The sequence below is a fragment of the Photorhabdus sp. RM71S genome (assembly GCF_042879355.1).
In the GTDB taxonomy this organism is placed as follows: domain Bacteria; phylum Pseudomonadota; class Gammaproteobacteria; order Enterobacterales; family Enterobacteriaceae; genus Photorhabdus; species Photorhabdus kayaii.
Genome location: NZ_JBHFKV010000005.1, coordinates 115,343 through 172,779 on the forward strand (window position 1 = coordinate 115,343; position 57,437 = coordinate 172,779).

Here is a 57,437-nt window from a genome sequence, read left to right on the forward strand (position 1 = left end):
TGAAACACTTTGACAATAAAACTCCCCCCAGGGGCCAGCACATCACGACACATATCTAACGCCAATTCAACCAGATACATGGATCGAGGAATATCGACCGCAGGTGTTCCGCTCATATTGGGTGCCATATCCGACATGACGACCTGGACTTTGTTATCACCAACTCGTTCAAGCAATGTTTTCAATACAAGTTCATCACGAAAATCACCCTGAAGGAAATCGACGCCAACAATGGGATCCATCGGTAAAAGATCACAGGCAATCACTCGCCCATTATCACTAATTTGACTCACTGCGTACTGAGACCATCCACCAGGAGCTGCGCCTAAATCGACAACGGTCATGCCAGGCTTAAAAATTTTGTCACTTTGTTGAATTTCATCAAGTTTAAACCAAGCGCGAGAACGAAGCCCTTTTTTCTGTGCTTGCAGAACATATTTATCACTAAAGTGTTCTTGTAACCAGCGACTGGAGCTTGCCGAACGTTTTTTATTGGCCATTGTCCTTTCCAACTATACTACGAATAAAGAGCCAGATATCTATTGCTCCATACACCAAAACCACAACACACTATTTATGGTGATAGAGATGAGATGGCGGTAGAATGTCTCGTTTTCAATCCTAACTAAGCAAAAAAACAATGGCCCTTAACAAAAAACAAGTACAACACCTGAAAAGTCTCGCTCACCCGCTAAAACCTGTCGTCATGATTGGTAATAACGGCCTGACCGAGGGTGTGTTGGCCGAAATTGAACAAACGCTGTCACACCATGAGCTTATCAAAGTCAAAATCGCAGGCGAAGATCGCGAAACCAAAAATTTGATCGCCGATGCAATTGTCCGCGAGACCGGTGCATATAATGTGCAAATTATCGGTAAAACTCTAGTTCTTTACCGCCAATCGGAAGAACGCAAAATTATTTTACCTAAATAATCAAACCACATTTATATAAAATGCGGTGCGCATATTATGATAAAAAAGGCCATATTCGGCCTTTTTTACTTTTCCACGATCCTTATGTAACTTTACCTAACGTAAATCAATAGCAACAGGCCAATCCCGAAGTTAAATATATTCAACTTTCAGGATTTCATATTCAACTTCACCACCTGGTGTTTTGATAATAACAACGTCATCAACTTCTTTACCTATCAAACCACGGGCAATTGGTGAATTCACTGAGATTAAATTTTCTTTAATATCCGCCTCATCATCACCCACAATCCGGTAAGTCTGCTCTTCATCAGTATTAACATTCAAAACCGTAACTGTAGTCCCAAAAATAACACGTCCAGCCTTGGGCATCTTTGTGACATCAATCACTTGTGCATTAGAAAGTTTAGCTTCGATTTCCTGAATACGGCCTTCGCAGAAACCTTGTTGTTCACGAGCAGCATGATACTCAGCGTTTTCTTTCAGATCACCATGTTCACGCGCTTCAGCAATGTCTGAAATAATTTTTGGACGACGTACGTTCTTTAGATAATCTAGCTCTTCGCGCAACTTATCCGCGCCACGTACCGTCATTGGAATCTGTTTCATTTATTAATCCTCTAAATCTTTTCTGAGCAAAAAACCAGCATCATCCTGATGTTTTCAGATAACAGCACAATGAGCACACCTTATCGGGCGGGCTTACAGACAATAAACAATAGTGCAAACCATAGGACTACCCAGAGTTCACAATCATATTTTACATATTAATATATCATTCTAACGTAGACTTGGTGATGGGTCATCGTTTACTTTTCCCCACTTTGCGCCTTAGTATTGTGGTATGTCTACATCCATATGCGAAATTTATGTCCTTCTTTAAAATTGCCGGCAGATTAATTTGCGTTACCGCTCTGTATCTAACTACACCCAACGCAAACGCCACACCTGTTGAGGAATATACGCAATATCTGCCTGATGGTACTAATCTGGCGTTAATCGCTCAAAAAGCGGGTAGCAGTACCCCGTTAATTGATTATCACGGGCAACAAATGGCTCTACCAGCAAGTACGCTGAAAGTTGTCACAGCTCTTGCAGCATTGTTACAACTGGGTAAAGATTATCGCTTTATCACCACACTGGAAAGTCACGGAAAAATTTCAAACGGCGTCCTGAGAGGGAATTTGATTGCTCGTTTTGTCGGAGATCCGACACTGACCCGTCAACAACTTCGCAATATGGTCACAGTTCTGAAACAATCTGGCGTGGAAAAAATTGACGGCGATCTTCTGATAGATGTTTCCACCTTTGCCAGCCACGATAAAGCTCCCGGTTGGGTATGGAATGACATGACCCAATGTTTCAGCGCTCCCCCTGCTGCCGCAATTGTAGATCGAAATTGTTTTTCAGTTTCGCTATATAGTGCTGAACGCCCCGGTGATACTGCATTTATCCGCGTAGCATCCTTTTATCCCGTAAATATGTTCAGCGAAGTTAAAACGTTGGCAAAAGGCTCTCCTGAAAGCCAGTACTGCGAACTGGACGTCGTTCCCGGAGAACTGAACCGTTTTACTCTTACCGGATGCCTTACTCAACGTAGTGAACCGTTGCCACTGGCTTTCGCGATTCAAAATGGTACCAGCTATGCGGGGGCAATCCTCAAAAATGAATTGCAAATTGCAGGAATTGAAATCACAGGTAATCTTAAACGCCAAAGTTTACCAACTGAACCGGGAAAAGTTCTGGCTCAAAATCAATCAGCACCATTACATGATCTGCTGAAAGTCATGCTAAAAAAATCTGACAATATGATTGCTGATACCGTATTTCGGACAATAGGCCGACAACACTTTGATATACCAGGAACCTGGCGTTCAGGCTCTGATGCGGTAAGGCAAGTATTAAAACAAAAAGCGGGTATCGATCTAGGAAATACCGTGATGGTGGATGGCTCAGGATTATCCCGCCATAATCTGATTACTCCAGCAACCATGATGGAAGTATTACAGTTTATTGCTCAACATGATCAAGAATTAGATTTTATTTCCATGCTGCCATTAGCGGGTCATGATGGCACATTAAGATACCGAGGAGGGCTGGACGAAGCAGGAGTAAACGGAAAAGTTTCGGCTAAAACCGGTGCCCTGCAAGGAGTTTATAACTTAGCTGGCTTTATAACCACTGCTAGCGGTCAACAAGTTGCTTTCGTACAATTTATTTCTGCTTACGCCGTACCGCCAAAAGAGCATCGCAACCGTCGGGCCCCTTTGATTCGATTCGAAAGCAGGCTGTATAAAGATTTATACCAACACAACTGATAAAATTGGCGCCACAAAGATGGCGCCCTTAGCTATGATGAGAAAGTGAAAAAATCAGTGTTTGTAAATAACTTCAACGCCTTCATCGTCATCTTCGTCCCAATCGTCATCCCAGTCATCGTCTATTTCCGAAACCTGTTCCAATTGCTTCTTATGGTAGTCATCCCACATGAATTCAACTTTCTCAGGCTGAGCTTCACCTTCTGTTCTGCTCATATTACGAGGCTGAGTTTTCATAAACTCCATAATATCCCAGCAAAGCGCTTTAACTCCCAGGCGATTTATCGCTGAGATCACATAAAAGTCGCCTTCCCAACCCAATTCATCAGCAATAGCTTGGGCACGCTGTCTAGCTTCTTCTGGCTCCAACAGATCAACTTTATTGAACACCAACCAACGTGGTTTCTCTGCCAATTTTTCACTGTATTGCTGTAGCTCGTTGACAATAATCCGGGCATTTTCAACAGGATCTGATTCATCAACAGGACAAATATCGATTAAGTGCAGCAATACCCGGCAACGTTCCAGATGTTTCAAGAAGCGAATACCCAAGCCAGCGCCATCGGAAGCACCTTCAATGAGCCCTGGAATATCAGCCACAACGAAACTTTGTTCGTTATCCATCCTTACTACACCCAAGCTTGGTACCAGAGTGGTAAATGGATAATCTGCAACTTTTGGTTTAGCGGCAGAAACAGCACGGATAAAGGTGGATTTGCCTGCATTTGGCATCCCTAGCATACCAACATCTGCCAACAACATCAGTTCCAGCATCAATTCACGAGTTTCACCTGAAGTCCCCATCGTTCTTTGACGAGGGGCCCGGTTAACAGAAGATTTAAAGCGGGTATTGCCAAGCCCATGGAATCCACCTTTTGCTACCATTAGACGCTGTTCATGACGAATCATATCGCCTAAAACCTCACCGGTTGCTGCATCACGGACACGGGTCCCAACAGGGACTTTAATCGTGGTATCCTGACCACGCTTGCCTGTACAATCACGGCTTTGGCCATTTTGTCCACGTTCTGCCCGAAAGGATTTTTCAAAACGATAGTCAATCAGTGTATTGAGATTTTCATCTGCTAGCAGATAAACATCCCCACCATCCCCACCATCCCCACCGTCTGGCCCACCTTTCGGAATATATTTTTCACGACGGAAGCTGACACAACCATTGCCACCATCCCCTGCAACAACCAGTATTCTGGCTTCATCTACAAATTTCATATTTTTTCTCCGTATGATAGCCATTACAGTGCTGGACGGCCGTGTTACCCAGAGATGGCGTACTTTAGAATATAAAAAGCCCCGCAACACATGCAGGGCTTCTGATTCGGTTTATAACTCGAAAAACTTATTCAGCTTCGATGCTGATAAATTTGCGGTTTTTCGGGCCTTTAACTTCGAATTTAACTTTCCCGTCAGCTAATGCGAACAGGGTGTGATCACGACCACAACCAACGTTATCGCCAGCGTGGAATTTAGTACCACGTTGACGAACAATGATGCTGCCTGCTAATACAGACTCGCCACCAAAACGTTTTACACCCAGACGTTTGCTTTCAGAATCGCGGCCATTACGAGTTGAGCCGCCAGCCTTTTTGTGTGCCATTAATCTGCTCTCCTAAATCTTAAGCGATGCCAGTGATTTTAACATCGGTGAACCACTGACGGTGGCCTTGCTGCTTACGGCTGTGTTTACGACGACGAAACTTAACGATTTTAATTTTCTCGCCACGACCGTGGGCAACCACTTCAGCTTTGATTTTAACGCCTTCAACGACAGGAGCGCCGATTTTGATGTCATCACCATTAGCGACCATCAGAACCTGGTCAAACTCAACAGTTTCACCCGTTGCGATGTCCAGCTTTTCCAGGCGAATTGTTTGACCTTCGCTGACTCGGTGTTGTTTACCACCACTTTGGAAAACCGCGTACATATAAACTCCGCTTTCCGCACGCCCCCTTAAATATCATTCCAGAGCGCACTATAAATATTCATAATAGGGCGCGAATTCTACGCAAAAAAGCCTAAGAAGACAAGAGCAGAATTAGAGCAGATGATAAAAAAACACAGTTGCTGAATTGTCATTTATTTAGACTGTTTTTCGAGTACAATCAAGACACAGCAATAACTATTTTAATGTTAATATGAACATAACTCTGCATTAAAACCCATAGCCGAAAAAATATGAATTTAGAATCCATTATCAAGCTAACCGCTGATGATATGGCAGCGGTAAATGAAACCATTCTTAGTCAATTGAATTCTGACGTTACTCTTATCAATCAGTTGGGCTACTACATAATCAGTGGTGGTGGAAAACGCATTCGCCCAATCATTGCCATCCTGGCTAGCAGAGCATTGGGTTATCAGGGTGATAAGCATATTACTGTTGCTGCATTAATTGAATTTATCCACACAGCGACTCTGTTACATGATGATGTAGTGGATGAATCAGACATGCGACGTGGCAAAGCGACTGCCAATGCCATGTTTGGTAATGCAGCAAGCGTGCTGGTTGGTGATTTTATATACACGCGCTCTTTCCAGATGATGACAGCGCTTAACTCCATGCGAGTTCTTAAATTGATGTCAGAGGCAACCAATGTTATCGCTGAAGGCGAAGTTTTACAGTTGATGAACTGCAATGATCCAAATATTTCTGAAGATGATTATATGCGGGTGATTTACAGTAAAACAGCCCGATTGTTTGAAGTCGCCGCGCACTCTTCCGCAATTCTATCTAACGCCACCCCAGAGCAAGAAATGGCTTTACAAAATTACGGACGTTATTTAGGTACTGCATTCCAGTTGATTGATGATTTACTGGATTATAATGCTGATAGCGATACATTAGGCAAAAACACCGGTGATGATCTTAACGAAGGTAAACCGACATTGCCCTTGCTACACGCTATGAATCATGGCACTCCAGAACAATCAGCACTTATCCGTGAAGCAATTAAAAAAGGTAATGGCCGCCATTTACTCGAAACCGTACTAACAACCATGAAACAGTGCGGTTCACTGGAATATACCCGTAAACGAGCAGAGGAAGAAGCAGATAAAGCAATAGCTGCTTTGCAGGCACTGGAAAACTCCCCATACAAGCAAGCACTCGTGGGGTTAGCCCATATTGCCGTACAACGCCTTTCTTAATCGATAGAACGAAACCTGGGGTTAATCTGACTCCAGGTTTTTTTCTGCGTCTTCAACACCTACATCAATATAACCAATAAGTTTTGCGAGCCCCTCCCGAAGAATAAATTTCACAATTTTTTCCCGCTCAACTTTAGTTAATTGATAGTAAGCCTCAATCCAAATTAAGAATGGGTCTTGTCGTTTGTTTGTATAATCAATAGTACTTTCCCCTACGGATAGCACATTAAGTACATCTTCAGGCAAACTATTTATATGATATTCAAGAGCCTTGCCCTGAACACCCCGTTTACGTCTATATTCCCATCCTTCCCGCCTCGCCATCAGATTTATCCCCTGTGGCGAAGAAGGAAGTCCGGCAATACCAACCAGCTCTTTAGCTGAGTACCATTCTTTTTTCATACTTTTCTTCTCACTTTGCACCGGGATAATGAAGAAGAATCCAAGTTAGTTGGCATTTCTAATTTCCAAAAATGGGCTAAATAACAGAAAGTTTTTCTAAAAAACTTCTGATACCATCCCGTAAAATTATGGCTATCACAGCCTGTTTCTCAGATTCTGATAACTGATGAAAAGCACCAACCCAAATCGACAAAGGATCTTGCTTCTGCACCTGATATTCAGAAGATGATTCATGAAGCTCCAATGCTGCAATGGTCGTTTCCGGGAAACAGGAGTAGTGATACTCGACTGCTTTACCTTGTACACCTTGTCTTTTCTGACGTAACCACTCCTCTCGTTTTGCTCTGGCATTAACTCCTTGTGGTGATCCAGGTAACTCACCCACGCCGATTAACTCCTTGGCCGAATACCACTCTTTTTTCATCACGTTTCTCTATTTTTGTAACCAAGTTCAAAAAAGAAATTTTTAAGAAAAAATTTGGAAATACTTTTGGAAAAATAATGCTATTTTATTTCTCAATAACAGGTTTAAGTTCGTTATTGCTCTCATGCATACCTGTTATTTATACCACTAACATAGCATCAAATTTAATAAAAAAAGGATTAAAAATGATTTCAAGGAAATCTGATTGGCATCCTGCCGATATAATTGCAGCTTTACGCAAGCGGGGAACAACCTTAGCTGAGGTATCACGCAGAGCAGGACTCAGCTCATCGACCCTGGCGAATGCACTATCTCGTCCGTGGCCAAAGGGAGAATGGATAATTGCGAATTATCTGGAAATACACCCTTCAGAAATTTGGCCAAGTCGTTATTTTGATCCAAATACTGGAGAATTATTAGAAAGGAAAGTACGCGAACAAACAAATAATTAGCTAACGAATTATATTAGCTGAACAAAAACCGCCGGTAATTCGCTATACCAGCGGTTTTATTGTTTCATAGATATATATTTTTTATTTATAAAATATATTAATTAGTTATTAATAAATTTTTCGCCTAATTCTATATCTTTTCTCAATACATCTAGCATGCCTTCCAGTGCTTTCTGTTCAAAATCACTCAGCTCACCAACGTTCAAACGCTCTTCTACGCCATTTTTACCCAAACGAACTGGCTGGGCAAAGAAGCGAGCATATTTACCATCACCTTCAATATAAGCACATTCCACAACATCACTTTCACCTTGTAAGCCACGGACCAAAGAGAGGCCCAGACGAGCCGCAGCTTGCCCCATAGACAGAGTTGCAGATCCTCCACCCGCCTTAGCCTCAACGACTTCAGTACCGGCATTCTGAATACGCTTAGTTAAGGCAGCCAGCTCTTCATCAGTAAAGCTCACACCAGGGATCTGAGACAACAGAGGTAAGATTGTCACACCAGAATGACCACCGATAACGGGTACTTCGATTTCCTGTGGTTTTTTACCTTTCAATTCAGCAACAAAAGTATTAGAGCGAATAACATCCAGCGTTGTAACACCAAACAGGCGGTTTTTGTCATATACACCTGCTTTTTTCAGCGCTTCGGCTGCAATAGCCACAGTTGTGTTGACTGGATTAGTAATAATCCCAATCAGTGCTTTCGGGCAAGTTTTAGCCACTTGTTCTACCAGGTTACGAACGATCCCCGCATTAACATTAAACAGATCTGAACGATCCATACCTGGTTTACGGGCAACCCCAGCAGAAATCAATACAACATTTGCTCCTTCCAACGCTGGAGTTGCATCTTCACCAGCAAAGCCTCTAATTTTCACTTCCGTTGGAATGTGGCTCAGATCAACAGCCACCCCAGGTGTCACTGGAGCGATATCATATAAAGAAAGTTCTGAACCTGAAGGAAGCTGGGTTTTTAGTAGAAGAGCAAGCGCCTGACCAATACCACCGGCTGCACCGAGAACTGCAACTTTCATCCTGATACTCCTTAAATCGTTTATACTTTAAAATGCTGTGAATTCATCTAGTTAAGAACCATAGATTACTACGTTTTTGAAAACAATCGGTTAACAACCAAATTGTGGACTTACGCTCTAATAGTGGGACGCAAAAGTCGCCGTATTCTAGGCAAAATGCTTATCTGTTAATGAGATAACGGACACTATTTTGAGAATTTCCTTATGATTTTACGAAACAATTGGCTAAATACCTTACACCCAACAACAACGCCAAACAACATCATTTGATTAACAATATATTTACTTGATAACCGGCTAAAAAAGCAAATTTCCATATTCATATTTTATGAATTTCTATATAACATAAGACCAACTTTGCACGGTTCAAATTGGCTATAAAATCATTATTATTGCATAAAAATTCATTTATATGCATAATACAAGTTTCATAGCTGATTGAATATGGTGAAATATGCGCACTCCCTCTAAACAGGAAGACTTAGTAAAAGCTTTCAAGGCGTTATTGAAAGAAGAAAAATTTAGCTCTCAAGGTGAAATTGTCACTGCTTTACTGGAAGAAGGTTTTGAGAACATTAACCAATCCAAAGTCTCTAGAATGCTGACTAAATTTGGTGCTGTTCGCACCCGTAATGCTAAAATGGAGATGGTTTACTGCCTGCCTGCTGAGCTTGGTGTTCCTACTGCCACTAGCCCACTAAAAAATCTAGTATTAGACGTTGATTACAACCATCCTATAGTTGTGATTCGCACAAGCCCTGGTGCTGCTCAACTTATTGCTCGTCTGCTAGATTCTCTTGGTAAATCAGAAGGTATACTCGGCAGTATTGCAGGTGATGACACCATCTTCGTTACACTCACCAGAGATTCCACAACAGAACAGCTGCGTGGAGCCATCCTTGGGTTGTTCGAACAAGAGCTTTAAATGAACGCGCCAACATGGCGCGATTCATTTTCCCACTGCTATTCTCAGGATTGATAAGCTTTTTTATTCAGCTTAGAGAGTAATTTTTCATGAATATCACCAAACCCTCCATTACTCATAACCAGAATATGATCCCCCTGCTGCGCCTTATCAACAATCATATGCACCAGTGAATCTATATCAGCACTCCAATACGCTGGCTGAACACAGTGATCTGCAATTTCTGATACGTGCCATTTAATGTTAGCTGGCTGGAATAAAAATACTTTATCAGCACGCCCTAATGCTGGTGCGATCTCATTCTTACTCACACCCATTTTCATCGTATTTGAACGCGGTTCCAGTACGGTAATAATACGGGCTGTTCCTCCAACCTTACTACGCAGGGCTTCGAGTGTTGCCAGAATTGCTGTCGGGTGATGAGCAAAATCATCATAAACAGCAACACCGTTTTCCTCACCACGTAGTTCAAGGCGACGACGGGCATTAATAAATTCACTTAAAGCACAACAGGCATCTGCGGGCTGGACACCAACATGATGTGCAGCAGCAATTGCAATCAACCCATTGCGCATATTATGTTCACCCACCAGCGACCCGTTCACTTCTCCGACAACTTTGCCACCATAAAACACCTGATAATGACGGCTGTCTGTACTGATCTTTTTTGCCTGCCAGTTACCGGTTTCACCCACTAGTTCCAACTCACTCCAACAGCCCATAGACAAAACCTGTTTCAGGTTAATATCGTTATCCGGGACAAGAATCTTACCACTACCCGGAACGATCCTGACAAGATGGTGGAACTGCCTCTGAATAGCAGCCAGATCGCCAAAAATATCGCCATGATCGAATTCCAGATTGTTCATGATCAGCGTACGTGGGCTGTAATGCACAAACTTAGATCGTTTATCAAAAAAAGCGCTGTCATATTCATCAGCTTCTATTACGAAAAACGAGCTTTCCCCGATCTGAGCTGATGTTTCAAAATTCCCCGGAACACCACCGATTAAGAAACCTGGTTTATAACCACAAGCTTCCAAAATCCAGGCTAACATACCCGCAGTTGTTGTCTTGCCATGCGTCCCTGCAACCGCCAGCACCCAACGTTCTGACAAAACATAATCATGCAGCCATTGTGGGCCAGAAGTATAAGGGAGCCCACGCTCCAGCACAGCTTCTACACAAGGATTCCCACGGCTCATAATGTTACCGATGATGACCATATCTGGCACAGAATCCAACTGTGCCGGGTCATATCCCTGAATCAGATTAATCCCATGTTTTTCCAGTAAGGTACTCATTGGTGGATAAACATTGGCATCAGAACCAGTCACTTCATGACCAAGAGAACGAGCCAAAATTGCCAGTCCCCCCATAAAAGTGCCGCAGATACCAAGAATATGAATACGCATTGATTTCCTATTCCATAGCATGAAGTTAGCCACTATTCTAACCATCAAAAGCAAGATAAGAAATGGAATAGCCTATGAATCATCCCTTTCTTTGGCTAAACTGCTCGCGTAAGAGTGCAATGGACACTCTAAAACCACTATCAAATCACATTCAGGACTTTCGTCATGAAAACATTAGGCGAATTCATCGTCGAAAAGCAGCACGATTTTTCTCACGCTACAGGTGAACTCACTGCATTGCTTTCCGCTATTAAGCTCGGAGCAAAAATCATTCACCGTGATATCAACAAAGCCGGTTTAGTGGATATTTTAGGAACCAGCGGTGTGTCCAATATCCAAGGCGAGGTGCAGATGAAACTGGACCTGTATGCTAATGAAAAACTCAAAGCAGCACTGAAAGCACGCGGTGAAGTTGCGGGGATCGCTTCAGAGGAAGAAGATGATATTGTTATTTTCGAAGGAGACCGCGCTGAAAACGCAAAATATGTTGTTTTGATGGACCCATTAGATGGTTCTTCAAATATTGATGTAAACGTTTCCGTCGGTACTATCTTCTCTATCTACCGCCGTATTACCCCCATCGGCCAGCCAGTGACTGAAAAAGATTTCCTGCAACCAGGTCATCGTCAAGTCGCCGCCGGGTATGTTGTTTACGGTTCTTCAACTATGCTGGTCTACACCACCGGCTGTGGGGTACACGCCTTTACTTACGATCCTTCTTTGGGAGTATTTTGTCTTTCCCATGAGAAAGTTCAGTTCCCACCCAATGGCAATATGTATTCCATCAACGAAGGGAATTACATCAAATTCCCTATGGGGGTGAAGAAATACATCAAATATTGCCAGGAACAAGATGAAGCAACTCAGCGCCCTTATACCACCCGTTATATTGGTTCGCTGGTTGCTGATTTCCACCGCAATTTACTGAAAGGCGGCATCTACATTTACCCAAGTACCGCCAGCCATCCATCAGGAAAATTACGCCTGCTGTATGAGTGTAATCCAATGGCATTCCTGGCTGAACAAGCTGGCGGTAAAGCCAGTGATGGAGCTAATCGCATTCTGGATATCATCCCATCCAAACTGCATCAACGCGTCCCTTTCTTTGTGGGCAGTAAATCGATGGTAGAGAAAGCCGAGAGTTTTATGGCTGAGTTCCCAGATGAGTAATTTCATCGGTTAATGACGGATAAGCGGCGGGATTTTTCGTCGCTTTTTTAATTTTAACTAATGAGGTTAAAATACCCCTGCTTACTTGTCAGAAAAATGGAGAGTACTTTAAAAAATGTTTTGGCTATAATACTCCCCACTCTATTCTGGTTTGAAATAAAGGAAACTTTCATGAGCCTGAACTTAGTACCAGCAGGAAAAAAACTGCCTGAAGATATCTATGTCATTATTGAGATCCCTGCAAATGCAGATCCGATTAAATATGAAATTGATAAAGAATCTGGTGCGCTGTTTGTAGACCGTTTTATGTCTACCACGATGTTCTATCCATGCAACTATGGTTACATCAACAACACTTTATCTCTGGATGGTGACCCGGTTGATGTTCTGGTTCCCACACCATACCCACTACAACCAGGTTCTGTGATCCGTTGCCGTCCGGTTGGCGTTCTGAAAATGACTGATGAATCAGGTGAAGACGCGAAACTGGTTGCAGTTCCACATAGCAAACTAACCAAAGAGTATGATCACATTAAAGATGTGACTGATTTACCAGAACTACTGCGCGCTCAGATCACTCACTTCTTTGAGCGCTATAAAGATCTGGAAAAAGGTAAATGGGTTAAAGTTGATGGTTGGGATAATGTCGAAGCTGCTAAAGCAGAAATTATCTCCTCTTTCGAACGGGCCGCTAAGAAATAACTTTTCTCTGTTTAAATAATTAAAAAACCTCTGGGGAACATCACCGGCAGAGGTTTTTTAATACCATACTCCCTTTTTATGACAAAAAAGGATTTTTATTTACTCTTCCACATGGCGCTTCAACCAGTCACCACTTTTTATCCGCCGTAAACCGGTTATTGGAAACTGATAAAGATATATCCATGCATTGCCATACGGTGTCTGAATCAATTCCCTTACATACTCCCGCGAATTATCTTTCAAATCATCTAATTCTGTCAGTATAGTAGAATTGATTCGATATACCTCACATTCAATACTTCCGTCACCACGGATAACGGCAGGATAATGCCCAAGGTCATATAGCTCATAGCCTTCCAGCCGATGATCACCTAACCATTGAGCATCGGTCATCCAATGATGATTGCCCTGTTTGCGCCGTAAGCTGCCATAAACAATAATTCGCATTTTTAAAACTCAAACTGATAGAGCAAATCCAATGTCTGATCAATACCAGACACCGCTTCCAGATACAACCTAGGCATTAACCTATAGCGTAAGGTTAATGTTGCTAGTGAATCAAATATACCAACACCATACTTAACTTGCAGATCTTTTGTAATCTTTCCGCTAACAACTACCTGTGATTTATCACCAACCCCCTGAGTATCCAGTGCTAAGTCGGAAACACCAAATATTTCACCGATCTTACCCACCAACTGACCACTCTGTGCAACCCCCAAACCTATTAATATTGCCGTCATCTGTGAGTTGTCCGAGTTACTATTCTCTAACCCTTCACCACGCAACAGATAAGAAAGTGCTTCCAATTGTGATCTAACAGGCTCTGAAAAAATTTCTACTTTTGGCTGATCCGCTAAACCGCTCACCCTTACCCCTGCAATAACCCGCCCATCGGTAGAATCTGGGTTACGAATAGCCTCAATGTTAAGTAATGGCTGATCAGGTGGGCCTGAGAACATAATCAGCCCTTTACGAACGATCAGATCCTGTCCATAAGTATGGAAACGACCATCAAGAATATCAACTTGACCATTCAAACCCAGGCCTTGTTTATCTTGAACAACCATCAGATCGCCTTTAAGTTGTGCTTTAAGGCCGAAGGCACTAAGACGAACATCATCTCCTATATGAATCGTCAAGTTACTTTGAATCGGGATAGACGCTTTTTTCTGTTGTAATGGCTGAAGATTCTCATTCAATATAACTTCATCCGATGAAACCTCAACTGTCGATTCTGGCAGCTCCTTCACGGTAATACGCGCCCAAGGAATACCAACGCTACCATCCAATTTCAGCAACTGAGGAGAAGCCTCAAACACCAGAGCAGGGCTAACATCAATTTTCACCATTGGTGGAAAAACTACTCTTAACTTGTCGCCGTTAGCCGTTACTCGTGCATGCCATGCATCCACATTACGCCAGTCTGCATCACCATTTAGGTTAAGCTGACCCTTCGGCGTTTTAATAACACCATCAAGAACGGAACGTATTCCATCAAAATTCACACCAATTTGCCCTTGAGTAATATCAAATGGGATCCAATGGCCCGAAGCTTGCAGTGCACTCAAGTCTAACCGGCCAAACAATAATGGATTTCTGACATTGCCTCCCAGAAGCAGGTGAGCATTCAAATGACCTTCAGCTTTATCACCTTTTCCAAGAATCGGCTTGATTAACACCAGTGAAATATCCTGAATATCTACATTTCCCGACAGCTTACGGCTCCCAGCAAGATCAGCAACCTGTACGCCACCGTTGAATCGGCCATTTCCCATAATCTTAAATAACCAATTCAACTCTGCTGTGCCATTCTTCAAGCCTACATTGAGTGTCAGGGTCTGGAAATCTACCGGTAATGTAGTGCCATCAACCATCTGCCTAACATGCACCCCATCACCACGCAAATTAACGTTGGCCTGAGGCAATCCGCTTTCCGCGTTCCATTTAACGTCGGCATTGCCACTGAATACACCTTTCAAATATGTTTCAGGCCCCAGTAATGGCTGAATCATAGCAAGATCCAAACGTTCAAGAACAATGGATGCACTACCGCTGGCGCCAGCTTCAATGGATTCAGGTACGCAGAGCTGCGCATGTGGATTCAGCCAACAGTGAGGGCCCACAGTGACTTTTTGCTGCTGATTAAGATAATCAAGAGTTATCGCTTTAGTTAAACGCCATTCTCCAACCGGGGTGTCAAAACGGGTATTGTTAATGCTACCTTTCCATCGCTGTTGCTTACGATCAAAACTACCATTCAATGCAAGTTGACCAGCAATCGGTTTGCCGTCAATCTTCAATTGCAAGTTGTGCTGTTTCTCATTGCCCTTAACATCCAACGTAAAATTACGGACAATCAAATCAGCTTGTTTCAACTCACTGACTTTAACAGCAAGATTCCCTTGGATCTGTTCAGCAGAACGTACATCCCCTTTCACATTCACTCGATCAATGCGCAAATCCTGCCATTTCAACCCGTTAGCATTGAGATCAACCAAAAGCTGAGGTGCTTGTATATTACCACGTAATTTCAACGTTCCATTCACGACACCGCCAAGCCCCGGAAATATACCATCCAACTTCGGTGCACGGATATCGCCATCCAGTTTCCACTGTTTGAACAATTGTCCCTGGAGATTCATTTTATTGCGCCCTAAAGCCAGCTCGAATTGAGGAATATTCCACTGACCAGCCGCGTTACCAGAAATCTTACCTTTGGCTTTTATTACGTTCTGTTTTACGTTACCGTCCAGCGTAATTTCCGGGATATGAAGCTGCCAACTACCACCGTGTAAACTACCCCGGGTAACTATTTTCCCATCGATTTTGGCTGGCCATTCCGGCCACTGTTTAGCGGTATTGATCCCGGAGAGTGTCAGCACCGCATTCCAACTTACCGCCTTACTCCAATCTGCCATACCTACCAGTTCACTCTTTCCCTGCAAAGCAGACAGGCGTAAACGGGTCAACTTAAACTGTTCTTCATTACCTTTGGCATCTAATACAAGTAATGCTGGCGGGATTTCACTACCGTTAATACCGGAACGCAATGACAAATCATAACCACTGGCCTTACCATTGAGGCGCATTTTTACGCTATCAAGCTGATATTCTGGCTTCCCCGTTAAAGGCCAACTCAGTTGCTGGCTTTCAAGCGTCACCCTCACTGGCAAACCTACCTTAGCCAGTTCCGCTTGAGCATCAAGTTTAGCACTGACAGGACCAGACAAATTCAGCCCTAAGCTGAGTTGCTCCAGTAAAGCGCCATTAAGCTTTACATTAACCTTTTGCCCTTGGATCTCTTGTCGACTTAGCTCACCTTTTATTACCAGTTTTATCGGCCATTGCTGTGCCAGAGTCGCGGAACCATTAATGGCAAGAGAACCTTGCGGCATTTTAACATTCAATTTATTGAGCTGAATCTGCTGCCCCTGATTGCTAAGTTGCAGTAAAAACTCATTGATTGTGATATTGGTATCACCCGTCAGCCGTAACTGCTTACCACTTATCCCTGCAACAGTCATATCCAGTGGAATAGGCACTTCTGGTAATGTTGCCAATAGCGGTTGAGAGAATAATTTTTTCAAAATTTCTCCCAACGATTTTTCCAGTTCGGTCCCTCGTTTCGCTTTCTCCTCTGCTTCCGCTATTTTCAGCCGTTCAGGGGGAGTTTTTGGCAGTCCCACCAGCAACCCATTAATTTTCGTTGGCTTAAGCGTTAATGCCTTTTGCTGCCACTGAGCTGCGGTTCTAAATTCATCAAGGGCAAATACCACGCCATTTACAGTGACAGTGGCATTTTTAACGGACAACAAATCAAGTGAAATCGGATATGGTGTCCTCAGTTCAGTTAAAGGTGCTGACTTTGGCGACGATTCTCCCGCAGGTGGCAATCGTTTGGTATTAATTGCAACTATTACGCCTTCTGTCGTTAATGCATTAATACATAACTGACTGTTTTTAAAGCAGGAAAGACGAAGCGAAAGGTGGAGTTGATTCACATTGACATCAACACCAGGCATTTGATACTTAACGCCTTTCAGGGTCAAATCACGCCAACCGCCACTGACGCTGGCTATATCTAGTCCCGGTACCCAACGAGCAGCACTATTAATCATAAAATGCAGGCCAGATTGCGTTCCTACCAACCCGGCAACAACAATAACCAACAAAGTCACCATCAGCAGAAAAGTAATACTGACCTTTTTAATCCATCTCATAATTCAGATCCTAACCCGATGTAAAACTGGATATTACGGGATTCTGAATCCCCTATTGGTCTGGCAAGGTCAAATTTAATGGGTCCGACCGGAGAAGCCCAACGCACACCAACACCCACGCCGGTTTTAAAATTGCTCTTTCTAATGTCATTAATGGCTTCACCGGTATCAACAAAAACAGCACTCCACCAATTACCCGTTACGTTATATTGGTACTCAAGTGAACCCACAACTAGTGAGGACGCACCGGTCAATTTTCCTTTATCGTCTTTAGGGGAAATTTTCTGATATCTGTAACCACGAACACTGTGATCACCACCAGCGAAAAAGCGTAAGTCGGGTGGAACCTTCTCGAATGCATTGGTTTCTATCCAACCCAAATTACCCCGAGCAACAAAACGGTGATTATCCCAATAAGTTCTGATCCAAACGTTTTGCGCCTGTAACACCAAGAAATCAACATCAGAACCCCAAAAAGTATCAGAGATATCAATAGAATAGCGCTGGCTATCGCCCCAATAAGGCATCGTTCCTCCACGCTGGCGAATACGGCTAACATTCGCTCCTGGGTACAATAACATTGCCGTATTGGTGACATTAGCCTGAGTAAAGTGGCTGAGACTCCAACGCATATTGATCCCATACTGCCAACCCGTTGAAAGATCCCAATTACGGGAAAGATTTACTGTCGCGGTATCTGATACGGTATCGTTGATATCTTTACGCTTATACCCCGTCTGCAATGCGTAATATTGCTCTAACGGATTCATCTTCAGCGGCATTTTATAGGTAGCATCAATAACCTGTTCAGGTGCAGAAAGGTTGATGCTGGTGCTAAGGCTGTGTCCACGGGAATTAAGCCACGGTTTTGTCCATTTCGCCTTTACCCGTGGCCCTACATCAGATCCATAACCCCCACCCAGTTCAACATAGTTTTTGGAACGTGGAGTTAATACCGCTTCAAGAGGAAGCATTCCGTCACCATTTTTTCTAGCGGTATTAAAATCCGGTGAGACTACTGCTGAATTAAACCAGCCAGTTTCTGCTAACCGCCGATTCAATTCGGCCAATTGTTCAGAGGTATAAAAATCCCCTTCTTCGAATGGAACTAGATGATTCAAATAGTCTTCGCGGATCTGTGAACCACGATAACGCACCTGACCAAAGTGATAACGCTCACCGCTATTAAAAACAAAGTCCCAGAATGCCTCATGCCGTTCTTTGGCAACACCCAATTGGCTCTTTTTCATAACCGCGTCAAAATAACCTTTCCTAATAGCGAGCCCGGTCAGAGAACCTTTAAAGTTTTCATATTCATCATGATTTAGAATCGTTCCTTTCTTTGGGCTTTTGCTTTTAACAAGTTTGGCATAATCTCCATCTGTCTTAGCCCCACCTTCCAAAACAACATTAACATCGGCAATTCTCACAGGTTCACCCGCAGTAACTTTTGCCGTTAATACCGAGCGAGCTGGCGGTTTATTTTCCTGATAGGTAAATTCGATAATAGGTTCATAATAACCAAGCGGGCGCAAGCCTTCACGAATCGCTTTATCTACACGAGATCGAAAACGGCCATCTGGCGCAACTTCGTCAGTGCTGATAGTGGAGAGATGAATTCGGGCATTTTTTTCCAACTTACCTGTTAATCCTTCTATTTTCAGACGAAGATTAGCACTATGAGCAATGGGAGTTACGATAGACACACAAAGAAAGCATAAAACGGGGTATCTCGACACGCGAACTCCTAACCTGATCGGAATAATTTAACTATAATCAATTTATCTTGAGTAAAGTTTACAATATATACAATCTATCAATATCTGAAAACTTAATAATTACGGGAGTGAATTGTGCCAACTTCAGCTAATAAAAGCCTATCTATTGATCCTCATAGTGCATTACCAGGCAGAACTGAGCCACTTAAGGTTTCACCTAACCATGCTATTACCGATCATACGATAGAACCTGTTCCAGAAAATATGGAAGTTGCCTATTTTGGTATGGGATGCTTCTGGGGCGTAGAACGCCTATTCTGGCAACAACCTGATATTTACACCACCTCCGCAGGTTATAGCGGTGGTACAACACCGAATCCAACTTACGAAGAAGTTTGTAACGGCCTGACCGGACATGCTGAGGTTGTTAGAATTGTTTACGATCCAGCAAAAAACAACTACGAAAACTTATTAAAACTTTTCTGGGAAAACCACGATCCAGCTCAAGGGATGCGCCAGGGCGGGGATATTGGCTCTCAGTATCGCTCCGCGATTTATACCGTGTCACCTCAGCAACATGAATTGGCATTAGCCAGCCGTGAACGTTTCCAAAAAGCAATGCAACAACAAGGCGATAACCGTCCTATTACAACGGAGATCACAGAAGCGGGGCCATTCTATTTCGCTGAAGACTATCACCAACAGTATCTATTTAAGAATCCTGAGGGGTATTGCGGGATAGGCGGTATTGGTGTTTGCCTACCCAAAATGAACAAAAACTAGCCGCCACATTTAATTAATGTTATAATTACTAAGCTAATCAATAGCTTTCTAAGTTTTTGTTGTCACTTTTTATTTTATATGATTTTTATTGTTTCCTCCGGTGCTTTTCTAATGACAACCTATCCTACCACCGGAGGTAGAACATGGATTCCTTATGCTAAATAGTCTCTTAATAGTATTTCTATTGTGCGCGATAAGCGCCTTTTTTTCGTTATCTGAAATCTCTCTTGCTGCCTCCAGGCGAATCAAACTAAAACTGATGGCAGATGAAGGTAATGTCAACGCAGCCCATGTCCTCAAATTACAAGAAGCGCCGGGAATGTTTTTTACCGTGGTGCAAATCGGCCTAAATGCAGTGGCAATTTTGGCAGGTATTGTCGGTGAATCCGCATTCTCTCCTTCATTGAAAACGTTTTTCATGAAATTTATGCGCCCCGAATGGGCAGACCAGTTGGGCTTTATCTGCTCATTTACCATTGTGACCAGTATATTCATTTTGCTCGCTGACTTGACACCAAAACGTATCGGCATGATTAAGCCTGAAGCAGTCGCCGTGAAAATCGTTAACCCAATGCGTTTCTGTCTGACAGTTTGTCGTCCACTAGTTTGGCTATTTAATGGCCTGTCTGATCTTATCTTTAAGCTCTTTAAAATTCCGACAGCGCGTAATGAAGATATCACATCCGATGATATTTTTGCGATTGTGGAAGCAGGGGCTGTTGCTGGTGTGTTGCGTAAACAAGAGCATGAACTGATTGAAAACGTGTTCGAGCTCGAATCCCGCACAGTGCCTTCTGCCATGACCTCAAGGGAAAATATCATTTACTTCGATAAGAATGAAAGTGAGGAAAGTATCAAACAATGGGTTTCTAGCCAGCCACATTCCAAGTACCTAATATGTGATAGAGATATTGATCACGTTATCGGTTATGTGGATTCCAAAGATCTGCTTAACCGTGTCCTAAGTGGTCAAAGCCTAAGCTTCAATAAAGGTGTCCAGATCCGCAACGCGCTGATCATTCCAGATACCTTGACACTTTCAGATGCACTGGAAAGTTTTAAAGCAGCGGGTGAAGATTTCGCTATTATCCTGAATGAATATGCGTTGGTAATGGGTGTGATTACCCTTAATGATGTTATGACCACACTAATGGGTGATTTAGTCGACCAAGGACAAGAAGAGCAGATCATCATCCGTGACGAAAATTCATGGTTAGTAGAAGGAGGAACACCTATTGATGATGTACAGCGTGTACTGGATATTGATAATTTTCCTGATTCAAGTAACTATGAAACCATTGCAGGTTTCATGATGTTTCGGTTGCGTAAAATTCCAAAGCGTACTGATTCAGTTAAGTTTGCTGGTTACAAATTTGAAGTTGTCGATATTGATAACTACAAAATCGATCAGCTATTAGTCACAAAAATCACTGATACTCTCACCACGACACCAACGCAAAACCTGCCTATCAGTGATGATAAATAAAAACGGCCTATTCTTGAGCTAAGGCCGTTTAGTATTCTCATGTTAAGCGCCACTTATTGTTATTTTGTGGCGCAGATTACACCAGTATGCACCCGATTCTTTTTCGTTATCTATCCTATTTCGGCCTGCAAACGTAGCACTTGCTGATTGACTTCGCTCATTACACTAAAATGGCGCTTATCTCTCACCTTCGGCGGTAAAATTTTGCCGCAGTCGAATTCAAAAGCCCCCATATCTTTAATGTATAAACGTCCACGGAATAAAGTTTTAACGTAGAGAGCAATTTTCAGTGGGTTATATCGGTGAAAAATTTTCATCTCTGCTTTTTTCCTCCTAAATACTTTTTACGGTTACGTTTGGTGAACCAACTCCATACACCATACCGTTATGTAGAATAATAGACTGAATTTATCCGATTTTGTTCCCTCCATTTTTAGTTTTATGCACTGAATTTACATAAAATGACAGATATTTAGATATACATAACTATGTAACTTTATCTCTTACTTAATGTTAAAAATTTGATCTTCTTTAAAGAGATAAATCAGTTAATACCCGCTATGCTAGAGATCCATGCATTGTCACATTAACCTACAAAGGAAAAATTATGATAAAGAACTTTATGCTATATGCTGCGCTACTTTGTTCTCCTGCTTTAGCATTCGCCCACAACATCACTCTGGAACAACAGGTTCCTGCGATCAGTGTTTCTGATAAAGGTGAGTTGTTACTCAACAATAACAAGTTTAGCTACCAAAATTGGGATAGTGGAAAACTGATTGGTAAAGTGAGAGTCATACAACATATTGCAGGTCGTAGTGCAGCTAAAGAGATGAATGCTCCACTGATAGAAGAAATAAAACGCGCTGATTTTTCAAAAGAAAAATACCAAACAACCACCATCATCAATATCAATGATGCAATATTCGGCACTGGACCATTTGTCCGCAGCAGTATTGAAGATAGCAAAAGAGAGTTTCCGTGGTCTCAGTTTATCGCTGACAGCAACGGTGTGGTCAAAAAAGCTTGGCAGTTGGAAGCTAAAAGTTCTGCCATTATTGTCCTGGACAAAAATGGCGTAGCGAAGTTTACCAAAGAAGGTGCGTTAAACGGTAGTGAAATCAAACAGGTCATTGAATTAGTCCGTAAGGAACTACAGTAAAAACACCCGTGGTGATAACGACTTACAGGTATGTTTTCGTTTGCCCTTATCACCACAATTCCGCTGAAAAACAAATCTACTAGAAAACAACCACGATTAAAAAATCGTTACTCTAAATCCCGGATTCAGGAATGATTCACGAGGCGTATAATCTAGCGTCTGGCCTTTCCAGTTGGTCACGTGAGCACCAGCAGCAATGGCTATAGCATGACCCGCCGCAGTATCCCAGATATGAGTGGGTCCAAAGCGAGGATAAAGTTGCGCTTTTCCTTCAGCCACCAAACAGAACTTCAGTGAAGACCCCACAGAAACCGTCTGATGTTCACCTAGCTGATTGAGATAATCTTCTAATTCTGTATCCATATGAGAGCGGCTAACGACGACCATTGGTGGATTAGCATCACGAATCTTAATCGGCAAACATTGACCTCCACAGACTTTTTTCCATGCCTGCCGCCCTTGCCCGGAATAAAGCGTATCCTGCACAGGAGCATATATCACTCCCATCACAGGAACGCCCTCATCAATCAAGGCGATATTAACCGTAAATTCACCATTACGATTAATAAATTCCTTGGTACCATCCAGAGGATCAACTAACCAATAGCGCTTCCAATCACGCCTCTCTTCCCAATTAGGAAGCTCTTCTTCCGACAACAGTGGAATTTCCGGAGCGATACGGGATAATCCGGCTTTAATTATTTTATGAGCCACAATATCAGCCATAGTCACCGGTGAATCATCTTGCTTATGATCAACTTTCAGGGGATGTTCATCCTGATAAATTGTCATAATAGCCGCACCAGCTTCCTGAGCCAGTTGGCAGATTTGTTCTAGCATCACACACCTCTGCGGTTAGTCATCTGTTATCATTTTAGACTATATTACCAATTGATCTTTTTATTGGAACGGTAAGAATTTTATTACTACTCCTAATAGCATTCCTGTCTATTTTTCAGATAAATGGCAAAAGCTAGCGGGCCAAAGACTCTATTTAAAGAAATAATTAGGAAATTGAGGGAAAGCCAGTTCATCGGCAACATCCTAGCTGAAATTTTCGATGGCTTGAAAATATCCCCCACTTTTTAAATGGGTTTGTCAGTAGTCTGAGACGGATATACCGGCTATTTTTTAATCCTACTTCTAGATAAAACTTACAGAATATCCAACAATTCCACCTCGAAAATCAGAGTGCTATATGGGGGAATCGATGCACCAGCACCACGCTCGCCATAAGCCAAATTATAAGGGATATAAAGTTCCCATTTAGAACCGACAGGCATCAACGTCAATGCTTCAATCCATCCAGCAATCACCCCATTTACAGGAAATTCAGCCGGTTCACCACGCTGTACTGAGCTGTCAAACACGGTGCCATCAATCAGACGACCCGTATAATGAACACTCACGTGGTCAGTATGGGCAGGAATTGCACCATCACCCTGTTTTAGTACAGAGAACTGTAAACCAGATTCTGTCGTGCTTATACCGTCACGCTGAGCGTTTTCTGCCAGAAACTTCTGACCCTCTTCTGCCATAGCTTGCTGACGTTCACGACGCACACCATCTGCACGTTCATGCATTTCACGTAAGGCTCGATGCAATATATCGACCGGCACCGCTGGAGAATGATTTTCCAGCGCATCACATAACCCCGCTAACAACGCTTCAGGTTCCAGACCTTGCAGGCCAGACTCCAGTAATTGCTGACCAACCTGCAAGCCAACCCCATAACTAGCTTGTGCTTCGATAGAGTCAAAAGAAAGTTTTGCCATGAAAATACCTGTGATCAAATTAAATTAGACCTGCAAGCATAACAGCGCTATGCAGCAGGGTAAACCGAAGATGTCACCAGGAAAATACATGTCGCCCAAATATATAAGAGCTAATAATAGATATAATTCTAAGTAGCATATTTATTTCTTAAAGGTTACAATATAAAAATTCAATTTTTAAAAATTTTTACTTATAATTGATTATATGAATAAAATATTTTTTATATAAAATTAATTTTATTGCAAATATTATATAATGAGGAAAATCTTATGAATAAACCATTTAATGAGATTTTATCAGAAATTAAAAAGTCCAAAACCATGCCTGAATTAGAAAAGAGGTTGTTAAACGCGATAAACTATCTGGGTTTTGAATTCTACTCAATTTATCAGGAAGAAAAATATCCATTCACGACAAAAAAATATGTTCTAATAACCAACCTAAATATAGAAACCGCAAGCAATTATAATCAAGATAATAATCACGACAGCGACCAATTAATGAATGGTGATTACACTTTCTCTATTCCATCAGTTTGTAATGATAAAATATCAAAAGCCGCTGACTTTATGATTAAAAAATCAAATTCAAATAAAAATGAAGTTAAAAATAGTCTTTCAATAAAAATTAAAGGTTATCATGGAGAAAGGTCAATTTTTTCAGTTGCCAGAAAAGAAGGCTCTATTTCCCACAATGAAATACTTAATAAAGCAGGAGTATTAGGCATATTGGCAAATGAATGCATAAAAACATTTAATAACCTAAAAAATAAAAAGGATAAAATCATTGTTCCAACGCTCTCTACCAGAGAAGTTGAAGTCATAAGATGGACTTGTGAGGGAAAAACTTCTGCTGAAATAGCCGATATACTGGATATTTCAACAAGAACAGTTAATTTCCACATTAACAATGTCATGGAGAAATTAGTGGTTCCCAATAAAGTTGCAGCAGTTGCTAAAGCAATAGCATATAATCTAATCATATAATAATTAGAGCCCAAATAAGGCTCTAACCATACGAAATTATAAAATATAATTAGACAATATATCCCTCCATGCATCATTAATTTCATTCATCAGGGATTCACATTTGACGTGCTCATCATTAATATGTACACAAACGTAACCACAGAAATCATTATTGCTTTTTGGTGTTTCATAAACCGGTGAATTCTTATCTAAATTAATTTTTATTGCAATAATTTCGTAACATAATCTACTCAAAATATTATCAACAGATGCTAATAATAGTTCATTAACTTCTGTTTGATCGAATTTACCATTAATCTTGCCATCTTTACCTGCCAGCAAATTAATCAAAAATGCCCTTCCCTTTGCTTCAGGCAATATCATTCGATCACTAAATCCTTTGACTAAATGGTCAACCCAAATTTCCTGCAAGCTTATACCATATACCCGGTTAGCCATATCCCAAATACGCATACCCGCTGGTCTACGATTAGTTTCAACCAGAAAAGTTTCTCCCGTTTTACTATCTTGCTTAATCTCATTATGGAATGCGCCAAGAGTCTGCCCTGAAATCAGATTCATTGCCTGCCCTGCTTTATGTAATGCAATCGTATTTCTGCCATCACATTGCGCCGGAACTATTTGCCCTATTTCAACAGGAAATTCCCCTTTCTGGGAAACTTTTTGCGTTAAAAATGCCATACAACCAATACCATCGTACGAATATTCTGTATCGAAAATAATAAGTTCTTCTGCAAGAGTTTGATTACCACCAGATTGCTCAACAGATTGAGCAAAAGCCGTTGGGATTTTACTTCTATCTTTAACCGCTACCACGCCTACATTTGCCCGACCACAATTAGGCTTAATAATCACACCATACGGAACAGAATCATAAAACTCTTCTAGTTCTTTAATCTCATTAATGAAAGTATATCGAGGCGTCTTAATATGTTGTGCCGCAAGCAACGGTAATATTCGAGTTTCTTGTTGGCGAAATTGATATTTCTCAATACCTGCGAAGCTTAATTCGGGATCATCACCATAAACGTTTAATTTCTTCGCGATAACAGCAGCATACCCAGATACCGCATCCATAAAAGGAAGAATACCAGCACATGTCATATTAAGTTCAGCAAGAACTGTCATCACACTATCAACATAATTTTCTGTTCGTACAGGAATATGATAGACAAATGGTGTGACATTTTTTTCCTCACCGGACAACATATCGCTAATAATCACCAACTCAAGGGAGTAATTATATCGAATATAGTCACGAATATTGACGATTTCATTCAGCCTTGCCGGAAGATAATCAAGCACTAACAAATATTTTTTCGAACTCATATTTCCTCCATTATTGACTATTATGCAGATTAAATTTAAGCGAACGATAAGGATTAATAATGATAAACATCAATAAAACAAATGCAGAGAATATCAGATAAATACTATTGTAGGAAAAATAGTTCAGTAAATTAGCACAAATAAAACTGGTTAAAGGTGTCGCTAATTGATTCAAAACCAGCACCACACCAAGATACTGAGAAAAACGCTGCTTCGGAATAAGACTTGCTCGATAAGAGCGTGAAAAAAGATTAAAACAACCTTCCGAACCAATAACCAGTAAGAAACCTAATGTGTAAACCACAAATAACGGCCCAGTAGCAAATAGTGTCAGACCACATAACGCAATCAGAAAAGCCGTTACACCAACGATACGCACATCAAAAATCCGGCACAATTTTGGCGCAATAAAAAAAACACAACAATTCACCAGCCCCGCATAAGCCAAAAGCTGAGCATAACTCCCTTTCGGCTGTGAAAAAACACTGGTAATAACATAAACTGCCGTTGACAAAATAGCACCTTGCATCACATTCATCAGGAACGTCAGACTAATGACGCGTAACAAGGGGGGGTTTTCCATCAAGAACTTAAAAATGGCCGGCAGATTATACCCTTCTCTATTAGCGTGTTCTTCAATCCGGTTTTTCCTTTGTAGCTGAAACCATATCAAGCTACTAATCAGGAAAGGAAAAAATGCAAATGCAAATACCGCATAAACACTGAATTTATAAACCAGCACGCCGACAACTGCCGGGGCTGCAATATAGGTAAACTGTTCAACAAATTGTAAACGAGAGTTAACAGAAGGTAATTCTATTGCACTCATATTTTTAGAGACAAAACCTTCAAGGTTGACATATCCCGCCCCACTAAAAAAGGATAAAACACATGAGAGAGGAATAATGATATATACGATGCTATTATCAGAATATATAAATGAAAGGATAAAAAGAAATAAACAAACTAATGATCGAAAAATATCACTCAGGAATAACATAACCAGAGTATGCATCCTGTCGCCCATCCAGCCAGAAATGGGGAGTGAAATCACCCTGAATAGCCGTTCAAGCCCAAAAGCAAAAGATGAAAGTGAAGCGCTATTAGTTGAGGTATATACTAATACAGGCACAGCGAACATAACAAATGCCTCTGAAAAAACAGAAAAAAAGCGAGCCAGTATGATCCTATGTATCATTAATATTACCTCAACCTTATTATCTACCCCATTAGGCTATTTTATTTATCAATTTGGCGATGAGCAAGGCTCAAACTGATTCCATCAACTACGCCTACTGGGATAGATTTTTACTATGCAATAATTAATGAACAGATTTAATCAAATAATTCCCCAAAACTAAATAATCAATATTTGTTTTCATGAAAGTTTTAATGGCATCATCAGGAGAACAAACAATCGGTTCACTATCGTTATAAGAGGTGTTCAGCAACAAAGGTACACCGGTTTTCCGATAAAATGCCTCAATCAACTGGGCATAATCTGGATTTGATGCACTATCTACCACCTGAACTCTGGCAGTACCATCTTCGTGAACCACTGCCGGAATTTTCGATGCTTTATCTACTTTAGCATCCATCGCTAACAACATATATTTTGCAGCTTCCGGTAATTCCTTCCGAACATGGAACCAATCAGCAACATGTTGACGCAATACACTAGGCGCAAATGGCCTAAACATTTCACGATGTTTAACTTTACGATTCATTAAATCGCGAATATCTTTATTTCTTGGATCAGCCAACAAACTACGATTACCTAATGCCCGCGGCCCAAATTCCATCCTCCCCTGGAACCAGCCAACGACATTATTTTCAGCCAGCAAGCCTGCGACAACTTCATGAATATTCTCTTCATATGTCCAGTCCAAACCGTGGGCCTTCAAACTACGCTGGTAATCATCTTCACTATATTCCAGACCCCAATAGGTATGCGTCAGAGGATAGCGCTGATTATTTTCAAGAATATGATGCCAAATAAATAGTGCGGCACCTGTGGCAGTCCCGGCATCATGTGCAGCAGGCTGAACAAAAATATCTTCGATATCCAACTCTTCATATAATCGTTTATTCGTTATACAATTTAATGCGACGCCACCCGCAAGGCAGAGTTTATTCGTTGCTGTTTCCTGTAAATAATGATGAGCCATATTTAACACTATTTCATCAGTTATTTGCTGGAGAGAAGCAGCAATATCATAATATTCCTGTGTCACCTCTCCACCAGGGACTCTTTTCACAATACCAAACAAAGATTCTAATTTAGAAAAGTCTTGGCTACGGAAATTGAGAACGGTGTTATCAATAGTAAACTCACCTTTCTCATAAATTTTGACGAATTGTTGGAACGCCGACATAAAACCTTCAGGCTTACCATAAGCAGACATTCCCATCACCTTACAGGCATCGTATACAGAGAAGCCCAAGAATTCTGCCAATTTTTCCCACATAAAACCGATTGAATGGGGGTATTCAATGGTTTTAATTTTTTTCAGACTATTGCCATCGCCCAGATATACCCCTGCGGTATTATCCTCTCCCACACCATCAAGTGATAAGGTTAACGCTTTATCAAATGGCGAAACAAAATAAGCAGATGCAGCATGAGCTGTGTGATGAGGAACCCAATGAAATTGGCCACGGAATCCCATTGATTGCAAAATTTCTGGTACTGAAGTGGTTTTGCGATAAAAAATGGACTCACCCGATACACTTCCCCAACTTCCCTCATTGGTGACTTCATCAATAAAGACTGATTTTCTTCGTTCTATCGGATCAATGGAAAACCCGATATGACTCACATCTTCCAAGCGAATACCCGCAAAGTCTAATGCAACTTCAATGGAAGCCAATGGCAGTTCATCAGGATTATCAATATTTGCTGGTTTTCCGTGTTTCCTTCTATTTAGACGCTCTTCTTCAATAGCAAAAATTGTCTCTCCATCCTTTAATAAGCAAACTGCTGATTCATGGTAAACTGAATTTATACCTAAAATATACATGACTTATTATCCTCCCATTATAATTATTTAACTTTTAATACTAAGCAGCGCAGACTACCACCACTCTTTAAGAATTCACTCATATCGCATTTAATGACATTATAACCATAATTATTTAATTGACGTTCAACCTCTATAGAACAATCATGCATGAGAATATCTTTACCTATTGGGATATTATTACAAACAAATAATTCCTTAGCGTCATGTTCTGATATTGAGATCCGGCGTTCAAATGTTTCAGCAATATAATTCTGGCTCTCTTTAGTAAATGCTTCTGGATAGTAAATAACCGTATCTTTGTCAATAAACGAGAATGCCAAAGCCACATGAAAGAAAGTCTTATCCTGAATATGTAGTTCACCTTTAACTTTAAGTTCTGGATAGACTTTCTGAATTGTATTTATTGCTTCTTTATCTGAGCGAGGACCATAACCAAATATGATGTCATTATCCCAATAGATAACATCTCCAAGCCCTTCAAAATAAATATCTTCATCAACACGATGTATCTCATAACCTAGATCTTCCAGATAATCGATATAGTACTGGCTTTCCCCCTGGCGTTCAGCGTGCCGGAAATTACTAGCAAGGAATTTATTATTATGCACCATGCCACAATCACCTGAGAAAGTCATATCAGGCAAACCATTAACAGGATCGATAGTGCGAATAGTGATACCACGTTCAGTCAACCGTTCATAAAGAAAATCCCATTGTTGCTGTGCCAATTCTTTATTGACTCTATTATTAGGGTCCATCCAGTCATTAATAACGTATTCAATATCATAAAAATCCGGTTTACACATTAATAATTCTTTAATCATAACTTTTGCCTCATCTTAGATTTAGCACTTTGCTTAGTATGGATATTAAATATTTTTGCAAATCCCTCTGCATCGTTTTGACTATATAAATGCCCACAATTATATATTGCTAAATTATCATCATAGATAGTCGTCTTTGAAGTACGGGAACAAACGTTGGCATATTTATAGCCTAATTCAAGCTTAATCTCACCATTGACATATTGATTCATGCTATCAATAAAGTGGTTTAAATGAGTTAATAAGGGATCATACCAAAGCCCAGAATAAACTAATTCAACCCATTTTTTATCAATTATCTCTTTAAACCAATTTTCGTGACGATTACTACAATAACATTCTAAATCACGATGTGCGGTAATTAAGATATGTGCGGCAGGTGATTGATAAATTGCTCGTGTTTTCAAACCGACAATACCATCTTCAACAATATCAAAAATACCAATTGATAGTTTTTTACCAATCTTATTTAATATTTCAATAATTTCATATAATGATTTCTTTTCGCCGTCAATCGATATCGGTATACCATTCTCAAAACCTAATGACAAAAATATTGGCTCAGTGGCTGATAGTGCATGCTCAAATAATTTCTCTCTGGCATCTTCAGGAATTAATGTTTCCGGTTCTGCCAACGGACCACATTCGACACTTAATCCCCATATATTTTCACTAGTAGAATAAGGGTTATTACAACCAAATTCTTGAGGAATACCATACTTCATAGCATAACTATTTACGATATTTTCGTCGTATTTAAAATCTCTCAACGAAGCAATAGGTATTTTATTCAGAATTTCTATATTCATATCCATTCTGACTTGATCATTACCTCTGAATTGATGGGCAATATAATCAATATTGAGCTCATTGGCTACTTCAACTGCCGCCTCAGCAATCGCAGGACGGGAAAGTGCCGCACTGAGAAAATAACCATGTTGATAAATAGCATTCGCTTTTATCGCTTTTGTAAGGAAGTGTTCAGCATATTGTGCTCGATAATCTTTATAGATAAATTTATCAGCACCTGCAACCATGCATTCCAATTCAATATCGTCAATGTCTCTTACCTGCCCTTCATCAATATAAAGAGCAATTACCTCTCTATATTCAGATTTAAGACTTCTTATGATAAGAGGATTATAGAGGCGATTATAGTAAATCACCAAAACACGATCAGAACTCATTTAATACGCACCCCATGTTTGTAATAATTTCTTCTAATTGAGGTTCTGTTTTACTTTCCTCAACTAATTCTGAGAAATTATTTTCAAATAACCAAGTATCATTATAAATTGTGTCGATATAACGTTCTCCACTATCAGGAATAATGACAACAATATTATCTCCAGGTTTAAAATCATCCAGGCGATTTAATGCTGCGCTTACCGCGCAACCTCCCGTTCCACCAATTAAAATACCTTCATTTCTGGCTAACTTTCTTGCTACTCGGAATGCATCAATATCTGTAACTTTCAAGGTAATATCGATATTGGTACGATCCAGAATAGAAGGTATAAACGTTAGTCCTGCACCTTGTACCAAATATTTTCCTGATTCACCACCGAAAATAATTGACCCCTCTGGTTCAACACCATAAATTTGTATCTGTGGATTTTTCTCTTTCAAATAACGGGAAATTCCAGTAAGTGTTCCACAACTTCCTGCCGTCGCAAAACAAGCCGTCAAATTATTGCCAAAGGTTTCATACAACTCACGCCCCGTGGAACGATAATGCTCATCAGGATTAACCTGATTTTCAAATTGCATAGGGCTAAACGCATTCGGATAAGCTTTTATAATCTCTTTAGTTAAATCAATGCGATATTTGACAGTATCCGTTCCCGCTTCAAATTCTGGCAGGAAAATGATTTCCGCACCAAACGCTTTTATGTTATCGCGTTTCGCTGCCGGCACCATGCGATCCAAAACCGCAATAAATCGATAACCTTTAACGGCACACGCCATTGCCAGGCCAATTGCCGTATTACCCGATGATGGCTCAATCACCACCATTCCCGGTCTTAATTCTCCCTGAGCCTCAGCCCTTTCCAACATAGCAACTGCAATACGATCTTTGATACTCCCACCGGGGTTAATATTCTCCATTTTGAGAAAGACATTAATACCTTTAGTATATCTACTATTCAACATAACTACTGGAGTATTACCTATAGTTTGTAATATGCTTTTACCAAGATTCATACCAGTTTTATCCCTTATGTCTGGGTTAATATGAAGAACATATAATGATGACAAGGTATTTTTATCAACACATAAATAAATCAATTCAACATTTAATATACCTATTAATTTATTGATGAAACAATTCAATTTATCAATAACTATGGAGAATAAACTCATACCTATTAACAATAAGCGCATTCATTTGTGTTCTCACACAAGGGTTAATTAACAAAAATTATAATTATAAAATTACGCTTAAAAGTCTACTGTCAACTCTGACAGTTATATCAATAAAATCCCGTATAAATTTTTGATATTATTATTTAATAATAAGGATATATATTGATATCATTAAATATTCTTATGTGAAATCATATAAAATAAATTATCATTATAAAGACAAATAACCGAAATTATATAAAAATATATTTTTATATTATTATGAAATAATCATGCGTGTAATTAACTAGATTTAGATGTAGATATATTAAAATATTCTATAAAAAATCCACATATCACAATAGAATTAACAATACCGATATTATCTAATAATAAAAAATACGAATTCAATTATTTATAGATATTAATCTAATAATGAATAATATTTCCAATATAAAAACGCAAAATCAATAATAATAAAAACCGGCTAAAAGACAACATTACAGAAGAATAGATAAGAGAAACCATAATTCTATAAACGACAAATAAGGTAGTAAATGTAAAATAAATCAGATTAATGCTCAGTTGCTGGGCATTATCGGCAAAAACCTTATATACCCGTTATCTTTCAAGTTGCCTCTTTGTTGGCTGCACTCACCCACCCCGGTCACATCGTTATCTATGCTCCCGGGGATTCTCTCCCTTGCCGTCGCAAAGCACCTTGAAATCCATAGGGTATAGACTTACCAAGAGAATGGTAAGTTGAGGCAATAAAAAACGCCGGCATTGCCAGCGTTTTTTACTTATTAGCATCAGTTAATCAGCGATTAAGCTTCAGCAACAACGTTAACGTTCAATTTAGCGAATACATCGCTGTGTACCTGGAAGTTAACTTCGTGTTCACCAATAGTACGCAGAACACCATTAGGCAGACGCACTTCGCTCTTAGAGACTTCAACGCCCGCGGCGGTAACTGCATCAGCGATATCACGAGTACCGACAGAACCGAACAGTTTACCTTCGTCACCTGCTTTAGAAGCGATAGTAACGGAACCCAATGCATTGATTTTCTCAGCACGAGCTTCTGCTATTGCCAGAACGTTAGCCAAGTTAGCTTCCAGTTCAGCACGGCGAGCTTCGAAGAATTCGATGTTTTTCTTAGTTGCAGGAACAGCTTTGCCCTGCGGTACTAAGTAGTTACGGGCATAACCCGGTTTAACGTTAACTTGATCACCCAGGCTACCCAGGTTTGCTACTTTATCAAGCAGAATAATTTGCATTACCTTATCCTCTCAGAGTCGTTAATGGACTGTGCCGATTACTGATGACGATCAGTGTAAGGCAACAAAGACAGGTAGCGCGCGCGCTTGATAGCACGAGCGAGCTGACGCTGGTATTTTGCACGGGTGCCAGTGATACGGCTTGGTACAATTTTACCGCTCTCGGTGATGTAGTTTTTCAGCGTAGCGATGTCTTTATAATCAATCTCTTGAACGCCTTCCGCGGTGAAACGGCAGAACTTGCGACGACGGAAATAACGTGCCATTTGGCTAGTCTCCAGAATCTATCAATTCAATCTGCTCGGCATGAAGAACCAGTTTGTTAAGACCATTGCGACCTTGATGGCAACTAATGAATCCTGAAACGGTTAATCGACTGCCGACCGTTATACTGTGAGTTAAAACTTGTAACAATTGTCCGCTGGCAATAACGGGCATTCTGCACCATGCTTGCCTGCTCAGACCGGCTTCCTGTTGCTGTGAACGGTGCTCAAGCACAAACTGACAATGAGGAATGCCGGCAGGGCTGACTTTTCGAATGGGGGCCTTGCACACTGTGCCAGAAAGCACCAAACGATTAGTTGTCACAGTTATTACTCTTCAGAATCCCCAGCTTCTTCAGCATCCATATTGGCGTCTTCCAGAGAGTAGTCACGGCTGCGACGTTCATCTTTGGCTTTAACCATTGGAGATGCTTCAGTTACCGCGTGCTTAACGCGCATAATCATGCTGCGGATAACGGCATCGTTGAAGCGGAAGTTAGTTTCCAGCTCATCAATCACTTCCTGCGGTGCTTCAACGTTCATCAGAACATAGTGAGCTTTGTGCAGTTTGTTGATTGGGTAAGCCAGTTGACGGCGGCCCCAGTCTTCCAGACGGTGAATCTGACCTTGCGCGTTAGTGATAGTCGCACTGTAACGCTCAATCATGCCCGGAACCTGTTCGCTTTGGTCAGGATGGACCATAAAAACGATTTCGTAATGACGCATTAGAATTGCTCCTTACGGATTATTCAGCCTCCTGTCAGGGTCAACCGCGGCCCGTGGAGGCAAGGAACTTGTTTAAGTGCGGCTGAAAAATTGACGCGTAACTATACCTACCCTACATAAAAAACTCAAGGAATGAACAATGCAAAAACACTTTTGTTCATATGTGGAATAGATGAGTTATAACGAACCGCGCTGACGCACCGCCTCAAACAGGCAAACTCCCGTGGCAACAGACACATTCAACGACGAGACAGAACCCACCATTGGGATACTAATCAATTCATCACAGTGTTCACGAGTCAGACGACGCATACCTTCCCCTTCCGCTCCCATCACCAGTGCCATAGGAACGGTTAGTTTACTCTGATACAGCGTATGGTCAGCTTCTCCTGCTGTCCCCACCACCCAGATATTGTACTCTTGCAATAAACGCAAGGTACGAGCAAGGTTGGTGACACGAATAAGTGGTACGCTTTCCGCAGCACCACATGCCACTTTCTTCGCCGTGGCATTAAGCTGAGCAGAACGATCACGTGGAATAATAACAGCATGTACACCTGCTGCATCAGCACTACGCAAACAAGCGCCCAGATTATGGGGATCTGTCACACCATCAAGCACCAACAAGAAAGGGGTTTCTGCTTGTGCCAGTAAATCTGGTAGGTCGTTTTCTTGATACTGACGCCCTGGCTTCACTTTGGCAATAATCCCCTGATGCACCGCACCTTCCGTTTGATTATCCAGCCACTGACGATTTGCCAGTTGGATAGTCATCCCGATACTTTCCAGCGCATGAATCAATGGTGTCAGGCGGCGATCTTCACGCCCTTTCAGGGTATAAACTTCGATAAAACGCTGAGGATCGCGCTCCAATAAAGCTTTAACGGCATGAATACCGTAGATAATTTCACTCATAATCTTCTTATTTTCACTGTTATACATATACAGCACTGACGAATACTGTGAGCCTCATTCGATAGGCTTTACGTACTCAGGGGGAGATTAAAATATTCAGGCTATCCTGCAACAGGATAGCCCTTTGATTATTTATCTGCGCTTTTCTTAGCCCGTTTGGCTTTGAATTTAGCGACAATTTTCTGAGTTTTGGTAGAAAACGTCTTACCCTTTTTCTTATCCCCTTTAGGCTTATCCGCAGATCGCTCTTTACAAACAGCACCATCAGGCTCAAAATGAGCTTCTTTGCGATAACCACGCCCATTTTTCCTACTGCTTTCGCGGCCAAGTTCTACTTTTCTCTCTCTATCGTGCGCTGTTTTACCTACATTCCGGGCTTTGCGGGTGGTAGAAAGCAGCTTAAAGTCAATATTACGTTCATCCATATGAACCGCTTCCACACGAATTTCAACTTCATCCCCTAACCGGAAAGTTTTACCCGAGTATTCACCAACTAAACGCTGACCGATATTATCGAAATGATAATAATCATTACTCAATGTGGAAACATGCACTAGGCCGTCAATAAACAGCTCATTCAAGCGAACAAAGAAACCAAAACCTGTCACACTCGTGATGATCCCAGTAAAAGTATTGCCCACCTGATCCTGCATAAAATCACACTTAAGCCAATCGGCGACGTCTCTCGTCGCTTCATCTGCGCGGCGCTCTGTCATGGAGCAGTGTTGGCCCAGTTGCAACATCTGTTCCATATCACTGTGCCATCCCCCAGTCGGTGTTCCACATTGCTCAACAATGCTTTCCTGTTTCGCTAACAGATATTTAATCGCCCGATGCAACACCAGATCCGGGTAACGGCGGATAGGGGAGGTAAAATGCGCATAAGAATTTAATGACAGACCGAAGTGACCCCGGTTTTCCGGATCATAAATTGCCTGTTTCATTGAACGCAGTAATAGGGTTTGCAGTAGCTCATGATCCGGGCGTTCAGCCACTTGATGCATCAGTTGCGCATAATCCTTTGGTGTTGGTTGCATGCCACCGGGCAGCGTCAATCCCAATTCGCCAAAAACCGAACGCAGGTTAACAATGCTCTCTTCTTTTGGCCGATCATGAATACGGTAAAGCACCGGCTCCCCATTTTTTTCCACGAAGCGCGCCGCAGCAATATTCGCCAGAATCATGCACTCTTCAATCAACTTATGAGCATCATTGCGAACAATCGGTTCAATTCGCTCGATACGACGTTCAGCATTAAAGATAAACTTCGCCTCTTCTGACTCAAACGAGATTGCACCACGTTGCTCACGGGCATTTTCTAATGCCTGGTACAATTCATGTAAATGCTCAATATGCTGAACCAGTGGCTTGTAGTGCTCACACAGCTCTTCATCACCCTGCAACATACGCCATACTTTGGTATATGTCAGACGGGCGTGAGAATTCATGACGGCTTCGTAAAATTTATAGGATGATAATCTCCCCTGTGCTGAAATCGTCATCTCACACACCATACAAAGGCGATCAACCTGCGGGTTCAGAGAACAGAGGCCATTAGAAAGCACCTCCGGCAACATGGGGACAACCTGAGATGGGAAGTAAACCGAGTTACTCCGGCTACGTGCTTCGGTATCTAACGCCGTTTGTGGGCGCACATAGTAACTGACATCAGCAATGGCAACCCATAAACGCCAACCACCGCTTTGCTTTCTTTCACAATAAACGGCATCATCAAAATCACGGGCATCTTCACCATCGATTGTCACCAACGGCAGAGTACGCAGATCAACACGGCCTTTTTTCGCCGATTCTGGTACCTGCTCATCCAAGGAAGCAACCTGGTTTTCCACCTGTGGCGGCCAACTGTGGGGAATTTCATGAGTACGTAGGGCAATTTCCACTGCCATGTTCGTTCCCATCTTTTCACCCAACACTTGAACAATCTTACCGATAGCTTTTGTGCGGCGCGCCGGGCGTGTAATTAACTCGACTACCACCACATTCCCCATGCGAGCACCACCGCTTTCATCTTTCGGGATCAAGATATCAAAGCTTAAACGGCTATCATCCGGCACAACAAATCCCATACCAGAATCAAGAAAATAACGGCCAACAATCTGACTGGTCTTAGGCACCAATACACGAACGATACGCGCTTCATTACGCCCTTTGCGATTCAGGGACAATGGTTGTGCCAGCACAACATCACCATGAATAGCCATTTTTAACTGCTCGGCAGAGAGATAAAAATCGTCTTTGTGACCTTCTACTCGTAGGAAACCATAACCATCTCTATGCCCAATTACAGTACCTTTCAGTAAATCCAATCTTTCCGGCAAGGCATAACATTGGCGACGAGTGAAAACCAATTGACCATCACGTTCCATAGCCCGTAAACGACGACGTAACGCTTCAATATCCTCATCGTTAATCAGATTCAGCTCTTGTGCCAGTTCCTGGCGACTTACCGGTACAGTATGTTTAGCAATAATGTCTAAGATGTACTCACGGCTTGGAATAGGTGATTCGTATTTTTCTGCTTCGCGCCCCAAAAAAGGATCTTGTGACATAGCTGTTCCTCCGTTGTCATCAGCAGGCTGTTTGCGCCATTTCTTCATTCGGTCAGAAGCAGCTTGTAAAGGGGGATATTATCTTCAATCATATCAGCTAAAGTATGCTTATCCAGTTCTTCTAAAAACTTTTCTATTGCCTGATTTAATACGACCTTCAGACGACACGCAGAAGTGATATGGCAAGATTCCTGACTACAGTTAACCAATGATAATGGCTCAAGAGCGCGAACGACATCGCCAATTCTGATATCCTTCGCTGGTTTACCTAAACGGATACCGCCGTTTTTACCACGAACAGCATCTACTAATCCTAAATGACTCAATTGGTTAATGATTTTTACCATGTGGTTACGAGAAACACCATAAATATCAGCAACTTCAGAAATACTGGTCATCCGGCTTTGCGGTAAAGAAGCCATATAAATTAGCGCGCGCAAGCCATAATCTGTAAAACTCGTTAACTGCACATCAACCTCTGGATAATAAGATATAAACTAATATATCCGAGAACAAACTGAAAAAATAAGTATTTGTTCAACTTATATACCATGAATCTACCAAAATCATGTTGATCTCCTCATCGTTAAACAAAAAAGGCCACAATAAATAGCAAAAAACCGGGCTGAAAAGCCCGGCTTCACCTGATTATAGGTACCATCAGGCATCAAACGGATCACGCAGAATGATAGTTTCTGAACGATCCGGGCCTGTAGAAATAATATCAACCGGAACGCCGGTCAGCTCTTCTACACGTTTGATATAGTTCAATGCCGCCTGAGGCAATCTTCTATGCTCTTTCACACCGAAAGTGCTTTCATTCCAACCAGGCATGGTCTCATAAATAGGCTCAATACCTTCCCAGTCATCCGCTGCCAGAGGTGTAGTTTCAATTACACTGCCATCAGGCATACGGTAACCAGTGCAGATTTTTACTTCTTTCAAGCCATCCAGCACGTCCAGTTTGGTCATACAGAAACCTGACAGTGAGTTGATCTGTACTGCACGACGGATGGCAATGATATCCAACCAACCAGTACGGCGGCTACGCCCCGTAGTCGCGCCAAACTCTTGGCCTTTTTCGCGCAAGTAACTGCCAGTTTCATCAAACAGTTCAGTTGGGAATGGACCAGCACCGACACGAGTAGAGTATGCTTTGATGATCCCCAAAACATAATCAACATAGCACGGACCTAAACCGGAACCTGTTGCAACACCACCCGCGGTAGTGTTGGAAGAGGTCACATATGGGTAAGTACCGTGGTCAATATCCAACAATGTGCCCTGTGCACCTTCGAACATAACCAATTCACCTTTCTGAGTTGCTTTATACAACAAATCAGAAACGTCGACGACCATATCCGTCAAAATATCGGCAACAGCCATGATTTCATCTAGGGTTTTCTGGTAATCAACCGCCGGTTCTTTGTAGTAGTTAACCAGTTGGAAATTGTGATATTCGATAATTTCTTTCAGCTTAACTGCGAATGCTTCCTTATCAAACAAATCACCAACACGCAGACCACGACGAGCAACTTTATCTTCATACGCAGGGCCAATACCACGACCGGTTGTACCAATTGCTTTTGCACCACGCGCTTTCTCGCGGGCATTATCTAATGCAACATGGTATGGAAGAATAAGTGGACAGGCTTCTGAAATGAGCAGGCGCTCGCGAACAGGAATACCACGGGATTCTAATGCGTTCATCTCTTTCATCAGCGCATCAGGCGCTAATACGACGCCATTTGCAATAATACTGATAACATTTTCACGCAGGATCCCTGATGGGATTAAGTGGAGAACGGTTTTTTCACCGTTGATAACCAGTGTATGACCAGCATTATGGCCCCCTTGATAACGAACAACATACTTAGCTCGTTCAGTCAGCAAGTCGACGATCTTGCCCTTGCCCTCGTCACCCCATTGGGTGCCCAATACGACAACGTTCTTACCCATTTCAAAATTCACTCGGTTGCTTAAAAATGGATTCTAACATCTCATCCCACACCTTTCAGTAATTTTTATCACATCCGTTATTTTTGTTAGCCACCAGACATGACAAGGCCCGCCTGATGCGGGCCTTACTGAGTGATTCAAAACTCATTAGTGCTGAACTGCACGCTTTTCAGGTGCTTTCATATAGCGGAAGAAATCAGCTTCTGGGCTTAATACCAGAACATCTTTCCCGTCTTCACTAAAGCTTTTCTCGTAAGCACGTAAGCTACGGATAAAGGTATAGAAATCTGGCGCTTGACTGAATGCATCAGCAAACAGTTTAGCGGTTTCCGCATCACCAGCACCACGCAATGTAAGCGCTTCACGCTCCGCTTTTGCACGGATTTCAATAACTTGCTTATCTGCTGCTGCACGCAGCTTTTCTGCTTCTTCCAAACCTTGTGAACGATGACGACGAGCTACCGCTTCCCGCTCAGCGCGCATACGCTGGTAAATCGCTTCTGAAACTTCCAGTGGTAAATTGATTTGTTTGATACGCACATCAACAACTTCAATACCCAATGCCGCCATACTGTTCGGATTGATAGCAAGCTGTTTATCTGCCGTTTCTCGCTCTACACGCGCCGCCGCTGATGCAATAGCATCATCCGCTTCAGTTGTACTCGCTGTTTCTTTATCCGTTGTACCTTTGTTCAGCGCATCACGAACATCGGTGGTCAATTGACCACGGGAATCCGTTACGATACCACGAACATCCTTACGGCCAATCTCAGAACGCAGGCGGTCACTGAATTTACGCTTTAACAATACTTCTGCTTGAGAAATATCACCATTGCCGGTCGCCAGATAATAACGGCTGAAATCATTAATCCGCCATTTCAGGTAAGAATCAACTATCAGGTCCTTATTTTCACTGGTCAAGAAACGGTCGGCTTGAATATCCATAGTCTGGATACGAGCATCCAGGGTTTTCACCGTTTCAACAAAAGGTATTTTGAAATGTAACCCCGGCTCATAAACAATCGGTTTATTTCCTGCATCGCGCAGAACCTTACCAAAACGCAGTACAATACCACGCTGTCCTTCCTGCACGATAAATAGAGAGGCATAGAGTGCAACTAATACCGCGACAATAACAACGACTAATGATTTACGCATGATTATTATCTCCCTACCCTGATAATGTCATTACGCAGATTATCTGTTCGGTTATAATTCGCTCCCCGGCCTGAATTTGAAGGCACCGTTGGACGGGTACCCCGCAGGTCGGAAGCTACCGTATTATCTGATTGCACTGTTCCCTCTTTTTTAACACCAGAAACATCACCACGTAACATTTGTTCTAATGGCAATACCAACAAATTGTTATTGTGATCATTAACAATAATTTTGCGAGTACGGCTCAATACTTTCTCCATCGTTTCAATGTACAGACGTTCACGGGTAATCTCAGGCGCCTCTTTATACCTAGGCAGCATTTTGGCAAAGCCCGCCACTTCCCCCTGTGCTTCCAAGACTACACGAGCCTTATAAGCTTTCGCCTCTTCAATGATACGTTGCGCATCACCTTTCGCACGTGGCAAGACTTCGTTCGAATAAGCCTCCGCTTCACGAATAGACTGCTGTTCATTCTCACGTGCAGCAATAACATCGTCAAAAGCAGCCTTGACTTCTTCTGGCGGACGAGCAGCCTGGAAGTTAACATCCAACAAAGTTATTCCCATGCGGTACGGAAGAATCGTCCTTTCCAACTCACGCTGAGTATCATCACGGACAATCATACGATTTGCCGTTAAGATTTTATCCATCGTATATTTACCAACAACACCACGTACCGCGCTATCTGTCGCCTGACGCAGGCTGTTATCAGGACTTGTCACGCTATAAAGATAAGCAGCAGGATCAGTCACACGATACTGCACGTTCATCTCCACGCGAACAACGCTTTCATCCGATGTCAGCATCACGCCAGAGGTTGCCAATTCACGAACAGATTCCACGTTAACTGGAACAACTTCATCAATGAATGTGGGTTTCCAGTTCAGACCTGGCTGCACAATATGGCTAAGTTTACCCAAACGGGTAACAACACCACGTTCTGTCTCTTTAATCGTATAAAAACCGCTAGCGGCCCAGATCACGACGACAACAGCAGCGACAAGGCTAACAATACGCCCGCCAAATTTTGCCCCTTGGTCAGAACCATTACCGCCCTTGTTCCCACCAAAACCCCCGAGTTTACTGCTCAGCTTACGGAACAGATCGTCGAGATCAGATGCCCCACGGTTTCGACTACTTTTGTTCCCGCCGGAATTGCCGCTTTTATTGCTGCTTCCCCACGGGTCGCGGTCTTGTCCGTTGTTCCCGGGCTGATTCCACGCCATGTTTTAGCTCCATTCTTTTATGATTGGTTTTTCAGGCCAAGAGCCTCTTATAAACAAGCCGACTCTCAATCACATAAGTTTTCTGATATTCACCTGACAGGCACATCAGACAACATAATCAAACAAATCCTGTTCTTGTTTGCATAGACGGCGCCAGTCAACAATCGGCATTCTCACTTCGATACCAACTTTACCGTCCTCTTCTATCCACTCTTTCTCTATTGCTTGCAGTTGATAGAAGCGGCTGCGTAAACGACCTGCTTCCGGAGGCAAACGCAATTCGTAGTGTGCAATTTCACCCGAAAGACGCTCCGTTAACGCTTGTAACAATAACGGGATACCTTTACCGGTTTGCGCAGACAGCCAAACTCTAACCGGTAAGTTATCTTCGTTGCGATCAATACGTGGCATGAAGCTGTCCAGCATATCAATCTTATTCATCACCAACAGTACCGGAATTTCATGCGCTTCAATTTCTTCCAGTACGCTGTCGACAGCGGCAATATTTTCGTCGATGCGGCTATCCGCAGCATCAACAATATGCAGCAACAATGTTGCTTGCCGGGTTTCCTGCAATGTTGCTTTAAATGCCGCCACCAGATCATGAGGCAAATGACGGATAAAGCCAACCGTATCAGCCAATACCACCGTACCAACATCATTAACTTCAATCCGTCGCAACGTTGGATCCAGCGTAGCAAACAATTGATCAGCTGCATAAACCTCAGCAGCCGTCATACGGTTAAACAAACTCGATTTACCGGCGTTGGTATATCCCACCAGTGAAACCGTCGGTATATCCGCTTTATTTCGCGCTTGACGCCCCTGTTCACGCTGTTTCTCAACCCGGCTCAGACGACTCAGGATCTGACGGATTTTATCCCGCAATAAACGCCGGTCCGTCTCAAGCTGCGTTTCCCCCGGCCCTCTCAAACCAATCCCACCTTTCTGACGTTCAAGGTGAGTCCATCCCCGGACAAGACGGGTAGAAAGATGACGTAGCTGCGCCAACTCTACCTGTAACTTCCCTTCGTGAGTCCGCGCCCGTTGGGCAAAAATATCCAGAATCACGCCGGTGCGGTCGATAACTCGACACTGACAGAGCCGCTCAAGATTGCGTTCCTGTGCAGGACTGAGTGCATGATTAAACAACACAACATCAGCACCACTAGCCTGTACCGCCTCAGCAATCTCTTCCGCCTTACCTTCTCCAACAAAATATTTCGGATGAGGGGCTTTCCTGCTCCCCGTGACAATTTGCACAGGAACTACACCAGCAGAAGTTACCAGTGATTCAAACTCACTGAGATTATCTGTGTCTTTATCCTGCGAGAAAAAAACATGCACCACAACGGCTTGTTCGCCGCCTTCATAACGTTCAAACAAAGGTGCGACCTCTCAGGCTGAGTAAAAAACTACAGGAAAAAACATAGGTAAAACCCCCTCCCTATGTTTTTCTTCATTCTATTACTGCTCTCAAACTTATTCAGTGCCATCACTTTCCTGTTGCGCTGCCGGAGCAGAAACACCACCAGAATGATAATTACCTACGCTCGCCCCTACACTCGTATTGCTACTGTGATGAGAAACTGGGCGGGAAGGTACAACAGTAGAGATGGCATGTTTATAAACCATCTGGCTAACCGTATTTTTCAGTAAAATGACAAACTGGTCAAAAGATTCAATCTGACCCTGCAATTTGATGCCGTTGACCAAATAAATAGAAACCGGGACCCTTTCACGCCGCAATGCGTTCAGGAACGGATCTTGCAAAGATTGCCCCTTAGCCATTCTATATTTTCCTTATTTTGTTGTTTTTAACTAAGAACCTAAAGGTTCGAAAAAATGAACTACTCAAAAATTGCGCTTTGGTACTCATCAATTGTACACAATCAATAAACCTATGCACTAACAACCTGCATAACTGTGCTTAAAGCTTGCTCTGGTTGAGAACTATCCAACCAATGAACCGACTTCCAACCTCTGAGCCAAGTTACCTGACGCTTTGCCAACTGGCGCGTCGCACAAATACCGCGATAAATCATTTCATCGTAGTCAATTTCGCCGGAAAGATAAGACCACATCTGACGATAACCGACACAACGAATAGAAGGTAAATCCACATGCAAATCACGACGAGCATAAAGTGCTTTAACTTCCTCTTCAAACCCTGATTCAAGCATTTGATGAAAACGCGCTTCAATGCGTTGATGAAGGAGTTCACGTTTTGCCGGTGCAATAGCAAATTGATGAACACGATAAGGCAGCGATTCTCCTGACAATTTAGTCAGTTCAGTGAGAGTTTTACCTGAAATAAGAAAAACTTCCAGTGCCCGAGAAAGTCTCTGTGGATCATTAGGATGAATTCTTAACGCCGCCACAGGATCAATCTTCTGTAGTTGCTGATGCAATGCATCCCATCCTTGCTTTGCCGCCTGTTGTTCTATTTGTGCCCGAATAACCGGATTAGCAGAAGGTAAAGGCGACAAACCTTCAAGTAACGCCTTGAAATAGAGCATCGTTCCTCCCACCAGCAGAGGAATACGACCAGAAGCAGTAATTTCTGCCATCTCCTTCAATGCATCGTGACAAAAATCAGCAGCAGAATAAGGTTGAGAGGGGTCCAGAATATTGATTAAACGATGAGGCGCCAACGCTTGCTCTTCGGTTGTTGGTTTGGCGGTACCAATATCCATTCCACGATAAATTAGCGCAGAATCAACGCTGATCAGCTCCACAGGAAGATGCTGGCGTAAAGCAACAGATAAAGCTGTTTTGCCTGAGGCCGTCGGACCCATAACAAAAATTGCCGTTGGTAGATGTTGAGTTTTCTGATCACTCATGAGTAAGAGATGCCACCACTGCTTGTAAATCAATTAATTGTAATAACCCATCTGGTGGAGATTTTACCAGTTGTGGGCAAAGACGCTCAACATCAGCTAATAACTGCACCGCCTGAGCAACGTTCCACGTTCCATACTCACTGCCGATATGACGAGCAAGCCAGGTTACAACCTGTTCTGCCGATGCTGATGGCTGTTGTGCTAAATAACCTAGCAACTCAGGAATTAATTTAGGCAGATTTTGTTGACGTAATGGTAACGATACCGCACATAGTATCGCTTTTCCATGAGATACAGATGCTTCAATACCAAAAGAGCCCAATAAGTCACTATAACGATTTAAAGCATCAGCTTCCTCTTTACTAAGAGATAGTTTCAGCGGTATCAACAATGGCTGTGATTTCAGCCCTTGCTCTGTTGGTGTTAACTGTGCTTGTCTTAACCAGCGTTCAGCTACCGGCAAAGATAACAACCCAATTCCCAATGGAGATTCAATCAGAGCATAACATGGTGAATATATGCTCAATACCTTACCAAAACTATGATTGCTATTTTTAACCTGAACAAGAGCAGAAGTGACCTTTTCTGCCATAACCGGAGCGGTTCTTACTGGAAACAGCTCTCTTTTTTCTTCAGGTTCAGACTGCATCAGTTTCTGATATACCTCACCCTGACGTTTCTGATAATGATCTCCATGATATTGGCGATTTTCACCACCACGAGAGCCCCCCATATTCCCTTTACTTGACAAAACCTCTTTTGGTGATGATGTTGCCACAGATGTCGCATTGTTTTGCCGAGAAAAATGATTTCCCCCTGCTGATGGCCGGTTTTCCGGCTCCCAGGCTGGCGCAGGTTCACAGCAAGCCATATCCAGTTCGGCACCGCTTCCGCGCTGTTTCAATACGGCTGTTACACCCTGATAGATAAAATCATGTACCAAACGGGCTTGATGGAAGCGAACTTCATGCTTCGCAGGATGCACATTCACATCCACTTGATGTGGATCAACCTCCAAATATAAAACATAAGCAGGCTGTTGTTCTCCTCGAAGCAAATCTTGATAAGCCTGACGGATAGCATGATTAATTAAGCGATCACGCATCATACGCCCGTTTACATAACAATATTGAATATCGCCACTCGCCTCAGTATTCATCGGGTCAACAACCCATCCTTTAATCGATAAATCGTCGTGCTGCCAGGAAAGAGAAAGTGCCCGTTGCATAAAAGCGGTACCACAAATGGAGGCCAACCGCCGCTCATACTGCGATTCATCTTTTGCCGGCCGGTATTGGCGCACCAATTTACCGTTATGATGCAAATTGATTAATACATCCAAACGCGCCAACGCAATGCGTCTAACGACTTCATCAATATGACCAAATTCCGTTTTTTCTGTTCGCAGAAACTTGCGCCGCGCGGGGGTGTTATAAAAGAGATCCAATACTTCAACAGTACTGCCTACTGGATGTGCTGCCGGCTTTACGGTCACTGCCATATCCCGCCCTTCCGCGTAAGCTTGCCAGGCTTCATGCTGTTCTTCAGTACGGGAAGTTAATGTCAGACGCGAAACTGAGCTGATACTAGCCAGCGCCTCTCCACGGAATCCCATACTGATAATGGCTTCCAAATCATCAAGGGTAGCAATCTTACTGGTAGCATGACGAGCCAACGCTAGCGCAAGATCCTGATGGTTGATGCCACAGCCATTATCACGGACACGAATAAGTTTTACTCCACCGCGCTCAATTTCAATATCAATACGGCTAGCGCCAGCATCAAGGCTATTCTCCACCAACTCTTTTACTACTGATGCAGGGCGTTCTACGACTTCGCCAGCCGCAATTTGGTTTGCTAATTGAGGAGGTAAGATCTTGATCGCCATATTTAACCTTTACTTCTTGGCTGTTTCTGGTACAGCCTGTAATGGATTTGCTAGAAAATAGTTGCGCAACCCCCGATGGATAGCACTTGCTAGCTTATCCTGAAAATCATTGGAACCCAGTAATGTTTCTTCAGCCGAGTTACTGATAAATCCTGTTTCCACCAAAATTGAAGGAATATCTGGTGAACGTAACACACCTAAGCTAGCATGTTCTGGCGAACGTTTATGTAATAAACCGACCTTGCGCAATTCACTCAAAACCTGTACTGCAACGTTATAGCCCACCCGCTGGGAGTGGCCGAATTGCAAATCCAGCACCGCCTGGCTTAGATAAGGATCAGCACCATTTGCCAAGGCATTACCTGCACCACCCAGTAACTCAGACTGTTTCTCATGCTGTTCAAGCCAATTACCCAATTCACTGTTTGCACGCTTGTTTGACAGCACCCAGACAGAAGCACCACGCGCACTGCGATTAGGAGCGGCATCCGCATGAATAGAAATCAGCATATTTGCGCTATGTTTACGTGCAACCTCAGAACGACCAGCAACAGAAATAAAATAGTCTCCATTACGGGTCAAAACGGGTTTGAACATAGGATCATTGCGTAACAATGCTTCAAGTTTGCGCGCTACACTGATAGTCACATTTTTCTCTTTCAATCCACGTTGCCCAATCGCACCGGGGTCTTGACCACCATGTCCTGCATCAATAGCGACAACTACCCGCTGACCGCCCTTAGAAGTTGCTTGCAAAGCAGCCTGTTTTGTCGTCTGCAATTTGCTGTTAGTAAGTGATAGCTTACCTGTAGCAGCTTGTGAACTCTCTCTAAAAATAGACTTGCCAGTAGATACCCCAGAGGCCCACAGGGTAAAAATCACCCGATATTCACTATCCGATTGCTGCACTATAGAGTTGACTTTAACTTTATTATTTAGTTCAAATACAATGCGTTTTTTTTGTCGATCAGGTGTCTGGCTGGAACGGATTTTCCTCACTAAATCCTGCCCCGGTAGATTCATAGGTAAACCAACAATTTTTTCTGTTTGATGGATATCTACCACTAAACGCTCTGGCGAATGCAATGGAAAAAAACTGTAATTAGGGCGACCACCGGAAAAAACCATCGTCACTTTAGATTCATTTATGCTGTTACTGACGTGAATATTGGATAAAGTCGCCGCGGTGGCGGTTGTTACCACTAAACTGCTCATCATAATAAACAACCAGCACATTATCATAAAACTGATCTGCCATTTCTTTATCATTTTTGCGACTAAAGGACACATCATGGTCAGGTGATCCCTTATAAATATTTCAAATTATCTAACAAGCTCTCACCATATTTAGACAAAGCAATAAAATGTGCCTGTCTCCCTTCGGACTGGTAACTCAAATGTAATTCAATATCTGCATCCGGTAATACGCCTTCTCCTTGCTGAGGCCATTCCACCAGACAAATGGCATCTTGATGGAAATAATCACGTATTCCCATAAATTCCAGCTCTTCCGGATCTGCCAATCGGTAAAGATCGAAATGGTAAACCGACCTCGGTGTTAAAGCATAAGGCTCAACCAAAGTATAAGTTGGACTTTTTACATGCCCTTTATGACCCAGGGACTGCAAAAAACCACGGCTAAACGTAGTCTTACCTGCACCCAAATCACCATATAAATAAATTACACTACCACTATTACAGGCAGCAGCAACCGCGCTTCCAAGAGAAACTGTCGCATCTTCATCTTTAAGTGATAAAATAAGTTCTTTCATCGAATAATATCTGTTGTTTTATTAATTCATCAGCTAGAACGATAACCCTAACACACTTCTATTATCAACATTTAACATCTTCTGCTCAGTTTCATTATCAAACCCACTATTTTTGGGCTGAAACAAATTATGCTACACTGCAACACCTTGCAGTATAAGCCGATTTCCACCATGACAACGCCTCTCGATCTTAATCTTTTAGCCGTCAACATCAAACAATGGGGTCTTTCTCTTGGTTTCCAACAAGTTGGCATTTGCGATACCGATTTATCCGTGGAAGAGCCAAAACTTCAGGAATGACTGGATAAACAGTATCACGGGGAGATGGCATGGATGAAACGCCATGGCATGATGCGTGCTCGCCCGGATGAACTTTTTCCAGGGACTTTGAGAGTTATTAGCAAAAACCTATCCTGCGCGACGATGGCAAAGATGCACCGGAAAAGCCGGGCGTTATCACCCGCGTGACAGGATGTGATATGGGTTTGTCCCACTATCTTATCGAGTCGACCGAGGAGAAGGTCAATAACCCGCGTCACCTTATCAACGCCACCCGTAACCTGCGTCGTAAACAGAAATCGCTGTCCCACAAACAAAAGGGCAGTGCTAACCGCAGCAAGGCCCGATTACGTCTGGCGGTAGTCCATGAGCGGGTAGCCAATGCTCGCGCCGATTTTCAACACAAACTCTCTCGAACAAGGGTTGACGAAAACCAGGCGGTCATTGTTGAGACGCTGAAATCGGCCAACATGATGAAGAATCGCCACCTTGCCCGCTCTATCGGGGATGCGGGCTGGCATGGCTTCCTCATGAAACTGGAATACAAAGCCGCAGCGGCGGAGGTCAAACTGGATCAGTGGTTCGCCAGCTCGAAAACCTGTCATTGCTGCGGTCACAAAATGCCAGAACTGCCGCTAAATAAGCGGATCTGGCAATGCCCGGTTTGTCATGTCGAACATGACCGCGATATCAATGCGGCGATCAACATCCAGCGCAAGGGCACAACAGTATTACAGGCAGCGGGACTCGTCGTTTCTGCCCACGGAGGCCAGCGTAAATCCGTCATAAAGACGGGTGCGGCCTGAGAAGTGGGAAGCCTTGCCGTTTTTTACGGCGGGGAGCCGTCACAGCGATAACCAAGGGCTTGCCCAGAGATGCTTAATTATTAGCCATCTTTATGACGTATAAAAAGATTCAGATAATTTTCCTGTGAATAAAATAAAAACCCCTTGTTGATCAATGCTCAAAAAAAGCGCAAGTGATCAATGTGATATTTCTTAACAAAGGATCATTCCGAAAAATTATCAATAAGTTACAAAATAAATACTCATTTTGTAACATTCAAAGTCAGAAAAATTCAAATGCAACAGCCTGTGGATAAGTCTGTGTGATAATTTTAAAGCATCGAACTTATTTACCGGGAAACCAACTTCCGGGCTGTGGATAAAAAATAGAAATCTGTACTGCGAGGATATAACCTAAAAATCAAATCAAAGTAAGTGAGTACAACCATTGAGGAAGAAACTTAGAGCGGGAAGTAAATCCTTCGAATATCAGCTAATTCATTGATTCAAAAGAGATTTTACCCATACCTCATTGACGAAAGGAGTGCATTATGTACTACCTCAAAAAGTTTGGCAAGCAGAAGTTGAAAAAATATTTTGCAATTATAAGGATAATACTTTCTTCACCCCTATAAATACCACCCGCTGAACTGAGCACAATCGGAATATAAAGCTGGCTACCGATGTCGAAAAAGACAAAGGATCTACAACCAAACAATACCCCTTTAGGCATAAACATCACACAACATCGATCAAGCCAGCGCACAGATTCAGACATTCAGCCAAAGCCTTCACTTGATCCACTGTTATTGCAGTGAGATTCTTTTTATTCGATCAAGGAAGATTTGAACAACCATAGGAATCAAATCAATAAGCAAGCAATTTTCATGTGCGCCAGCCATATTGGATATCGCACAGCTATTGCATGCAGATAACAGTAAGATAACTCACTAGCAATGAGGATTAAAGAATGAAAAGATTTACCAAAATTGCAGTAGGTTTTCTAGCGTTAACCACGGCTCAGCTCTCCTTTGCCGCTACCAGCATGTGGTCACAAACGAGCCGTGCCCCAAATGTTTATGCTGCCGGTTACACCAACTCAAATTTCTTTACCACGCCCTCTTCGGTACCGACAAGGGCAACTATTACGACAGTATCTTGGAATATCGGTTTATATAGCAATGGTGCGACAACTCAGACTTTCAGCGTTTGTTATACCCCACGATATTCATCCACCCCATCGCAATGCCTGGATGTCTCCGGTGCCCTAAATAGCACCACAAATGCCTTTAGCGGCCATGATGCCAAAGGTTCCTTTAGAATTAGCGGGATTCTCAACGGAGGTACTTACCCCGTTTACCCGTCCCATTACAATATGATCAAAGTTGATTATCAGTATTAAGCAATCCGACCTGAAGCCTCATGGCCTCAGGTCATTGATAGGAAAGTTACTTTAGACAATTCTTTCACGTTTTAAGCACAATATGTGCTAATGGAAGGACGTAGCATGCTATAAAGCTGAGATCATTCACTAACGAATTCCCTGGAAGCCAGGGAGACAGCCGAACTCACCATGCGAAATTTTTTAGTCGCCAATGCGATAAATGCTTTAGTGGCTGGTGACGATTGACGTTCATCAAGCACAGCCAACCCGACATGTCGTTTCACCTTTGGATTCAGCGCTTTCTTGACATAGTGAACATCACGAGCCGGCGGCAGAGATGACTCGGCAACAATCGTCACCGCATCCCCACGTTCAACCGTAGCCAAAGTACTTAACAATTGAGACGTCCGATAGCGAATATTAGGTTGCAATCTTGCCGATAAAAAAAGCCTGGAAACCAATTCAGCCGATCCGGCTTCTGTCAATGCGAATGGTCCAACACACAAATCTTTCAACGTCACCGTATCCTGCAATACCAAAGGATGATCTACCGGCAACAAAGCCACCATCTGGTCTTCAAGAATCGGATAAGTGTCGAATTGATCTTCCGGCAAGGTCACAAATCCCACATCCACGCGCCTATCCATAAGCCATTGCACTACCTGTCTATCTGGCCCCTCATCAATATGGACCTCAATGCCGGGGTAAAGTCTGCGATAATCGGCCAGTACCGTTGGCAACAGCCACAAGGATGAAGTCGGTCCAAACGATCCAATTCGCAACGTACCTCGTTTCATTCCCCGAGCATCCGCGGCCTCTTGCCGCATAGTCTCAGCCAGACCAAGAATGGCCTGGGCTTTTTGTAGCAGACTTTCTCCTATATCTGTCAGTTCGACAGCTCCTTGATGCCGATGCAATAGCTCTACGCCAAGCTCCTGTTCAAGGAGTCTGATGGCATGGGAAACCCCAGACTGAGAGATCTTGAGCTGGGCCGCAGCTAAGGTAAAGCCCTTCCGTTCAGCAACAACAGCAAAAATTTCGAGCTGGGTTAAAGTCATTATCTCCCCCTTGAGTAATCACTCATTTCCGCATGATCATACATCTGAATAAGTATATGCAATGCGGATATAAAACAATAGGCGAAGCATGCTCGCCGAGCGCTCAACCGAGTTTCCAAACCATAATTAATTAAAAAAGGGGATTTTATGAGTTACCAATGGCCTTCAGATGGCTCATCTTCCATATGGCCGGAGATAAACAGCATGTTCTTATCCCTCCGTGGATTTTCAGACGAATTTATTCCCATGAATGACACTCAGCGAACCTACAAAAAACTCCTGATGGGATTTGATGCCATCACCTCTTGCGAGATGAAAGAGCTTTATAAATTCAAAATCACATTAACTCAAATGAACGAGCACGACCTCTCTCTCCCTGAGCTTTGTCTTATCCATAAGGCATTCAGCGCATGGGTAAAATTTGATTACGAAAACGCGAGATCGCTTCTGACCCAACATATTCGAGCATACCCATCGGATATTGTCGCGCTCTTCTTCATTCACATGCTTGATTTCTGCACTGGCAAAACAACCAACCTAAGGTCTCTTCTACTTTATTGTGACGAACACATTCCTAGCACTCACTACCTCTATCCATATTATCTTTCCATAAAATCATTCGTCCTTTGTGAAGCTCAATGTTTTGATGATGCCTTAGCGGTTGGTTTTAAGTCTGTTAAATTAATGCCGGACAATATCTATGGCATTCATGCTGTCGCACATGCCTTGCATGAGCTAGGTCGATGGAAAGAACTTTGCCACTTCCTGACCAATTGCAAAGAACATTGGATAACCAACGCCGGAATGGGAATGCATGTATACTGGCATCTCGCCATTGCGTATGAACGATCAGATGAAATCACGCTGGCATTGCAAGCTTTTGATGAATTATATGCGCTAAAAGACAATCCATTTGCTAAACAAGATTTGGACGCCGTAGAATTCTTGTGGCAGCTTAGGCTCAAATCTGCCGACGCTAAGTTCCAACCAATATGGGAGCGTCTTGCCGTCCTTTGGACAGGCAGCATCAGCTCATCCACCTCTTACTTCCACAAGATACATGCAGCACTTGCTTTTTCTGCAACAAATCAGTCTTTTCTTATTGAAAAGCTGATTGCGGAAAGCGATGGATTTGGCATCGAACCAGACACACATTCCACAGGGATAGACGTCCTTAAAGCAATCTTACTATTCACATCTAGACACTACGAAGAGTGCTTAAGCAAACTCCGTCTCAGCTATGAGAAATGGCCATTATTGGGAGGTAGCCGTGCTCAACGTGAAATATTGGAACAGACTATGGAATACGCCGCCTTGAAAGCATCTTCCACCCTATAAATTGCGATATTGACAAATATGAAAAGCAACCACGCATCAACGCAGTCGGTCAACAACTACTCAACCTATATCAAGCTGTCTCTTGTGGCTATCATCTGGGGAGGAACATTTGTTGCAGGTCGATACATTTCTGTCGAGACACCGCCCTTGCTATCAGCAAGCCTCAGATTCATTCTTGCGGGCATGACGTTAATTATCTTCCTCATTTTATCAGGAAAGATGTTCGTCAAGATTAGCCTATCTCAGTTATTGAAAATCACTGGACTTGGCCTCTGCGGAATATACACCTACAACCTGTTCTTCTTTTATGGTCTGCATCACACAACCGCATCCAGAGCTTCACTTATCGTGGCACTGAATCCAGCAGTAATGGCGATTTTTTCATATCTCTTTTATAAGGAAAGACAATCGCCATTGAAAATACTGGGAATTATTTTTTGTCTACTTGGTGCAATGATCGTGATTTTTAGCAAAACACCGCAACTGACAGTGGGAGAAGAGGGTAACTGGTTGGGTGATGCGCTGATCTTTGGCTGCATTTTAAGCTGGGTTGCTTATAGCGTTTTCTGCAAGAACATTGTGAACCAAATCGGCCCGCTACACACCGTTACATACTCCATTCTGGCAGGCGCTATCATGCTGACAGCAACGGCCATTTCCACCGGGCAAATGAGTTTATCTGCAATAGATACATTGCCCATAACTGATCTCTACAGCTTACTTTATCTCGGCGCAGTTGGTTCAGCAGTAGCCTACATCTGGTATTACGACGGAATCCAAAAAATTGGCTCCACTCGCTCTGGCGTATTCATCGCGCTTAACCCTTTGACCGCTGTATTGCTTGGCGCAGTACTATTAGATGAGAGATTAACATTCCCAATGTTCATCGGCGGTGCGCTCGTAATCGGAGGTATTCTGATCTGCAACAAGAGATCTATCGGTAAAAAACGTATTCCACCAGAACCTAAATCTGGGATCAACCATATAGTAAGAGCAAAGCATTACAGGAGATAAGCCAGAAATTTCATCCTATCGACGCTTTGGTACAGAACAAAAGCGTCGATCTTACAGAAACCTAATAGCAAGCCTGATTTTTAGACCTAAAAACCATGAATGTAAGAAACTTCAATAGATATTTGTATATCAAAAATTGGAGCGGAGAAATTCAACTCACAAACCATCTCTAACAAGCAAAAAAATAATAACGAATGAAAATGATAAAAAGCCGCATCACTTTCATGATGCAGCCACAATGACATTAATTATTCTAAATCATTAGAGAAACAGATCTGGCCTTACGTTGAAACGCTTAGAAAGCGCTTTAATGTGCGCAATCGTCAATGAGCGTGTACCAGAAAAAATCTGGCTGATAAGAGATTTAGAGCCGATCTCCTCTTTCAGATCTGAGTAAGAAAGACCGTGTTGATCCATCAACACGCGCAGCGCTGCAACACCGGTAGGCATATCATCTACAGCTTTATTAAATGCTGCAAAACGCTCATTGCTGTTTTCATAGTCAGCAATTTTAGCAGACAGAAAGTCAATCAGCGGGTTTTCATCATCGTGTTCGATGAGGTAATCCACCATTGCCAAAGCGTCATTATAAGCATCCTCGGAAGTGCTGCTCCCTAAGAAAGGAACAGCAGCTACCAGTAGCTTTGTGGCTTCAAGTGCTTCGGTAGGTTCTGCAATCATTCTTTCGTCTCCCGATACTGTTTAGTTAATTTGTCATACTCTGCGTGAGTGGCTATATGTTTGACGTATAAGCGTTTATTAACGAAATTTATATAGGCAATCATTCGTAAGTTTCGCCCGCCGATGTCTATCACCCACCACTTATTTCTATACTTGAAATTATCGAGACTGGGGAACTGGTTTCGTAATTCTTCAGGGTTCTCAAAATCTTTTTCTTTTAACTGTTTATACGTTGCAATAATCGCATCCTCATCATTTGGGAAATCGCGTGCAGCTTTCTCAAATGGATCCTTGGAAATAACGTGCATGTCACTCACTCCGTTTACATCATGTAAACAATATAGTGCCATCATTTTATGTTTACAAGATGTAAACATAAAAAAAGCTACCTAATATTGGTGGCCTCTTTTCCAAAATCGGCATTTGCTTAATTGGCAAGGTCATTTTACAATTAATCCATTGACTTTTTATAGTCTATATTTAGTCCTTTTTGATATGAGGAATTCTATGCGTTATTCAGAACAGATTAAGCCCATTAGCTACCTTAAAGCCAATGCAGCTACGGTGATGACGACACTCACTGAGTCCCGCTCACCGATGATTATTACACAAAATGGCGAGGCAAAAGCGGTGATTCAAGATATTGCTTCTTATGAACAGATTCAGGAAACTATGGCGTTGTTAAAGATTTTGGCTTTAGGACAACAGCAGGTTAAAGCAGGCGAAATCACTCCGGTAAAGGATGTGGTTCAACGTTTAAAGAATAAAAGAAAGTTTTCCTAATGCCATATCAGGTGGTACTGACCAAAGATGCCGAGGCGGATTTAGAGGATATCTACGATTACATTGTCGAAAATGACAGTTCAGGGAAAGCCGATTATGCATTGGATCAGTTGCTGAAAACAGCAAACAACTTGGCTAACTTTCCTGAAAAAGGCAATTATCCCAAGGAGTTGCAGGAGCTAGGGATCCGCGATTTTCGCCAAACATTTTTTAAATCTTACCGGTTCATTTATCAGCTCATTGGTCAACAAGTGGTGATTTTTGTGATTGCCGATGGTCGGCGAGATATGCAAGCCCTGCTTATGCGCCGGTTGCTGAGTGGTTAGATTTTCTCTGCATATATCACATTATCAAACAATTTATTCAATCCGCATGGTACCGACCAGTGCATATTGAACTCATAAAGTTAAAGACAAGAGTTTAAACAGCCCAGACGATGTTTAAAACACCGAGCGACAGGTTATTGATGAAAATAGATTTATTAAGGGGAGCTTCTTAGGTTATCGGCATGATTAAGGAAGACTTGGAGCGGGAAACGAGACTCGAACTCGCGACCCCGACCTTGGCAAGGTCGTGCTCTACCAACTGAGCTATTCCCGCATTACTGGCTGGCTGGTGGTAACCTGAAACAATATATTAATCTTAAGATATCAATTTCAAGTTTGAATTTGGAGCGGGAAACGAGACTCGAACTCGCGACCCCAACCTTGGCAAGGTTGTGCTCTACCAACTGAGCTATTCCCGCGTCACTGACTGGCTAATGATAACCAAAAATAACATACTGATTCCAAATCTAAATTTGGAGCGGGAAACGAGACTCGAACTCGCGACCCCGACCTTGGCAAGGTCGTGCTCTACCAACTGAGCTATTCCCGCATATCTTTTAGTATGCCATCCATACCTTATGA

At 42.4% G+C, this 57,437-nt stretch carries 56 protein-coding genes, 3 tRNA genes and 2 pseudogenes (1 of these 61 cut by a window edge); 18 read left to right on the forward strand and 43 right to left on the reverse strand.

Annotation, left to right across the window (positions count from 1 at the left end):
• Window positions 1–500: the 5' portion of a 23S rRNA (uridine(2552)-2'-O)-methyltransferase RlmE gene (gene rlmE, locus ACGF5R_RS04640; protein WP_112877186.1), read on the reverse strand. Its footprint begins 130 nt before the window's first position; only the first 500 of its 630 coding nucleotides appear in the window; the start codon lies at window positions 498–500; its stop codon lies off the left edge, out of view.
• A 140-nt stretch (window positions 501–640) separates the two neighbouring features.
• Here rlmE and yhbY point away from each other — a divergent pair, with 140 nt between their 5' ends.
• Entirely contained in the window at window positions 641–934 is a 294-nt protein-coding gene (gene yhbY / locus ACGF5R_RS04645; protein ID WP_112877185.1) for a ribosome assembly RNA-binding protein YhbY, read from the forward strand.
• A gap of 132 nt (window positions 935–1,066) precedes the next feature.
• Here the strand turns inward: yhbY and greA are convergent, their stop codons facing one another.
• Complete coding sequence (gene greA, locus ACGF5R_RS04650) at window positions 1,067–1,543, reverse strand: transcription elongation factor GreA (RefSeq protein ID WP_112877184.1); 477 nt, start codon at window positions 1,541–1,543, stop codon at window positions 1,067–1,069.
• Window positions 1,544–1,803: 260 nt separating this feature from the next.
• Between greA and dacB the strand changes: the two genes are divergently transcribed.
• Window positions 1,804–3,252 carry a serine-type D-Ala-D-Ala carboxypeptidase gene (gene dacB, locus ACGF5R_RS04655; RefSeq protein ID WP_262980389.1) on the forward strand — a complete coding sequence of 483 codons (1,449 nt, stop codon included), beginning with the start codon at window positions 1,804–1,806 and terminating at the stop codon, window positions 3,250–3,252.
• Window positions 3,253–3,306: 54 nt separating this feature from the next.
• On the opposite strand, the gene cgtA is transcribed toward dacB, so the two are convergent.
• From cgtA to rplU, 3 genes are all read right to left on the reverse strand, one after another.
• Complete coding sequence (cgtA, locus tag ACGF5R_RS04660) at window positions 3,307–4,482, reverse strand: Obg family GTPase CgtA (protein ID WP_112877182.1); 1,176 nt, start codon at window positions 4,480–4,482, stop codon at window positions 3,307–3,309.
• A 127-nt stretch (window positions 4,483–4,609) separates the two neighbouring features.
• Window positions 4,610–4,867: a 50S ribosomal protein L27 gene (rpmA, locus tag ACGF5R_RS04665; RefSeq protein WP_036776537.1), complete on the reverse strand. Its 258-nt coding sequence runs from the start codon at window positions 4,865–4,867 to the stop codon at window positions 4,610–4,612.
• 19 nt (window positions 4,868–4,886) lie between these two features.
• Entirely contained in the window at window positions 4,887–5,195 is a 309-nt protein-coding gene (gene rplU, locus ACGF5R_RS04670) for a 50S ribosomal protein L21 (RefSeq protein ID WP_011148618.1), read from the reverse strand.
• A 251-nt stretch (window positions 5,196–5,446) separates the two neighbouring features.
• Between rplU and ispB the strand changes: the two genes are divergently transcribed.
• The gene (gene ispB / locus ACGF5R_RS04675) at window positions 5,447–6,418 is read left to right on the forward strand and encodes an octaprenyl diphosphate synthase (RefSeq protein ID WP_112877181.1); all 972 of its coding nucleotides are present in this window, start codon (window positions 5,447–5,449) and stop codon (window positions 6,416–6,418) included.
• A 21-nt stretch (window positions 6,419–6,439) separates the two neighbouring features.
• Here the strand turns inward: ispB and ACGF5R_RS04680 are convergent, their stop codons facing one another.
• Both ACGF5R_RS04680 and ACGF5R_RS04685 read right to left on the reverse strand, forming a co-directional pair.
• Entirely contained in the window at window positions 6,440–6,820 is a 381-nt protein-coding gene (locus ACGF5R_RS04680) for a DNA-binding protein (RefSeq protein WP_041380418.1), read from the reverse strand.
• A 76-nt stretch (window positions 6,821–6,896) separates the two neighbouring features.
• Window positions 6,897–7,244: a DNA-binding protein gene (locus ACGF5R_RS04685; RefSeq protein ID WP_112877180.1), complete on the reverse strand. Its 348-nt coding sequence runs from the start codon at window positions 7,242–7,244 to the stop codon at window positions 6,897–6,899.
• A gap of 185 nt (window positions 7,245–7,429) precedes the next feature.
• On the opposite strand from ACGF5R_RS04685, the gene ACGF5R_RS04690 reads away from it, so the two are divergent.
• Entirely contained in the window at window positions 7,430–7,696 is a 267-nt protein-coding gene (locus ACGF5R_RS04690; protein WP_011148622.1) for a helix-turn-helix transcriptional regulator, read from the forward strand.
• Between the two features lie 101 nt (window positions 7,697–7,797).
• Here ACGF5R_RS04690 and mdh read toward each other — a convergent pair whose 3' ends face one another.
• Window positions 7,798–8,736 carry a malate dehydrogenase gene (mdh, locus tag ACGF5R_RS04695; protein WP_112877179.1) on the reverse strand — a complete coding sequence of 313 codons (939 nt, stop codon included), beginning with the start codon at window positions 8,734–8,736 and terminating at the stop codon, window positions 7,798–7,800.
• A 454-nt stretch (window positions 8,737–9,190) separates the two neighbouring features.
• Between mdh and argR the strand changes: the two genes are divergently transcribed.
• Entirely contained in the window at window positions 9,191–9,661 is a 471-nt protein-coding gene (argR, locus tag ACGF5R_RS04700) for a transcriptional regulator ArgR (protein WP_011148624.1), read from the forward strand.
• Window positions 9,662–9,705: 44 nt separating this feature from the next.
• On the opposite strand, the gene mpl is transcribed toward argR, so the two are convergent.
• Entirely contained in the window at window positions 9,706–11,076 is a 1,371-nt protein-coding gene (mpl, locus tag ACGF5R_RS04705) for a UDP-N-acetylmuramate:L-alanyl-gamma-D-glutamyl-meso-diaminopimelate ligase (RefSeq protein WP_112877178.1), read from the reverse strand.
• A gap of 165 nt (window positions 11,077–11,241) precedes the next feature.
• On the opposite strand from mpl, the gene fbp reads away from it, so the two are divergent.
• Together fbp and ppa are read left to right on the forward strand one after the other, a co-directional pair.
• A complete protein-coding gene (gene fbp / locus ACGF5R_RS04710; RefSeq protein WP_112877177.1) occupies window positions 11,242–12,246 on the forward strand; it encodes a class 1 fructose-bisphosphatase in 1,005 nt (334 codons plus the stop codon).
• 171 nt (window positions 12,247–12,417) lie between these two features.
• Window positions 12,418–12,948 carry an inorganic diphosphatase gene (gene ppa / locus ACGF5R_RS04715; protein WP_112877176.1) on the forward strand — a complete coding sequence of 177 codons (531 nt, stop codon included), beginning with the start codon at window positions 12,418–12,420 and terminating at the stop codon, window positions 12,946–12,948.
• A 99-nt stretch (window positions 12,949–13,047) separates the two neighbouring features.
• On the opposite strand, the gene ACGF5R_RS04720 is transcribed toward ppa, so the two are convergent.
• The 3 genes from ACGF5R_RS04720 to ACGF5R_RS04730 are packed head-to-tail and all read right to left on the reverse strand — an operon-like array spanning window position 13,048 to window position 18,910.
• Complete coding sequence (locus tag ACGF5R_RS04720) at window positions 13,048–13,395, reverse strand: gamma-glutamylcyclotransferase (RefSeq protein ID WP_011148628.1); 348 nt, start codon at window positions 13,393–13,395, stop codon at window positions 13,048–13,050.
• A 2-nt stretch (window positions 13,396–13,397) separates the two neighbouring features.
• A complete protein-coding gene (locus ACGF5R_RS04725) occupies window positions 13,398–17,171 on the reverse strand; it encodes a translocation/assembly module TamB domain-containing protein (protein WP_387689934.1) in 3,774 nt (1,257 codons plus the stop codon).
• Window positions 17,168–18,910 carry an autotransporter assembly complex family protein gene (locus tag ACGF5R_RS04730; protein WP_387689936.1) on the reverse strand — a complete coding sequence of 581 codons (1,743 nt, stop codon included), beginning with the start codon at window positions 18,908–18,910 and terminating at the stop codon, window positions 17,168–17,170. Before ACGF5R_RS04730 ends, ACGF5R_RS04725 begins: the two co-directional genes overlap by 4 nt.
• A gap of 114 nt (window positions 18,911–19,024) precedes the next feature.
• On the opposite strand from ACGF5R_RS04730, the gene msrA reads away from it, so the two are divergent.
• Together msrA and ACGF5R_RS04740 are read left to right on the forward strand one after the other, a co-directional pair.
• On the forward strand, window positions 19,025–19,672 hold the full coding sequence (msrA, locus tag ACGF5R_RS04735) for a peptide-methionine (S)-S-oxide reductase MsrA (protein WP_387689938.1): 648 nt from the start codon (window positions 19,025–19,027) through the stop codon (window positions 19,670–19,672).
• Between the two features lie 154 nt (window positions 19,673–19,826).
• On the forward strand, window positions 19,827–21,158 hold the full coding sequence (locus ACGF5R_RS04740) for a hemolysin family protein (RefSeq protein ID WP_112894283.1): 1,332 nt from the start codon (window positions 19,827–19,829) through the stop codon (window positions 21,156–21,158).
• A 110-nt stretch (window positions 21,159–21,268) separates the two neighbouring features.
• On the opposite strand, the gene ACGF5R_RS04745 is transcribed toward ACGF5R_RS04740, so the two are convergent.
• Window positions 21,269–21,475 carry a DUF1107 domain-containing protein gene (locus tag ACGF5R_RS04745; RefSeq protein ID WP_011148633.1) on the reverse strand — a complete coding sequence of 69 codons (207 nt, stop codon included), beginning with the start codon at window positions 21,473–21,475 and terminating at the stop codon, window positions 21,269–21,271.
• A gap of 290 nt (window positions 21,476–21,765) precedes the next feature.
• Here ACGF5R_RS04745 and ACGF5R_RS04750 point away from each other — a divergent pair, with 290 nt between their 5' ends.
• Complete coding sequence (locus ACGF5R_RS04750; protein ID WP_112894284.1) at window positions 21,766–22,320, forward strand: YtfJ family protein; 555 nt, start codon at window positions 21,766–21,768, stop codon at window positions 22,318–22,320.
• A 96-nt stretch (window positions 22,321–22,416) separates the two neighbouring features.
• Here ACGF5R_RS04750 and cysQ read toward each other — a convergent pair whose 3' ends face one another.
• Both cysQ and ACGF5R_RS04760 read right to left on the reverse strand, forming a co-directional pair.
• The gene (gene cysQ / locus ACGF5R_RS04755) at window positions 22,417–23,160 is read right to left on the reverse strand and encodes a 3'(2'),5'-bisphosphate nucleotidase CysQ (protein ID WP_112877170.1); all 744 of its coding nucleotides are present in this window, start codon (window positions 23,158–23,160) and stop codon (window positions 22,417–22,419) included.
• 314 nt (window positions 23,161–23,474) lie between these two features.
• Entirely contained in the window at window positions 23,475–24,095 is a 621-nt protein-coding gene (locus ACGF5R_RS04760) for a peptidylprolyl isomerase (protein ID WP_112877169.1), read from the reverse strand.
• Window positions 24,096–24,365: 270 nt separating this feature from the next.
• Here ACGF5R_RS04760 and ACGF5R_RS04765 point away from each other — a divergent pair, with 270 nt between their 5' ends.
• On the forward strand, window positions 24,366–25,082 hold the full coding sequence (locus ACGF5R_RS04765) for a LuxR family transcriptional regulator (RefSeq protein WP_112877168.1): 717 nt from the start codon (window positions 24,366–24,368) through the stop codon (window positions 25,080–25,082).
• 36 nt (window positions 25,083–25,118) lie between these two features.
• On the opposite strand, the gene ACGF5R_RS04770 is transcribed toward ACGF5R_RS04765, so the two are convergent.
• The 22 genes from ACGF5R_RS04770 to tsaE form a co-directional block, all read right to left on the reverse strand.
• A complete protein-coding gene (locus ACGF5R_RS04770; protein ID WP_112877167.1) occupies window positions 25,119–26,414 on the reverse strand; it encodes an acetyl-CoA carboxylase biotin carboxylase subunit family protein in 1,296 nt (431 codons plus the stop codon).
• A gap of 10 nt (window positions 26,415–26,424) precedes the next feature.
• Window positions 26,425–27,612 (reverse strand): MFS transporter, encoded by a 1,188-nt coding sequence (locus tag ACGF5R_RS04775; RefSeq protein WP_112877166.1) that lies wholly within the window; start codon window positions 27,610–27,612, stop codon window positions 26,425–26,427.
• Between the two features lie 124 nt (window positions 27,613–27,736).
• Entirely contained in the window at window positions 27,737–29,434 is a 1,698-nt protein-coding gene (locus tag ACGF5R_RS04780; RefSeq protein WP_112877165.1) for a carbamoyltransferase C-terminal domain-containing protein, read from the reverse strand.
• 23 nt (window positions 29,435–29,457) lie between these two features.
• The gene (locus ACGF5R_RS04785; RefSeq protein ID WP_112877164.1) at window positions 29,458–30,261 is read right to left on the reverse strand and encodes a dimethylarginine dimethylaminohydrolase family protein; all 804 of its coding nucleotides are present in this window, start codon (window positions 30,259–30,261) and stop codon (window positions 29,458–29,460) included.
• Complete coding sequence (gene argG / locus ACGF5R_RS04790) at window positions 30,258–31,448, reverse strand: argininosuccinate synthase (protein ID WP_387689941.1); 1,191 nt, start codon at window positions 31,446–31,448, stop codon at window positions 30,258–30,260. The genes ACGF5R_RS04785 and argG overlap by 4 nt, the downstream gene beginning before the upstream one ends.
• Entirely contained in the window at window positions 31,438–32,646 is a 1,209-nt protein-coding gene (locus ACGF5R_RS04795; protein ID WP_387689943.1) for a PLP-dependent cysteine synthase family protein, read from the reverse strand. The genes argG and ACGF5R_RS04795 overlap by 11 nt, the downstream gene beginning before the upstream one ends.
• Window positions 32,647–33,434: 788 nt before the next feature.
• Complete coding sequence (gene rplI, locus ACGF5R_RS04800) at window positions 33,435–33,887, reverse strand: 50S ribosomal protein L9 (protein ID WP_112877162.1); 453 nt, start codon at window positions 33,885–33,887, stop codon at window positions 33,435–33,437.
• 38 nt (window positions 33,888–33,925) lie between these two features.
• Window positions 33,926–34,153, reverse strand: a complete 228-nt coding sequence (gene rpsR / locus ACGF5R_RS04805) for a 30S ribosomal protein S18 (RefSeq protein WP_000135199.1) — start codon at window positions 34,151–34,153, stop codon at window positions 33,926–33,928.
• A gap of 4 nt (window positions 34,154–34,157) precedes the next feature.
• The gene (gene priB / locus ACGF5R_RS04810) at window positions 34,158–34,475 is read right to left on the reverse strand and encodes a primosomal replication protein N (RefSeq protein WP_021322928.1); all 318 of its coding nucleotides are present in this window, start codon (window positions 34,473–34,475) and stop codon (window positions 34,158–34,160) included.
• 5 nt (window positions 34,476–34,480) lie between these two features.
• Entirely contained in the window at window positions 34,481–34,876 is a 396-nt protein-coding gene (gene rpsF, locus ACGF5R_RS04815; RefSeq protein ID WP_011148646.1) for a 30S ribosomal protein S6, read from the reverse strand.
• 177 nt (window positions 34,877–35,053) lie between these two features.
• Entirely contained in the window at window positions 35,054–35,791 is a 738-nt protein-coding gene (rlmB, locus tag ACGF5R_RS04820) for a 23S rRNA (guanosine(2251)-2'-O)-methyltransferase RlmB (RefSeq protein ID WP_112877232.1), read from the reverse strand.
• Window positions 35,792–35,919: 128 nt separating this feature from the next.
• Window positions 35,920–38,361, reverse strand: coding sequence for a ribonuclease R (rnr, locus tag ACGF5R_RS04825; RefSeq protein WP_387689963.1), 2,442 nt, complete (start codon window positions 38,359–38,361; stop codon window positions 35,920–35,922).
• Between the two features lie 44 nt (window positions 38,362–38,405).
• The gene (nsrR, locus tag ACGF5R_RS04830) at window positions 38,406–38,831 is read right to left on the reverse strand and encodes a nitric oxide-sensing transcriptional repressor NsrR (protein ID WP_112877161.1); all 426 of its coding nucleotides are present in this window, start codon (window positions 38,829–38,831) and stop codon (window positions 38,406–38,408) included.
• Window positions 38,832–39,021: 190 nt separating this feature from the next.
• Window positions 39,022–40,320 carry an adenylosuccinate synthase gene (locus ACGF5R_RS04835; RefSeq protein WP_112877160.1) on the reverse strand — a complete coding sequence of 433 codons (1,299 nt, stop codon included), beginning with the start codon at window positions 40,318–40,320 and terminating at the stop codon, window positions 39,022–39,024.
• A 147-nt stretch (window positions 40,321–40,467) separates the two neighbouring features.
• Window positions 40,468–41,478 carry a protease modulator HflC gene (gene hflC, locus ACGF5R_RS04840; RefSeq protein ID WP_112877159.1) on the reverse strand — a complete coding sequence of 337 codons (1,011 nt, stop codon included), beginning with the start codon at window positions 41,476–41,478 and terminating at the stop codon, window positions 40,468–40,470.
• 5 nt (window positions 41,479–41,483) lie between these two features.
• Entirely contained in the window at window positions 41,484–42,704 is a 1,221-nt protein-coding gene (gene hflK / locus ACGF5R_RS04845; protein ID WP_112877158.1) for an FtsH protease activity modulator HflK, read from the reverse strand.
• Window positions 42,705–42,809: 105 nt separating this feature from the next.
• The gene (gene hflX / locus ACGF5R_RS04850) at window positions 42,810–44,090 is read right to left on the reverse strand and encodes a ribosome rescue GTPase HflX (protein WP_112877157.1); all 1,281 of its coding nucleotides are present in this window, start codon (window positions 44,088–44,090) and stop codon (window positions 42,810–42,812) included.
• 96 nt (window positions 44,091–44,186) lie between these two features.
• Entirely contained in the window at window positions 44,187–44,495 is a 309-nt protein-coding gene (gene hfq, locus ACGF5R_RS04855; protein ID WP_011148654.1) for an RNA chaperone Hfq, read from the reverse strand.
• 110 nt (window positions 44,496–44,605) lie between these two features.
• Window positions 44,606–45,547, reverse strand: coding sequence for a tRNA (adenosine(37)-N6)-dimethylallyltransferase MiaA (miaA, locus tag ACGF5R_RS04860; RefSeq protein ID WP_112877156.1), 942 nt, complete (start codon window positions 45,545–45,547; stop codon window positions 44,606–44,608).
• Window positions 45,540–47,435, reverse strand: coding sequence for a DNA mismatch repair endonuclease MutL (gene mutL, locus ACGF5R_RS04865; protein ID WP_387689946.1), 1,896 nt, complete (start codon window positions 47,433–47,435; stop codon window positions 45,540–45,542). The genes miaA and mutL overlap by 8 nt, the downstream gene beginning before the upstream one ends.
• Before the next feature lie 9 nt (window positions 47,436–47,444).
• Window positions 47,445–48,728, reverse strand: coding sequence for an N-acetylmuramoyl-L-alanine amidase AmiB (amiB, locus tag ACGF5R_RS04870; protein ID WP_387689948.1), 1,284 nt, complete (start codon window positions 48,726–48,728; stop codon window positions 47,445–47,447).
• 14 nt (window positions 48,729–48,742) lie between these two features.
• Window positions 48,743–49,207, reverse strand: coding sequence for a tRNA (adenosine(37)-N6)-threonylcarbamoyltransferase complex ATPase subunit type 1 TsaE (gene tsaE / locus ACGF5R_RS04875; protein WP_112877153.1), 465 nt, complete (start codon window positions 49,205–49,207; stop codon window positions 48,743–48,745).
• 171 nt (window positions 49,208–49,378) lie between these two features.
• Here tsaE and ACGF5R_RS04880 point away from each other — a divergent pair.
• From ACGF5R_RS04880 to ACGF5R_RS04890, 3 genes and pseudogenes are all read left to right on the forward strand, one after another.
• Window positions 49,379–49,621: pseudogene (locus ACGF5R_RS04880) on the forward strand (tRNA epoxyqueuosine(34) reductase QueG); the annotation flags it as partial.
• A pseudogene (locus ACGF5R_RS04885) lies at window positions 49,618–50,292 on the forward strand (RNA-guided endonuclease InsQ/TnpB family protein); the annotation flags it as partial. The pseudogenes ACGF5R_RS04880 and ACGF5R_RS04885, both read left to right, overlap by 4 nt.
• Window positions 50,293–51,241: 949 nt before the next feature.
• Window positions 51,242–51,673 carry a flagellar protein FlhE gene (locus ACGF5R_RS04890; RefSeq protein WP_112894301.1) on the forward strand — a complete coding sequence of 144 codons (432 nt, stop codon included), beginning with the start codon at window positions 51,242–51,244 and terminating at the stop codon, window positions 51,671–51,673.
• Window positions 51,674–51,795: 122 nt separating this feature from the next.
• On the opposite strand, the gene ACGF5R_RS04895 is transcribed toward ACGF5R_RS04890, so the two are convergent.
• Window positions 51,796–52,713 carry a LysR family transcriptional regulator gene (locus ACGF5R_RS04895; protein ID WP_387689949.1) on the reverse strand — a complete coding sequence of 306 codons (918 nt, stop codon included), beginning with the start codon at window positions 52,711–52,713 and terminating at the stop codon, window positions 51,796–51,798.
• Between the two features lie 147 nt (window positions 52,714–52,860).
• Here ACGF5R_RS04895 and ACGF5R_RS04900 point away from each other — a divergent pair, with 147 nt between their 5' ends.
• Window positions 52,861–54,051: a tetratricopeptide repeat protein gene (locus tag ACGF5R_RS04900; RefSeq protein WP_112877150.1), complete on the forward strand. Its 1,191-nt coding sequence runs from the start codon at window positions 52,861–52,863 to the stop codon at window positions 54,049–54,051.
• Window positions 54,052–54,069: 18 nt separating this feature from the next.
• On the forward strand, window positions 54,070–55,065 hold the full coding sequence (locus tag ACGF5R_RS04905) for a DMT family transporter (protein ID WP_112877149.1): 996 nt from the start codon (window positions 54,070–54,072) through the stop codon (window positions 55,063–55,065).
• A gap of 261 nt (window positions 55,066–55,326) precedes the next feature.
• On the opposite strand, the gene ACGF5R_RS04910 is transcribed toward ACGF5R_RS04905, so the two are convergent.
• Both ACGF5R_RS04910 and ACGF5R_RS04915 read right to left on the reverse strand, forming a co-directional pair.
• The gene (locus ACGF5R_RS04910) at window positions 55,327–55,746 is read right to left on the reverse strand and encodes a type II toxin-antitoxin system HigA family antitoxin (RefSeq protein WP_112877148.1); all 420 of its coding nucleotides are present in this window, start codon (window positions 55,744–55,746) and stop codon (window positions 55,327–55,329) included.
• Window positions 55,743–56,054 carry a type II toxin-antitoxin system HigB family toxin gene (locus ACGF5R_RS04915; protein ID WP_262980393.1) on the reverse strand — a complete coding sequence of 104 codons (312 nt, stop codon included), beginning with the start codon at window positions 56,052–56,054 and terminating at the stop codon, window positions 55,743–55,745. The genes ACGF5R_RS04910 and ACGF5R_RS04915 overlap by 4 nt, the downstream gene beginning before the upstream one ends.
• Before the next feature lie 199 nt (window positions 56,055–56,253).
• On the opposite strand from ACGF5R_RS04915, the gene ACGF5R_RS04920 reads away from it, so the two are divergent.
• Both ACGF5R_RS04920 and ACGF5R_RS04925 read left to right on the forward strand, forming a co-directional pair.
• Window positions 56,254–56,529 (forward strand): type II toxin-antitoxin system Phd/YefM family antitoxin, encoded by a 276-nt coding sequence (locus ACGF5R_RS04920; protein WP_112877146.1) that lies wholly within the window; start codon window positions 56,254–56,256, stop codon window positions 56,527–56,529.
• Window positions 56,529–56,855, forward strand: a complete 327-nt coding sequence (locus ACGF5R_RS04925) for a type II toxin-antitoxin system RelE/ParE family toxin (protein ID WP_112877145.1) — start codon at window positions 56,529–56,531, stop codon at window positions 56,853–56,855. Before ACGF5R_RS04920 ends, ACGF5R_RS04925 begins: the two co-directional genes overlap by 1 nt.
• 198 nt (window positions 56,856–57,053) lie before the next feature.
• On the opposite strand, the gene ACGF5R_RS04930 is transcribed toward ACGF5R_RS04925, so the two are convergent.
• From ACGF5R_RS04930 to ACGF5R_RS04940, 3 genes are all read right to left on the reverse strand, one after another.
• A tRNA-Gly gene (locus ACGF5R_RS04930) sits at window positions 57,054–57,129 on the reverse strand.
• A gap of 69 nt (window positions 57,130–57,198) precedes the next feature.
• Window positions 57,199–57,274, reverse strand: a tRNA-Gly gene (locus ACGF5R_RS04935).
• A gap of 55 nt (window positions 57,275–57,329) precedes the next feature.
• Window positions 57,330–57,405: transfer RNA gene (locus ACGF5R_RS04940), tRNA-Gly, on the reverse strand.
• Window positions 57,406–57,437: the final 32 nt, after the last annotated feature.

What these genes read in the sequence shown, in the direction of transcription:
- tsaE (WP_112877153.1), bottom strand. Translation starts at nt 49,207, where the DNA reads ATGAAAGAACTTATTTTATCACTTAAAGATGAAGATGCGACAGTTTCT.
- ACGF5R_RS04920 (WP_112877146.1), top strand. Translation starts at nt 56,254, where the DNA reads ATGCGTTATTCAGAACAGATTAAGCCCATTAGCTACCTTAAAGCCAAT.
- ACGF5R_RS04745 (WP_011148633.1), bottom strand. Translation starts at nt 21,475, where the DNA reads ATGAAAATTTTTCACCGATATAACCCACTGAAAATTGCTCTCTACGTT.
- ACGF5R_RS04910 (WP_112877148.1), bottom strand. Translation starts at nt 55,746, where the DNA reads ATGATTGCAGAACCTACCGAAGCACTTGAAGCCACAAAGCTACTGGTA.
- rlmB (WP_112877232.1), bottom strand. Translation starts at nt 35,791, where the DNA reads ATGAGTGAAATTATCTACGGTATTCATGCCGTTAAAGCTTTATTGGAG.
- ispB (WP_112877181.1), top strand. Translation starts at nt 5,447, where the DNA reads ATGAATTTAGAATCCATTATCAAGCTAACCGCTGATGATATGGCAGCG.
- dacB (WP_262980389.1), top strand. Translation starts at nt 1,804, where the DNA reads ATGTCCTTCTTTAAAATTGCCGGCAGATTAATTTGCGTTACCGCTCTG.
- mdh (WP_112877179.1), bottom strand. Translation starts at nt 8,736, where the DNA reads ATGAAAGTTGCAGTTCTCGGTGCAGCCGGTGGTATTGGTCAGGCGCTT.
- rpsF (WP_011148646.1), bottom strand. Translation starts at nt 34,876, where the DNA reads ATGCGTCATTACGAAATCGTTTTTATGGTCCATCCTGACCAAAGCGAA.
- ACGF5R_RS04775 (WP_112877166.1), bottom strand. Translation starts at nt 27,612, where the DNA reads ATGATACATAGGATCATACTGGCTCGCTTTTTTTCTGTTTTTTCAGAG.
- rpsR (WP_000135199.1), bottom strand. Translation starts at nt 34,153, where the DNA reads ATGGCACGTTATTTCCGTCGTCGCAAGTTCTGCCGTTTCACCGCGGAA.
- ACGF5R_RS04750 (WP_112894284.1), top strand. Translation starts at nt 21,766, where the DNA reads ATGATAAAGAACTTTATGCTATATGCTGCGCTACTTTGTTCTCCTGCT.
- ACGF5R_RS04925 (WP_112877145.1), top strand. Translation starts at nt 56,529, where the DNA reads ATGCCATATCAGGTGGTACTGACCAAAGATGCCGAGGCGGATTTAGAG.
- ACGF5R_RS04785 (WP_112877164.1), bottom strand. Translation starts at nt 30,261, where the DNA reads ATGATTAAAGAATTATTAATGTGTAAACCGGATTTTTATGATATTGAA.
- ACGF5R_RS04915 (WP_262980393.1), bottom strand. Translation starts at nt 56,054, where the DNA reads ATGCACGTTATTTCCAAGGATCCATTTGAGAAAGCTGCACGCGATTTC.
- fbp (WP_112877177.1), top strand. Translation starts at nt 11,242, where the DNA reads ATGAAAACATTAGGCGAATTCATCGTCGAAAAGCAGCACGATTTTTCT.
- ACGF5R_RS04765 (WP_112877168.1), top strand. Translation starts at nt 24,366, where the DNA reads ATGAATAAACCATTTAATGAGATTTTATCAGAAATTAAAAAGTCCAAA.
- ACGF5R_RS04740 (WP_112894283.1), top strand. Translation starts at nt 19,827, where the DNA reads ATGCTAAATAGTCTCTTAATAGTATTTCTATTGTGCGCGATAAGCGCC.
- ACGF5R_RS04685 (WP_112877180.1), bottom strand. Translation starts at nt 7,244, where the DNA reads ATGAAAAAAGAGTGGTATTCGGCCAAGGAGTTAATCGGCGTGGGTGAG.
- ACGF5R_RS04770 (WP_112877167.1), bottom strand. Translation starts at nt 26,414, where the DNA reads ATGAGTTCGAAAAAATATTTGTTAGTGCTTGATTATCTTCCGGCAAGG.
- ACGF5R_RS04720 (WP_011148628.1), bottom strand. Translation starts at nt 13,395, where the DNA reads ATGCGAATTATTGTTTATGGCAGCTTACGGCGCAAACAGGGCAATCAT.
- yhbY (WP_112877185.1), top strand. Translation starts at nt 641, where the DNA reads ATGGCCCTTAACAAAAAACAAGTACAACACCTGAAAAGTCTCGCTCAC.
- rpmA (WP_036776537.1), bottom strand. Translation starts at nt 4,867, where the DNA reads ATGGCACACAAAAAGGCTGGCGGCTCAACTCGTAATGGCCGCGATTCT.
- mutL (WP_387689946.1), bottom strand. Translation starts at nt 47,435, where the DNA reads ATGGCGATCAAGATCTTACCTCCTCAATTAGCAAACCAAATTGCGGCT.
- ACGF5R_RS04835 (WP_112877160.1), bottom strand. Translation starts at nt 40,320, where the DNA reads ATGGGTAAGAACGTTGTCGTATTGGGCACCCAATGGGGTGACGAGGGC.
- ACGF5R_RS04900 (WP_112877150.1), top strand. Translation starts at nt 52,861, where the DNA reads ATGAGTTACCAATGGCCTTCAGATGGCTCATCTTCCATATGGCCGGAG.
- ACGF5R_RS04725 (WP_387689934.1), bottom strand. Translation starts at nt 17,171, where the DNA reads ATGAGATGGATTAAAAAGGTCAGTATTACTTTTCTGCTGATGGTGACT.
- amiB (WP_387689948.1), bottom strand. Translation starts at nt 48,728, where the DNA reads ATGATGTGTCCTTTAGTCGCAAAAATGATAAAGAAATGGCAGATCAGT.
- mpl (WP_112877178.1), bottom strand. Translation starts at nt 11,076, where the DNA reads ATGCGTATTCATATTCTTGGTATCTGCGGCACTTTTATGGGGGGACTG.
- ACGF5R_RS04690 (WP_011148622.1), top strand. Translation starts at nt 7,430, where the DNA reads ATGATTTCAAGGAAATCTGATTGGCATCCTGCCGATATAATTGCAGCT.
- cgtA (WP_112877182.1), bottom strand. Translation starts at nt 4,482, where the DNA reads ATGAAATTTGTAGATGAAGCCAGAATACTGGTTGTTGCAGGGGATGGT.
- ACGF5R_RS04680 (WP_041380418.1), bottom strand. Translation starts at nt 6,820, where the DNA reads ATGAAAAAAGAATGGTACTCAGCTAAAGAGCTGGTTGGTATTGCCGGA.
- greA (WP_112877184.1), bottom strand. Translation starts at nt 1,543, where the DNA reads ATGAAACAGATTCCAATGACGGTACGTGGCGCGGATAAGTTGCGCGAA.
- ACGF5R_RS04795 (WP_387689943.1), bottom strand. Translation starts at nt 32,646, where the DNA reads ATGCGCTTATTGTTAATAGGTATGAGTTTATTCTCCATAGTTATTGAT.
- ACGF5R_RS04890 (WP_112894301.1), top strand. Translation starts at nt 51,242, where the DNA reads ATGAAAAGATTTACCAAAATTGCAGTAGGTTTTCTAGCGTTAACCACG.
- ppa (WP_112877176.1), top strand. Translation starts at nt 12,418, where the DNA reads ATGAGCCTGAACTTAGTACCAGCAGGAAAAAAACTGCCTGAAGATATC.
- ACGF5R_RS04895 (WP_387689949.1), bottom strand. Translation starts at nt 52,713, where the DNA reads ATGACTTTAACCCAGCTCGAAATTTTTGCTGTTGTTGCTGAACGGAAG.
- miaA (WP_112877156.1), bottom strand. Translation starts at nt 45,547, where the DNA reads ATGAGTGATCAGAAAACTCAACATCTACCAACGGCAATTTTTGTTATG.
- argR (WP_011148624.1), top strand. Translation starts at nt 9,191, where the DNA reads ATGCGCACTCCCTCTAAACAGGAAGACTTAGTAAAAGCTTTCAAGGCG.
- cysQ (WP_112877170.1), bottom strand. Translation starts at nt 23,160, where the DNA reads ATGCTAGAACAAATCTGCCAACTGGCTCAGGAAGCTGGTGCGGCTATT.
- argG (WP_387689941.1), bottom strand. Translation starts at nt 31,448, where the DNA reads ATGAGTTCTGATCGTGTTTTGGTGATTTACTATAATCGCCTCTATAAT.
- hfq (WP_011148654.1), bottom strand. Translation starts at nt 44,495, where the DNA reads ATGGCTAAGGGGCAATCTTTGCAAGATCCGTTCCTGAACGCATTGCGG.
- ACGF5R_RS04905 (WP_112877149.1), top strand. Translation starts at nt 54,070, where the DNA reads ATGAAAAGCAACCACGCATCAACGCAGTCGGTCAACAACTACTCAACC.
- hflC (WP_112877159.1), bottom strand. Translation starts at nt 41,478, where the DNA reads ATGCGTAAATCATTAGTCGTTGTTATTGTCGCGGTATTAGTTGCACTC.
- ACGF5R_RS04780 (WP_112877165.1), bottom strand. Translation starts at nt 29,434, where the DNA reads ATGTATATTTTAGGTATAAATTCAGTTTACCATGAATCAGCAGTTTGC.
- rplI (WP_112877162.1), bottom strand. Translation starts at nt 33,887, where the DNA reads ATGCAAATTATTCTGCTTGATAAAGTAGCAAACCTGGGTAGCCTGGGT.
- rplU (WP_011148618.1), bottom strand. Translation starts at nt 5,195, where the DNA reads ATGTACGCGGTTTTCCAAAGTGGTGGTAAACAACACCGAGTCAGCGAA.
- hflK (WP_112877158.1), bottom strand. Translation starts at nt 42,704, where the DNA reads ATGGCGTGGAATCAGCCCGGGAACAACGGACAAGACCGCGACCCGTGG.
- rnr (WP_387689963.1), bottom strand. Translation starts at nt 38,361, where the DNA reads ATGTCACAAGATCCTTTTTTGGGGCGCGAAGCAGAAAAATACGAATCA.
- ACGF5R_RS04760 (WP_112877169.1), bottom strand. Translation starts at nt 24,095, where the DNA reads ATGGCAAAACTTTCTTTTGACTCTATCGAAGCACAAGCTAGTTATGGG.